The sequence below is a fragment of the Couchioplanes azureus genome (assembly GCF_014648355.1).
GTDB classification, from domain to species: Bacteria; Actinomycetota; Actinomycetes; order Mycobacteriales; family Micromonosporaceae; genus Actinoplanes; species Actinoplanes azureus.
Window position 1 is genome coordinate 34,684 of the sequence record NZ_BMQY01000010.1, and the last position, 56,883, is coordinate 91,566.

Annotated in this window: 54 protein-coding genes and 1 tRNA gene (1 of these 55 only partly in view); 30 read left to right on the forward strand and 25 right to left on the reverse strand. The window is 73.1% G+C overall.

What is annotated here, in order from left to right; all coding sequences use genetic code 11:
* Positions 1-37: 37 nt before the first annotated feature.
* The 4 genes from IEY99_RS27995 to IEY99_RS28010 all read right to left on the reverse strand — a co-directional run bounded on the left by IEY99_RS27995 (position 38) and on the right by IEY99_RS28010 (position 3,517).
* A tRNA-Val gene (locus IEY99_RS27995) sits at positions 38-112 on the reverse strand.
* Between the two features lie 38 nt (positions 113-150).
* Entirely contained in the window at positions 151-615 is a 465-nt protein-coding gene (locus IEY99_RS28000; RefSeq protein ID WP_189207084.1) for a peroxiredoxin, read from the reverse strand.
* Positions 616-710: 95 nt separating this feature from the next.
* Entirely contained in the window at positions 711-1,142 is a 432-nt protein-coding gene (locus IEY99_RS28005) for a DUF3052 domain-containing protein (RefSeq protein ID WP_071806649.1), read from the reverse strand.
* 95 nt (positions 1,143-1,237) lie between these two features.
* A complete protein-coding gene (locus tag IEY99_RS28010; protein WP_189207085.1) occupies positions 1,238-3,517 on the reverse strand; it encodes a transketolase C-terminal domain-containing protein in 2,280 nt (759 codons plus the stop codon).
* A gap of 200 nt (positions 3,518-3,717) precedes the next feature.
* On the opposite strand from IEY99_RS28010, the gene IEY99_RS28015 reads away from it, so the two are divergent.
* Together IEY99_RS28015 and aceE are read left to right on the forward strand one after the other, a co-directional pair.
* Complete coding sequence (locus IEY99_RS28015) at positions 3,718-4,122, forward strand: YjbQ family protein (RefSeq protein WP_189207086.1); 405 nt, start codon at positions 3,718-3,720, stop codon at positions 4,120-4,122.
* 147 nt (positions 4,123-4,269) lie between these two features.
* Positions 4,270-7,008 (forward strand): pyruvate dehydrogenase (acetyl-transferring), homodimeric type, encoded by a 2,739-nt coding sequence (gene aceE, locus IEY99_RS28020; RefSeq protein WP_189207087.1) that lies wholly within the window; start codon positions 4,270-4,272, stop codon positions 7,006-7,008.
* A gap of 84 nt (positions 7,009-7,092) precedes the next feature.
* Here the strand turns inward: aceE and IEY99_RS28025 are convergent, their stop codons facing one another.
* Positions 7,093-7,626: a dihydrofolate reductase family protein gene (locus IEY99_RS28025; RefSeq protein ID WP_189207088.1), complete on the reverse strand. Its 534-nt coding sequence runs from the start codon at positions 7,624-7,626 to the stop codon at positions 7,093-7,095.
* 126 nt (positions 7,627-7,752) lie between these two features.
* On the opposite strand from IEY99_RS28025, the gene IEY99_RS28030 reads away from it, so the two are divergent.
* The 3 genes from IEY99_RS28030 (at position 7,753) to IEY99_RS28040 (ending at position 10,384) form a co-directional block, all read left to right on the forward strand.
* Complete coding sequence (locus tag IEY99_RS28030) at positions 7,753-7,935, forward strand: hypothetical protein (protein WP_189207284.1); 183 nt, start codon at positions 7,753-7,755, stop codon at positions 7,933-7,935.
* 36 nt (positions 7,936-7,971) lie between these two features.
* Positions 7,972-9,381 carry a glutamate--tRNA ligase gene (gene gltX, locus IEY99_RS28035; RefSeq protein WP_189207089.1) on the forward strand — a complete coding sequence of 470 codons (1,410 nt, stop codon included), beginning with the start codon at positions 7,972-7,974 and terminating at the stop codon, positions 9,379-9,381.
* A gap of 322 nt (positions 9,382-9,703) precedes the next feature.
* Complete coding sequence (locus IEY99_RS28040) at positions 9,704-10,384, forward strand: hypothetical protein (protein WP_229799322.1); 681 nt, start codon at positions 9,704-9,706, stop codon at positions 10,382-10,384.
* Positions 10,385-10,466: 82 nt separating this feature from the next.
* On the opposite strand, the gene IEY99_RS28045 is transcribed toward IEY99_RS28040, so the two are convergent.
* From IEY99_RS28045 to IEY99_RS28060, 4 genes are all read right to left on the reverse strand, one after another.
* Positions 10,467-11,231, reverse strand: a complete 765-nt coding sequence (locus IEY99_RS28045; RefSeq protein WP_189207090.1) for a hypothetical protein — start codon at positions 11,229-11,231, stop codon at positions 10,467-10,469.
* A 49-nt stretch (positions 11,232-11,280) separates the two neighbouring features.
* Positions 11,281-11,757: a sigma factor-like helix-turn-helix DNA-binding protein gene (locus IEY99_RS28050; RefSeq protein WP_189207091.1), complete on the reverse strand. Its 477-nt coding sequence runs from the start codon at positions 11,755-11,757 to the stop codon at positions 11,281-11,283.
* Positions 11,758-11,822: 65 nt separating this feature from the next.
* Positions 11,823-12,545, reverse strand: a complete 723-nt coding sequence (locus IEY99_RS34590) for a TetR/AcrR family transcriptional regulator (RefSeq protein ID WP_229799323.1) — start codon at positions 12,543-12,545, stop codon at positions 11,823-11,825.
* A gap of 120 nt (positions 12,546-12,665) precedes the next feature.
* Positions 12,666-12,908: a hypothetical protein gene (locus IEY99_RS28060; RefSeq protein WP_189207285.1), complete on the reverse strand. Its 243-nt coding sequence runs from the start codon at positions 12,906-12,908 to the stop codon at positions 12,666-12,668.
* A gap of 227 nt (positions 12,909-13,135) precedes the next feature.
* Here IEY99_RS28060 and IEY99_RS28065 point away from each other — a divergent pair, with 227 nt between their 5' ends.
* The 6 genes from IEY99_RS28065 (at position 13,136) to IEY99_RS28090 (ending at position 19,630) form a co-directional block, all read left to right on the forward strand.
* On the forward strand, positions 13,136-14,332 hold the full coding sequence (locus tag IEY99_RS28065; protein WP_189207092.1) for a PucR family transcriptional regulator: 1,197 nt from the start codon (positions 13,136-13,138) through the stop codon (positions 14,330-14,332).
* 164 nt (positions 14,333-14,496) lie between these two features.
* A complete protein-coding gene (locus IEY99_RS28070; RefSeq protein ID WP_189207093.1) occupies positions 14,497-15,669 on the forward strand; it encodes an acyltransferase domain-containing protein in 1,173 nt (390 codons plus the stop codon).
* A gap of 31 nt (positions 15,670-15,700) precedes the next feature.
* Entirely contained in the window at positions 15,701-16,651 is a 951-nt protein-coding gene (locus tag IEY99_RS28075) for a beta-ketoacyl-ACP synthase III (protein ID WP_189207094.1), read from the forward strand.
* 57 nt (positions 16,652-16,708) lie between these two features.
* Complete coding sequence (locus IEY99_RS28080; RefSeq protein WP_023359558.1) at positions 16,709-16,951, forward strand: acyl carrier protein; 243 nt, start codon at positions 16,709-16,711, stop codon at positions 16,949-16,951.
* Position 16,952: 1 nt separating this feature from the next.
* Entirely contained in the window at positions 16,953-18,179 is a 1,227-nt protein-coding gene (fabF, locus tag IEY99_RS28085) for a beta-ketoacyl-ACP synthase II (RefSeq protein WP_189207095.1), read from the forward strand.
* 26 nt (positions 18,180-18,205) lie between these two features.
* Positions 18,206-19,630, forward strand: coding sequence for an acyl-CoA carboxylase subunit beta (locus tag IEY99_RS28090; RefSeq protein ID WP_189207096.1), 1,425 nt, complete (start codon positions 18,206-18,208; stop codon positions 19,628-19,630).
* Between the two features lie 47 nt (positions 19,631-19,677).
* On the opposite strand, the gene IEY99_RS28095 is transcribed toward IEY99_RS28090, so the two are convergent.
* Complete coding sequence (locus IEY99_RS28095; RefSeq protein ID WP_189207097.1) at positions 19,678-21,411, reverse strand: glycoside hydrolase family 3 protein; 1,734 nt, start codon at positions 21,409-21,411, stop codon at positions 19,678-19,680.
* 120 nt (positions 21,412-21,531) lie between these two features.
* Positions 21,532-22,023, reverse strand: coding sequence for a DUF3145 domain-containing protein (locus IEY99_RS28100; protein WP_189207098.1), 492 nt, complete (start codon positions 22,021-22,023; stop codon positions 21,532-21,534).
* Between the two features lie 243 nt (positions 22,024-22,266).
* Between IEY99_RS28100 and IEY99_RS28105 the strand changes: the two genes are divergently transcribed.
* Positions 22,267-22,596 (forward strand): hypothetical protein, encoded by a 330-nt coding sequence (locus IEY99_RS28105; protein WP_189207099.1) that lies wholly within the window; start codon positions 22,267-22,269, stop codon positions 22,594-22,596.
* A gap of 350 nt (positions 22,597-22,946) precedes the next feature.
* Here IEY99_RS28105 and IEY99_RS28110 read toward each other — a convergent pair whose 3' ends face one another.
* Positions 22,947-23,498, reverse strand: coding sequence for a carbonic anhydrase (locus tag IEY99_RS28110; protein WP_229799346.1), 552 nt, complete (start codon positions 23,496-23,498; stop codon positions 22,947-22,949).
* A gap of 479 nt (positions 23,499-23,977) precedes the next feature.
* Here IEY99_RS28110 and IEY99_RS28115 point away from each other — a divergent pair, with 479 nt between their 5' ends.
* Together IEY99_RS28115 and IEY99_RS28120 are read left to right on the forward strand one after the other, a co-directional pair.
* Positions 23,978-24,931: an alpha/beta fold hydrolase gene (locus IEY99_RS28115; RefSeq protein ID WP_189207100.1), complete on the forward strand. Its 954-nt coding sequence runs from the start codon at positions 23,978-23,980 to the stop codon at positions 24,929-24,931.
* 211 nt (positions 24,932-25,142) lie between these two features.
* Positions 25,143-27,305, forward strand: a complete 2,163-nt coding sequence (locus tag IEY99_RS28120) for a HelD family protein (protein ID WP_189207260.1) — start codon at positions 25,143-25,145, stop codon at positions 27,303-27,305.
* 146 nt (positions 27,306-27,451) lie between these two features.
* On the opposite strand, the gene IEY99_RS28125 is transcribed toward IEY99_RS28120, so the two are convergent.
* Positions 27,452-28,453: an SMP-30/gluconolactonase/LRE family protein gene (locus tag IEY99_RS28125; protein ID WP_268245153.1), complete on the reverse strand. Its 1,002-nt coding sequence runs from the start codon at positions 28,451-28,453 to the stop codon at positions 27,452-27,454.
* Between the two features lie 134 nt (positions 28,454-28,587).
* On the opposite strand from IEY99_RS28125, the gene IEY99_RS28130 reads away from it, so the two are divergent.
* From IEY99_RS28130 to surE, 4 genes are all read left to right on the forward strand, one after another.
* Complete coding sequence (locus IEY99_RS28130) at positions 28,588-29,505, forward strand: cation diffusion facilitator family transporter (protein WP_189207101.1); 918 nt, start codon at positions 28,588-28,590, stop codon at positions 29,503-29,505.
* Positions 29,506-29,560: 55 nt separating this feature from the next.
* A complete protein-coding gene (locus IEY99_RS28135; protein WP_189207102.1) occupies positions 29,561-29,974 on the forward strand; it encodes a hypothetical protein in 414 nt (137 codons plus the stop codon).
* Positions 29,975-30,069: 95 nt separating this feature from the next.
* Entirely contained in the window at positions 30,070-30,990 is a 921-nt protein-coding gene (locus IEY99_RS28140) for a 1-phosphofructokinase family hexose kinase (protein WP_189207103.1), read from the forward strand.
* Positions 30,991-31,069: 79 nt separating this feature from the next.
* Positions 31,070-31,912: a 5'/3'-nucleotidase SurE gene (gene surE / locus IEY99_RS28145; RefSeq protein ID WP_189207104.1), complete on the forward strand. Its 843-nt coding sequence runs from the start codon at positions 31,070-31,072 to the stop codon at positions 31,910-31,912.
* 23 nt (positions 31,913-31,935) lie between these two features.
* Here surE and IEY99_RS28150 read toward each other — a convergent pair whose 3' ends face one another.
* Positions 31,936-32,304, reverse strand: a complete 369-nt coding sequence (locus tag IEY99_RS28150) for an STAS domain-containing protein (protein ID WP_189207105.1) — start codon at positions 32,302-32,304, stop codon at positions 31,936-31,938.
* A gap of 338 nt (positions 32,305-32,642) precedes the next feature.
* Here IEY99_RS28150 and IEY99_RS28155 point away from each other — a divergent pair, with 338 nt between their 5' ends.
* The 3 genes from IEY99_RS28155 (at position 32,643) to IEY99_RS28165 (ending at position 36,755) form a co-directional block, all read left to right on the forward strand.
* On the forward strand, positions 32,643-33,161 hold the full coding sequence (locus IEY99_RS28155) for a hypothetical protein (protein ID WP_189207106.1): 519 nt from the start codon (positions 32,643-32,645) through the stop codon (positions 33,159-33,161).
* Positions 33,162-33,647: 486 nt separating this feature from the next.
* Positions 33,648-35,216, forward strand: a complete 1,569-nt coding sequence (locus tag IEY99_RS28160; protein ID WP_189207107.1) for a serine/threonine-protein kinase — start codon at positions 33,648-33,650, stop codon at positions 35,214-35,216.
* Between the two features lie 375 nt (positions 35,217-35,591).
* The gene (locus IEY99_RS28165; RefSeq protein WP_189207108.1) at positions 35,592-36,755 is read left to right on the forward strand and encodes a hypothetical protein; all 1,164 of its coding nucleotides are present in this window, start codon (positions 35,592-35,594) and stop codon (positions 36,753-36,755) included.
* 195 nt (positions 36,756-36,950) lie between these two features.
* Here IEY99_RS28165 and IEY99_RS28170 read toward each other — a convergent pair whose 3' ends face one another.
* Positions 36,951-38,747 (reverse strand): bifunctional metallophosphatase/5'-nucleotidase, encoded by a 1,797-nt coding sequence (locus IEY99_RS28170; protein ID WP_189207109.1) that lies wholly within the window; start codon positions 38,745-38,747, stop codon positions 36,951-36,953.
* Positions 38,748-38,940: 193 nt separating this feature from the next.
* Here IEY99_RS28170 and IEY99_RS28175 point away from each other — a divergent pair, with 193 nt between their 5' ends.
* From IEY99_RS28175 to IEY99_RS28195, 5 genes are read left to right on the forward strand one after another with little or no spacing between them, the layout of a single operon-like run.
* Positions 38,941-39,765: a hypothetical protein gene (locus IEY99_RS28175; RefSeq protein ID WP_189207110.1), complete on the forward strand. Its 825-nt coding sequence runs from the start codon at positions 38,941-38,943 to the stop codon at positions 39,763-39,765.
* Positions 39,762-40,361 (forward strand): DUF4129 domain-containing protein, encoded by a 600-nt coding sequence (locus IEY99_RS28180; protein ID WP_189207111.1) that lies wholly within the window; start codon positions 39,762-39,764, stop codon positions 40,359-40,361. The genes IEY99_RS28175 and IEY99_RS28180 overlap by 4 nt, the downstream gene beginning before the upstream one ends.
* Positions 40,358-41,680 (forward strand): DUF4350 domain-containing protein, encoded by a 1,323-nt coding sequence (locus IEY99_RS28185; RefSeq protein ID WP_189207112.1) that lies wholly within the window; start codon positions 40,358-40,360, stop codon positions 41,678-41,680. Before IEY99_RS28180 ends, IEY99_RS28185 begins: the two co-directional genes overlap by 4 nt.
* Positions 41,677-42,663 carry an AAA family ATPase gene (locus tag IEY99_RS28190; protein ID WP_189207113.1) on the forward strand — a complete coding sequence of 329 codons (987 nt, stop codon included), beginning with the start codon at positions 41,677-41,679 and terminating at the stop codon, positions 42,661-42,663. Before IEY99_RS28185 ends, IEY99_RS28190 begins: the two co-directional genes overlap by 4 nt.
* Before the next feature lie 7 nt (positions 42,664-42,670).
* Complete coding sequence (locus IEY99_RS28195; protein WP_189207114.1) at positions 42,671-43,990, forward strand: DUF58 domain-containing protein; 1,320 nt, start codon at positions 42,671-42,673, stop codon at positions 43,988-43,990.
* A 4-nt stretch (positions 43,991-43,994) separates the two neighbouring features.
* On the opposite strand, the gene IEY99_RS28200 is transcribed toward IEY99_RS28195, so the two are convergent.
* Positions 43,995-44,978: a stage II sporulation protein M gene (locus tag IEY99_RS28200; RefSeq protein ID WP_189207115.1), complete on the reverse strand. Its 984-nt coding sequence runs from the start codon at positions 44,976-44,978 to the stop codon at positions 43,995-43,997.
* 40 nt (positions 44,979-45,018) lie between these two features.
* Between IEY99_RS28200 and IEY99_RS28205 the strand changes: the two genes are divergently transcribed.
* On the forward strand, positions 45,019-45,948 hold the full coding sequence (locus tag IEY99_RS28205; RefSeq protein WP_189207116.1) for an RDD family protein: 930 nt from the start codon (positions 45,019-45,021) through the stop codon (positions 45,946-45,948).
* A 46-nt stretch (positions 45,949-45,994) separates the two neighbouring features.
* Positions 45,995-46,426, forward strand: a complete 432-nt coding sequence (locus IEY99_RS28210) for a protein-tyrosine phosphatase family protein (protein ID WP_189207262.1) — start codon at positions 45,995-45,997, stop codon at positions 46,424-46,426.
* Positions 46,427-46,451: 25 nt separating this feature from the next.
* On the opposite strand, the gene argS is transcribed toward IEY99_RS28210, so the two are convergent.
* From argS to IEY99_RS28235, 5 genes are all read right to left on the reverse strand, one after another.
* Positions 46,452-48,119: an arginine--tRNA ligase gene (gene argS / locus IEY99_RS28215; protein WP_189207117.1), complete on the reverse strand. Its 1,668-nt coding sequence runs from the start codon at positions 48,117-48,119 to the stop codon at positions 46,452-46,454.
* 195 nt (positions 48,120-48,314) lie between these two features.
* Positions 48,315-49,130 (reverse strand): class I SAM-dependent methyltransferase, encoded by an 816-nt coding sequence (locus IEY99_RS28220; protein WP_189207118.1) that lies wholly within the window; start codon positions 49,128-49,130, stop codon positions 48,315-48,317.
* A gap of 77 nt (positions 49,131-49,207) precedes the next feature.
* On the reverse strand, positions 49,208-50,824 hold the full coding sequence (locus tag IEY99_RS28225; protein WP_189207119.1) for a HAMP domain-containing methyl-accepting chemotaxis protein: 1,617 nt from the start codon (positions 50,822-50,824) through the stop codon (positions 49,208-49,210).
* Between the two features lie 70 nt (positions 50,825-50,894).
* Positions 50,895-51,704: a TrmH family RNA methyltransferase gene (locus tag IEY99_RS28230; protein ID WP_189207120.1), complete on the reverse strand. Its 810-nt coding sequence runs from the start codon at positions 51,702-51,704 to the stop codon at positions 50,895-50,897.
* Between the two features lie 11 nt (positions 51,705-51,715).
* Entirely contained in the window at positions 51,716-52,303 is a 588-nt protein-coding gene (locus IEY99_RS28235) for a flavoprotein (RefSeq protein WP_229799324.1), read from the reverse strand.
* A 34-nt stretch (positions 52,304-52,337) separates the two neighbouring features.
* On the opposite strand from IEY99_RS28235, the gene IEY99_RS28240 reads away from it, so the two are divergent.
* Positions 52,338-52,559: a hypothetical protein gene (locus IEY99_RS28240; RefSeq protein WP_189207121.1), complete on the forward strand. Its 222-nt coding sequence runs from the start codon at positions 52,338-52,340 to the stop codon at positions 52,557-52,559.
* Here IEY99_RS28240 and IEY99_RS28245 read toward each other — a convergent pair.
* From IEY99_RS28245 to IEY99_RS28260, 4 genes are all read right to left on the reverse strand, one after another.
* Complete coding sequence (locus tag IEY99_RS28245; RefSeq protein ID WP_189207122.1) at positions 52,530-52,919, reverse strand: HPF/RaiA family ribosome-associated protein; 390 nt, start codon at positions 52,917-52,919, stop codon at positions 52,530-52,532. The two genes, IEY99_RS28240 and IEY99_RS28245, sit on opposite strands and share 30 nt — an antisense overlap.
* Before the next feature lie 82 nt (positions 52,920-53,001).
* Positions 53,002-54,078 carry a type VII secretion-associated serine protease mycosin gene (gene mycP, locus IEY99_RS28250; protein ID WP_189207123.1) on the reverse strand — a complete coding sequence of 359 codons (1,077 nt, stop codon included), beginning with the start codon at positions 54,076-54,078 and terminating at the stop codon, positions 53,002-53,004.
* Between the two features lie 35 nt (positions 54,079-54,113).
* On the reverse strand, positions 54,114-55,478 hold the full coding sequence (locus tag IEY99_RS28255) for a hypothetical protein (protein ID WP_189207124.1): 1,365 nt from the start codon (positions 55,476-55,478) through the stop codon (positions 54,114-54,116).
* Positions 55,475-55,858, reverse strand: coding sequence for a hypothetical protein (locus IEY99_RS28260; RefSeq protein ID WP_189207125.1), 384 nt, complete (start codon positions 55,856-55,858; stop codon positions 55,475-55,477). The genes IEY99_RS28255 and IEY99_RS28260 overlap by 4 nt, the downstream gene beginning before the upstream one ends.
* Before the next feature lie 292 nt (positions 55,859-56,150).
* Between IEY99_RS28260 and IEY99_RS28265 the strand changes: the two genes are divergently transcribed.
* A protein-coding gene (locus IEY99_RS28265) for an FG-GAP repeat domain-containing protein (protein ID WP_189207126.1) crosses the window boundary here: on the forward strand, positions 56,151-56,883 show its 5' portion. The gene runs 341 nt beyond the window's last position; 733 of the gene's 1,074 nt are visible here — the first part of the coding sequence; its start codon is at positions 56,151-56,153; the stop codon falls past the right edge of the window.

Sequence of the window (56,883 nt, forward strand, 5' to 3'; positions counted from 1 at the left end):
TGACATCGGTGTCCGCCGTTCGTGCTGGTCGTCGTGGTGGTGGGCGCGGCAGGTTTCGAACCTGCGACCCCTCGCTTGTAAGGCGAGTGCTCTCCCGCTGAGCTACGCGCCCGGCTTGTTCCGAGTAGCCGGAGTGGCCATCCTACCCGGTCAGGCGAGCAGCTCGGCCAGCGCCTTCCGCCAGGCTCCCTGGTCGCGCCGCTCTCCCGGGCCGTGCATCTCGGCGAAGCGGATGATGCCCGCCTTGTCGATGACGAAGGTTCCGCGGTTGGCGAAGCCCGCCTCTTCGTTGAAGATCCCGTACGCCCGGGCCACGCCGCCGTGGGGCCAGAAGTCGGCCAGGAGGGGGAAGTCGTAGCCTTCTCGTTCCGCCCAGATCTTGTGGCTGTAGGCGGAGTCGACGCTGATCGTGAGGACCTGGACGTCGTCGTTGGCGTACGCCGGGAGGTTTTCCTTGATCTCGGCGAGCTCGCCCTGGCAGGTGCCGGTGAAGGCGAGGGGGTAGAAGACCAGCAGGACCGCCTTGCGGCCGCGGAAGTCCGCGAGGGTGATCTCCTGGTTGTTCTGGTCCTTGAGGGTGAAGTCCGGCGCTTCGGTGCCCGCGTCGATCAGCATCCGGTAACGATAGACGGCCGTGGTGCAGGGCCGCGCGGCGGCGGGTCCGCGCGGCGGGTGGCCGCGACGTGGGCAGCGGCGGGTGCGGGTGTCCGCTACTTCTTCTTGGCTCCGCGTGGGGAGACCAGCCTGGCCGCGGTCCAGTCCTTGCCGGCGTTCACCGTGGAGGTCTGCTGGAGGCCGGCCGTGGGTGCGCTCTCGCTGACCTCGCTGGGTTCGACGTGGCCGTCGCGGCCCGCCTTCGGGGTCAGGAGCCACACCACGCCACTGTCTGCGAGCGGGCCCAGTGCATCCGTGAGCAGTTCGAACAGGTCACCGTCGCCGTCGCGATACCAGAGCAGTACCGCGTCGACCACCTCGTCGGTGTCCTCGTCGACCAACTCGCCCACGCGTTCGGTCAGGGCGTCACGGAGATCCTCGTCGACGTCGTCGTCGTAGCCCATCTCCATGACCACCATGTTCGGCTCGAAGCCGAACCGGTCCGCCAGGCTGCGTACGCCGTCGGCCTGACCAGCGGTCGCGCTCACTGTCGAATTCCTCCTTGCTGTTCACGACGATTCTGTGGGGGTAGTCCACACACTCGGGGGCTTGCGCGCAAGTGGCGCACCGCGTGTGTGGCAATTTACCGCGCCAGCAGGGCGTGGGCACCCTGTGTGATGGCATCTTCCCCGATCAGGACGTGGTGCGCTGCCGGACCCAGCGGAACGGGCGAATCCGCGGCGGCGATCCGCCGGGCCGCCCCGACGAAACCGCCGTCCACCAGGGCCGCGAGGATTCCCTCGCCCACGCCGCCGGAGCGCCTCGTCTCGTCGGCGATCAGGACCCGGCCGGTCGCCGCGGCCTCCCGGAGCAGGTCGGCCGCCGGCAGCGGGTTCAGCCAGCGGAGGTCCACCACCCGGGATCCGTACCCCTCGGCGGCGAGGCGGGCGGCTACCCGCAGCGACATCCGGACGCCGTTACCGTACGTGAGGATGGTCAGGTCCTCGGCGGACCCCACCGGATAGGTCCGGGCGCGGCCGATCGCGATGTGCGCGGCCGGCCACTGCGCCGGCGGCGCGTACGGCGCCAGCAGCTCGCCGTCGCCCTGCTGGAGCAGGTCGCGGGAGTGGTAGAGCGCCAGCGGCTCCAGGAACACGCTGACCGTGCCGTCCACGGCCGCCGCGGCCAGGCAGGAGCGCAGCATCGGCGCGGCGTCGGCCGCGCGGGCGGGCACGGCCAGCACCAGCCCGGGTACGTCGCGCAGCACGGCGACCGAGTTGTCGTTGCGGAAGTGGCCGCCGAACGCCTGCGGGCAGGCGAGGCCCGCGACCCGGACGACCATGGGATTGCGGAACGCCCCCTGCGAGAAGAAGGACATCGTGGCGGCTTCGCCGCGGAGCTGGTCCTCCGCGCTGTGCAGGCGGGCGAGGTACGGGATCTCCGGGATCGGCAGCAGGCCACCCAGTGCGGCGCCGGCTCCCAGGCCGAGGATGGACGTCTCGTCGCGCAGGGTGTCGAAGACCCGCTCGTCGCCGAAGCGCTCGCGCAGGTTGCTCGTGATGCCGTGCACGCCACCCCGCCCCGCGACGTCCTGTCCGTACAGGATGGCGCCCGGAAGGGTGAGCAGCGCGTCGGTGAGGGTGGCGGTGATCGTCTGGGCGAGGGTGAGCGGTCCGCCCTGCTCGGGCAGCTTGCCGCCGAAGGCCCGGGCGCGGGCCGCCGAGCCGGCGCCGCTCGCCCGGGTGGCGGCGTCGGTCACGTGCCGGGCGACCCGCAGCGGACGGCGGGGTGCCAGCGGTGCCACGATCTCGGCCGTGCCGGCGAGCCGGGGCTCGCCGAGGACCTCCTCGGCGAGCTTGCGGACCTGCCAGCCCAGCTCGTCGTAGCGGGTGAGCAGCTCCTCGCCGGTGGCGAAGCCGCCCTCGACCAGCAGCCGGGCGGTGGCGACCAGCGGATCGCGGTCCAGGCCGGGCGTGGGCTCGGGATGCCCGCCGGCGGCTCCCAGGAGCCGGACCGTGCTCAGATGCAGCACGGCGGGCCGGCGCTGCTCGCGGACCCAGTCCACGGCCGCCCGCGCGGTGTCGTACGCGGCCGCCGGATCGCAGCCGTCGGCGGCGAGATACCGCAGGCCGGGACGGGCGCGCAGGGTTTCGGCGACCCACCCCTGCGCGGCGGTGTCCTCGCAGACGAGCAGCAACGGCAGGCGGCGGCCGGTGTGCGCGTACCAGCCGATGGTGTTCAGGGCGGCCGTGGCGCCGACGTGGTCGACGGCCGCGCCGCCGAAGGAGGCGACCGCGACGGCGTCGTCGGGCCAGGGCGTCTCGACGTCGCGCAGCCCGGGGACGGCGGAGATGGCGTACGCGATGCCGACGGCGCGCGGCAGGTGCGCGGCCCCCGCCGAGGCGGCGGGAATGATCCGCAGGTCGGCCCGGCCGAAGATCTGGTGCCGGCCGCCGGCCAGCGGTTCGGCGGCCGCCGCGACGACGCCGCGCAGCACGTCCCGGGCCGCCTCGGCGAGCGGATCGACGTCCGGAGCGCCCGGTGCCGAGGCGGCGCGGACACAGTAGAACGCGCCGGAGCGGTGGTGCAGCAAGGCCGGATCGTCCGGGCGCAGGGCGGCGGCGACGGCCGCGTTCCCCTCGTGGCCGGACGAGCCGAGCGTGGCGAAACCCTCGTGGAAGCCGTGCAGCCAGCGCGCGGCGAGGTCGAGGTGGCGGCTCGTCGACTGGGCGTCGAACAGCTCGCGGGCACGGGCGCCGGTGAGCGCCGAGCCCTCGCTCACCGGGTCGGCGCCGGGCCGTGCGGCGGGGCCGGCGCCGGGCCCTCCGGCGCCGCCGGGGCGGGTCGCGCCCGGCCGCAGGGCCGAGACGGCGTCGCGGAAACGCTCGTCGAGCTTCTGCGGGGTGCTCACGCGACCCAGCATCGCCGACCCCGGCCGCCTCTGCCACCGCGCGGAGACCGGGTGACCGAGCCCGATTCGGCTGCGGGGGCCCGTACGGGCGTGCTCGGCTGGGCGGATGACGGTGTGGGCCGGGGTGGGCCGGGTCGTGCTCTGCGGACTGTGGTTCCTGGTCGTGGGGGCGTCCTTCCTGGCCATGGACCTCTACATGTAAGACTCCGGTCATGGACACCACGGTGATCACCGTCCGGACCGGCGCGAGCCCGGTCGTGTGTGACATCACGCGGGAGGCCGAGCGGTTCACCCAGGGCCGGGGTGACGGCCTGCTGCACGTGTTCGTCCCGCATGCCACCGCCGGGCTGGCGATCATCGAGACCGGCGCCGGCTCCGACGACGACCTGCTCACCGCCGTCGACGACCTGCTGCCCGCCGAGGACAAGTGGCGGCACCGGCACGGATCGCGCGGGCACGGCCGGGACCATGTGCTGCCCGCCTGGATCGCGCCGTACGCGACGCTGCCGGTGATCGACGGCCGCATCGCCCTGGGCACCTGGCAGTCGATCTGCCTGGTCGATCCCAACGGCGACAACCCCGAGCGCCAGGTGCGCCTGAGCTTCCTGAGCGGCTGAACGAAGTTACTGGTCAGTACCTGTGTCGAGCGTCGCGTAGCCGGACCGTAGGCGTGACGCAAGCCGCCGCAAGGGGGCAGGATGGAACCATTCACGTGCGGTTCACACGATGGGCGCACGGACCGACTCCCGACAAGAGGAATGCCTGTGGCCACGGAACGCAAGCGCCCGGTGATCAGCGACGGCCTGCCGAGCCAGCTTCCGGACATCGACCCCGACGAGACGAACGAGTGGGTCGAGTCGCTCGACCAGGTCATCGACTCGCGCGATGCCAAGCGAGCCCGTTACGTGATGTTGCGCCTGCTCGAGCGGGCCCGGGAGCGACAGGTCGGGGTGCCGCCGCTGACCTCCACCGACTACATCAACACGATTCCGCCGGAGCGGGAGCCGTGGTTCCCCGGCGACGAGTTCGTGGAGCGGCGCATCCGGGCGTACATCCGGTGGAACGCGGCCATGCTGGTGCACCGGGCGCAGCGGCCCGAGATCGGCGTCGGCGGCCACATCTCGACGTACGCGTCGAGCGCCAGCCTCTACGAGGTCGGCATGAACCACTTCTTCCGCGGCAAGGACCACCCGGGCGGCGGCGACCACATCTTCTTCCAGGGCCACGCCTCCCCCGGCATGTACGCGCGGGCGTACCTCGAGGGTCGCCTCACCACCGACCAGCTCGACGGCTTCCGGCAGGAGCTGAGCCACCCGGGCGGCGGCCTGCCCTCCTACCCGCACCCGCGGCTGATGCCCAACTTCTGGGAGTTCCCGACGGTCAGCATGGGTCTCGGCCCGCTGAACGCGATCTACCAGGCCCGGTTCAACCGCTACCTGCACAACCGGGGGATCAAGGACACCAGCCAGCAGCACGTCTGGGCGTTCCTCGGCGACGGCGAGATGGACGAGGTCGAGTCGCTCGGCGCGATCGGCCTGGCCGCCCGCGAGGAGCTCGACAACCTGACCTTCGTGATCAACTGCAACCTGCAGCGGCTCGACGGCCCGGTCCGCGGCAACGGCAAGGTCATCCAGGAGCTGGAGGCGTTCTTCCGGGGGGCGGGCTGGAACGTCATCAAGGTCATCTGGGGCCGGGAGTGGGACCCGCTGCTCGCGGCCGACACCGACGGTGCGCTGGTCAACCTCATGAACGTCACGCCGGACGGCGACTACCAGACCTACAAGGGCGAGTCCGGCGCGTACGTCCGGGAGCACTTCTTCGGGCGTGACCCGCGCACCCGCAAGATGGTCGAGCATATGAACGACGACGAGGTGTGGAACCTCAAGCGCGGCGGGCACGACTACCGCAAGCTCTACGCGGCGTACAAGGCGGCCTTGGAGCACACCGGCCAGCCGACGGTGATCCTCGCCAAGACCATCAAGGGCTGGACGCTGGGGTCGCACTTCGAGGCGCGCAACGCCACGCACCAGATGAAGAAGCTGACCCTGGACGACCTCAAGGGCTTCCGGGACCGGCTCTACCTCGACATCAGCGACAAGCAGCTCGAGGAGAACCCGTACCTCCCGCCGTACTACCACCCCGGCGAGGGCTCGGACGAGCTGGAGTACCTCCGCGAGCGGCGCCGTGAGCTGGGCGGCTTCCTGCCGTCGCGGCGCACCACGACGATCCCGCTGGCGATCCCGTCGTCGGAGACGTTCGGCGGTGTCAAGCGGGGCTCGGGCAAGCAGAAGGTCGCCACCACCATGGCGTTCGTCCGCCTGCTCAAGGACGTCATGAAGGACAAGGACTTCGGCGCCCGCTGGGTGCCGATCATCCCGGACGAGGCGCGGACGTTCGGCATGGACTCGCTCTTCCCGACGCGCAAGATCTATTCGCCGCACGGCCAGACCTACACCTCGGTCGACCGCGAGCTCTTCCTGTCCTACAAGGAATCCACCAGCGGGCAGATCCTGCACGAGGGCATCAACGAGGCCGGGTCCACCGCCAGCTTCATCGCCGCGGGCACGTCGTACGCGACCCATGGCGAGCCGATGATCCCGCTGTACATCTTCTACTCGATGTTCGGCTTCCAGCGCACCGCGGACGAGTTGTGGGCGGCCGCCGACCAGATGACCCGCGGCTTCCTGCTCGGCGCGACCGCCGGGCGCACCACGCTGAACGGCGAGGGCCTGCAGCACGAGGACGGCCACTCGCTGCTGATCGCGGCGACGAACCCGGCGGTGGTCGCGTACGACCCGGCGTTCGCGTTCGAGATCGCGCACATCATCGAGAACGGCCTGCACCGCATGTACGGCGAGCGGCAGGAGAACGTCTTCTACTACCTGACGGTCTACAACGAGCCGATCCTGCAGCCGGCCGAGCCCGACGGGGTCGACGTGGAGGGTCTGCTCAAGGGCATCTACCGCTATGCGGCGGCGCCGGAGACCACCGGGCCCAGGGCGCAGCTGCTCGCGTCGGGCACGGGCATGCAGTGGGCGCTCAAGGCCCAGCAGCTGCTCGCCCAGGACTGGGGCGTGGCCGCCGACGTGTGGTCGGTGACCTCGTGGACCGAGCTGCGCCGCGACGCGGTCGAGGCCGAGGAGCACAACCTGCTCCACCCGGGCGACCAGCCGCGCAAGCCGTACATCCAGGCCAAGCTGGAGGGTACGGAGGGCCCGGCGATCGCGGTCAGCGACTGGATGCGGGCGGTGCCGGACCTGATCAGCCGCTGGGTGCCGAACGACTACACGTCGCTGGGCACCGACGGCTTCGGCATGAGCGACACCCGGCACGCGCTGCGCCGCCACTTCCACGTGGACGCGGAGTCGGTGGCGGTGGCGACGCTGCGCCAGCTCGCGCTGCGCGGCAAGGTGCCGTCGCACGTGCCGGCCGAGGCCGCCAAGAAGTACGCGATCGACGACGTGAACGCCGCCCCGGTCGGCGAGACCGGCGGCGACAGCTGATCGAGCGCGAGAAGGGGGTGGCCGGAGCTCCGGCCACCCCCTTCTTTCGTCCCGGCGTCGGGCCGGGACGCTTCCCCGCCGGCGTCAGGCCGGGACGTACGTGACGACCTCGACGCCGGTCGTGGTGGTCCAGGTGCCGGTGTGGCGCAGGGCCACCTTGGTGCCCTCGTGCCAGAGCCGGCGGCCCTCGCCGACCACCACCGGGTAGATCATCAGCCGGTACTCGTCGACGAGGTTGTGCCGGGTCAGGTAGTTGAGCAGGTCGGCGCTGCCGTTGAGCAGCAGGTTGCCGGGCTCGGCCTTGAGCCCGGCCACCGCGTCGGCGACCTCGCCCCGCAGGAAGGTCGCGTTCCACTCGGGCTCGGTGAGCGTGGTGGTGGCGACGTGCTTGGGCATGGAGTTCATCTTCTTGCCGAAGTCTCCGGTGCTGGCCTCCATCTGCGGCCACGCGGCCTTGAAGCCCTCGTAGGTCTTGCGGCCGAGCAGCAGTGCGTCGGCCTCGGCGAGGTTGGCGTCCTGCCAGTTGCCGAGCTCGTCGTTGAAGTAGGGGCCGCTCCAGGCCGGTTCCTCGAAGACGCCGTCGAGGGTCACATAGGAGACCGCCACCAGCTTGCCCATGTTCACTGCTCCTTTTTACTTCACAATCTCGTTAAATAACCGAAAGTAAGTTATCGAGTTTCGTGGCGGCGGGTCAAGCGATCCTTCCGGTGGGGACCCGGATCCTCCAAGGCCCGAGGGAGTTTCGTGTTTCCCGCGGGGGGGGGCATGTGCGTCAGCTGGATCGGCATGCCGCAGGCACTCGGCCTGGTGCTCGGGCCCGCGCCGGCGGCGCCGATCGTCACTCACCTCGGCGGCCACGCCACCCTCTACGCGGCCACCGCCGCCGTCACCCTGCTCGGCGCGGTCATGATCCGCTCGGTGCCCTGACGGAGAAAGCGCAGACCGGCGCCGTAGGCTTGGTCCGTGACTGTACGCGTACGCTTCGCCCCTTCTCCGACCGGAATGTTCCATGTCGGCGGCGCCCGCTCGGCGCTGCAGAACTGGATCGTCGCCCAGCAGAGCGGCGGCGCCTTCGTCCTGCGCATCGAGGACACCGATGCGGCCCGCAACCGTCCGGAATGGACCGAGGGCATCATCTCCGCGCTCGACTGGATCGGCATCGAGCGCGGCACCTACGAGGGCCCGCACTTCCAGTCGTCGTACGCGGACGAGCACACCGCCGCCGCCACCCGCCTCTACGGCGAGGGCCGGGCGTACTACTGCGACTGCAGCCGCGACGACGTCGTCCAGCGCTCCGGCAACACCCACACCGGCTACGACGGTTTCTGCCGCGACCGCGCGCTCGGCCCGGGCGAGGGCCGGGCCCTGCGCTTCCGTACGCCCGACGAGGGCGCGACCGTCGTCGTCGACCTGGTCCGCGGCGAGCCGACCTTCGAGAACAAGCTCATCGAGGACTTCGTGATCGCCCGCAGCGACGGCTCGGCGGTCTTCCTGCTCGCCAACGTGGTCGACGACATGACCATGGGCATCACCCACGTCATCCGGGCCGAGGAGCACCTGCCCAACACGCCCAAGCAGCAGCTTCTCTGGGAGGCGCTGGGGGTCGAGCCGCCGGTGTGGGCGCACGTGCCGGTCATCGTCAACGAGAAGCGGCAGAAGCTGTCCAAGCGCCGCGACAAGGTCGCGCTGGAGTCGTACCGGGACGAGGGCTACCTCGCCGCCGCGATGCGCAACTATCTGATGCTGCTCGGCTGGGCGCCCAGCGGCGACCGGGAGATCGTGCCCTGGGAGACCATCCTGCAAGAGTTCCGGCTCTCCGACGTCAACCACTCCCCCGCCTTCTTCGACGTGAAGAAGCTGCGGGCGTTCAACGGCGAGTACATCCGCGCCCTGTCCGCGGAGGAGTTCGCGGCGGTCTGCGCGCCGTGGCTCTCCGGCACCGCGACGATCCCCGCGCCGCCGTGGGACCCGGCCGCGTTCGACACCCAGGTGTTCGCCGCCGTCGCGCCGCTGGCGCAGACCCGCATCGCGGTGCTCAGCGAGATCGTCGACTACGTCGACTTCCTCTTCCTCGACGAGCCCGTCTCCGACGAGCAGTCCTGGAACAAGGCGATGAAGGAGGGCGCCGGCGACATCCTCGACGCCGCCGCGGCCGCCTTCGGCGCCCTGACCGAGTGGAAGGCCGAGCCGTTGAAGGCGGCGCTGGAGGGGGTCGGCGAGGAGCGCGGGCTCAAGCTCGGCAAGACCCAGGCCCCGGTACGGGTCGCGACGACCGGCCGTACGATCGGGCTGCCGCTCTTCGAATCGCTCGAGATCCTCGGGCGCGAGCGCACCCTCGCCCGCCTCGCGGCCGCCCGCGCGAAGCTCGGCTGAGCCACACCCGCACGGAAAATGCGCGCGCCGGGTTTCCGGCGCGCGCATTACCGTATCCGGCCACGCTCTCGCCATCGCTGAACGTCGTAGCGGTATGACTGTCAGCAGCACGGGTGACGTGGTGATCCATGGCTTGCGATCGCTGGGTACTATTCGCGCGCTGATCAGCGCTTGCCCCACCCTGCCCAGGACCGATTCCGGATGGCTCCAAAGGCCATCGCCCCGGGATGCGCCCGGACGGCTCCACAGGGAGGCTGGGGGAAGCGCGCGGCGGAGCAGTGTCCATCACGTTGGCGGGGGAGGCCGGACGATGGCTCGAGGGATGTTCGGAAGGCTGGTCTCGGCGACCGGCGTACTGGCCGCGATGATGGTCCTGGGTGCCGGGCTCGCACCGGCCGCGCATGCCGCGCCGCCGCCGCTGCGCGAGGAATCCCCGGCCGCGGCGCCGAAGGCGTCGGCGAAGCCCACCAGCCTCGAGATCTCCGGCACGGACGCCAACAAGATCGTCATCCAGCAGGCGGACCGCCCGGAGCTGTTCCAGCGCGTGCTCGGCGAGGTCAACTGGCTCTCCGGGGCGGAGCCGACCACGAACAAGCCCAAGGCGGACAAGCTCGGTCCGAAATACACCATCACCGTGCTGGCCGGGGAGAAGGCCACCCAGCTGTACGACCTCTACCCGCTCGCCTCCGGCGGGCCGCGGGCGTTCCGGCCGGAGAAGCAGCCGGCCGGCCGCAAGAGCGCCGGCTGGTTCTACGGCCGGCTCACCATGTCGGAGTCGCTGCGCGTGAGCGGCGTCCCGCTCAAGGAGAAGCCGGACGTGGTCAGCGGCGGCATCGGCGGCGGCATCGGCGAGAAGGTGGACTCGACGGAGCTGGACCCCGTGGCGGTCGGCAGCGACGTGTTCAGCCAGATGCGGCGGCTGTTCCTCATCAACGTGGCCGTGCTGCTGGTGGTCCTGGCCGGCCTGGGCGGCGTCGCCTTCCTGATCCGCCGCCGGGTCTAGCCGGCCCAGCCGCCGCAGCGGCGACGGTCTCCCGTGTGGACGTGCCCCGCCGCCTGCTCGGGCCGGTGGACCGGCGGGCCGGTCAGCCGGACGGGCGGACCGGGATCTTGAAGATCGGGCAGTCCAGGGCGGGCGCGTTGCAGCGCTCGCCCAGGCCGAAGGCGTCCGGCAGCCGGGGATCGGTCGCCGCGTCGGCCAGTTCGCGGGTCGTCAACGGCGGCTCGCCGCGCTCGCCGTCGCCGGTGCCGCGCTCACCCGTGGCCTGGACGACGACCGTGCGGCCGTCCACCGCCCGCCGGGCGATCACCTGGCGCACCTGCCAGTCCTCGTCGGCGGTGTCGGCGTAGCGGGCGTACTCGATGCCGGCCCGGGTCCGGTCGGGGCGGGCACAGGCGGTCTCGTCGGCGAGCACCGGCAGGCAGATCCCGGCCGGAGCGTCGAAGACGGCCACCTCGATCATGCCGTGCGGCTGCCCGTCGGAGTCCATCACCGCGTACTGCCGCCAGCCGGAACCCGAGGCCGGCGGGCGCGGCACGATCTGGTAGTTCTTCGCGTCGATGGGCGGTGCCAGCACCTTCAGGACCGGGTCGAGCTCCGCGGACGGCCGGGGCTGGGCGACCGGGACCGCGGCGGCCGAGGGCGGCTTCGGGCCGGGCAGCAGGACGGTGGTGAGCGCGTATCCGAGCAGCACGACGATCACCACGGCGACCAGGCCGGCCAGGATCACCGAGCGGGCGCGGCGGCGGCGCAGCCGGTCCGCGCGCTGGAAGATGTCCTCGACCGCGTCGCCGAGGGGCGGCTCGCCCGCACAGGCCCGTTCCAGCACGGCGGTCATGGCGGCACTCATCACGCCACCGCCCGGGAGCAGACGGCAGCGGCGTGGTGGTGGCCTTCCATCACGCCACCGCCGGCTGGGTCGCCCGGAGCAGGGCGTCGAAGGCGGCCAGCCCCTCCGCCTCGTACTCGGTGACCTTGTTGGCGTCCAGGCCCAGGACGTCCGCGGTCTCGGTGACGGCGAGGTGGCAGAAGTGGTGCAGCACCAGCACCGCCCGGCATTTCGGGGACAGGCGGCGCAGGGCGTCCAGCACCAGCACGGTGTAGACGTCGCTCAGGGCCGCGTCCGCGTCGGACGCGCCGCGGTCGGTGGCCTCGGGCGGGGCGACGAAGACGTGCTCGCGGCGGCCGTGGGAGGGCTTGAACGCGGCCATCAGGTCGCCGTAGGCCCAGAGGTCCAGGTCGCCGACGTCGGGATCGGTCAGTGCCCGGGCGAGGGTGGCACGGGCGAGGTCGCCGGCCCGCTCCCAGTCGCCGCACATCAGGAACGCGGCGCGGCGCAGGTGGACGTATCGCTGTGCCACGTAGTCGTCGGTCATCGCGCCCTCCGTACCTTTTGCACCTTTATAGGGCACGAGGACGGGGGCGCGGCGCGGAACGGCGGTCACGCGACCCGGACGGTGACCTCCACGAGGCGGATCAGGTCGTCGAGATCGGCGTCGAACTCGGCGTCGGCCGACAGCCCGGGCCCGGGCAGGGAAGCCGGCTCAGCCGGGGAAGCCGGGGACGGCGGCTCGGCCGGCAAAGGCGAGGACGGCGGAGACGGCGACCCGGCCGGCGAAGGCGAGGGCGGCGGGGGCGGCGGCTCGGAGGAGGAGGAGGAGGAGGAGGAGGACGGGTCCGGCTCCGGTTCCGCCGGGCGGCCGGGCGGGAGACCACCGGTCACCTCGCCGGTCGTGTAGCCGAGCAGGAAGGCGCAGATCATCCGGGTCAGCCGTGGCACCTCGGCGGCGGGCACCCCGGCGTCGTGCAGCGTGCCGCGCAAAGCCGCGGTCAGCCACGATCCCCCGGGCGACGGGCGGTTGAGCAGCAGCGGATACGCCGCCGGGTGCCGCCGGGACAGCTCGCGGACCGCCCGGCCGAGCGCCCGCAGGCGCTGCCGCCAGTCGATGCCCGCCGGGTCGGCTCCGTAGGCCGAACCGAGTTCCAGGTGCAGCAGGTCGACCAGTCCGTCGAGCAACGCGTCCTTGCCACCCACGTACGGGTAGAGCGCCATCGAGGTGAGCCCGACCCGTTCGGCCACGGCTCGCATGGACATGGCGGCCAGCCCGCGCTCGTCGACGAGGGCCAGGGCCTGGTCGAGGATCAGCCGTCTCTTGTCGTCCACCCGCACACCGTGTCGGCAGCCGACCGGCCGGGGCACCGGACGCGCCGGAGCACGACCGTCAGTCACCCCACCGGGTGAGCACCCGGCGGCCGACCCACGGCCGGGCAGCCGGGCGAATTCTCAGCACCAGCGGCCGGGCGGGCGGCCGCGGCCTGCCGCGCGGCGCCGGGGGCGCACGGCGCCGTGCAGGTGGGCTCCCGCCCAGCCGCGCAGCTCCGACCGGCAGCCGACGCGGTGCGGGACCTCGTCCGCCGGCTCCTCGCCGGCCGGCGCCACGGCGAGCACGGCAGCGTCGGGCGCGGCGGACTGCTTCTCCTCCGAGTCGTGCTCCGTGTCGGGGCGTCCGCCCTCGTGGTCCGTCACTTCCGCCTCCTTCCGCCGGTCGCCGGTATCCGGTCTGATCGGCACCGCGCCGCCCGGGTTGACCCTCTGCGGGCCGCCGGTCCGCGCGGTGCTAGGACGACACCATGCCAGGTCACCGACTGGAACTGGGGGCAAGGCGCACCGCTATTACGGACAAAGTGCCCAAAAGGTGCGACAATGTGGTCCGCGACACCCCCGGCGCACCGGGCCCCTGACATGCTGGGCGGGTGGCAGAGCGCGACAGGTCCGGGGGTACGGCCAAGCGCCCGCCCCTGGCCGCCACCCTGCGCCGGGTCGAACGCAGCGCCGGCGCCCTGGCCTCGGCGAGCGTGGCCCGGATGGACGAGACGCTGCCGTGGTTCCGGGCGCTCCCGGCCGACCAGCGCTCCTCGATCATGCTCGTCGCCCAGGCCGGCGTGCGGTCCCTGGTCGAGTGGCTGCGCTCGGGCGGCACGGCGGCCGGCACCCAGGAGATCTCCGACGAGGTCTTCGCCGCGGCGCCGCGCGCGCTGGCCCGCTCGATCACGCTGACCCAGACCGTGCAGCTCATCAAGGTCACCATCGACGTCGCCGAGTCGCAGGTCGCCCACCTGGCCGCGGCCGGCGAGGAGGACGCCCTCACCGAGGCCATCCTCAAGTTCTCCCGGGAGATCGCGTTCTCCGCCGCCCGGGTGTACGCCCGCGCCGCCGAGTCGCGCGGCGCGTGGGACGCCCGGCTGCAGGCCCTGCTCGTCGACGCCCTGCTGCGCGGCGACTCCTCCGACGTGCTGGCCAGCCGGGCGGCGGCGCTGGGCTGGGCGGACGCCCCGCCGGTCGCGGTCGTGGTGGGGCGGTCCCCCGGCGGCGACCACACCGCCGTGCTGCACACCGTCTACCGGGCCGCCCGGCGCGCCCGGGTGGAGGTCATCGGCGGCGTGCACGGCGACCGGCTGGTGGTGGTGATGGGCGGCGCCACGGATCCGATGGCCATCGCCAGACAGCTCGCCGCCGCCTTCGGGGAGGGACCGGTCGTCGTCGGGCCCGCCGTACCGTCGCTGGATCACGCCACCGAGTCGGCGCGCGCGGCCCTCGCGGGTTTCCGGGCCGCGCCCGCGTGGCCCGGCGCGCCCAACCCGGTGGCCGCGGAGGCCCTGCTGCCCGAGCGGGCCCTGGCCGGCGACTCCGAGGCGCGCCGGGCGCTGCGGCACGACGCGTACGGGGCCCTGGCGCGCGCCGGCGGCGGCCTGCTCGAAACCCTCGACGCGTTCTTCGCCGCGGGTGGCGTCCTGGAGAGCGCGGCACGGGAGCTCTTCGTGCATCCGAACACTGTGCGATACCGGCTCAAGCGGGTCGCCGAAGTAACCGGATTGTCCCCTTTGGACGGCCGGGACGCGTTCGCGCTGCGGATGGCGCTCACCATCGGCCGGCTCGATCCTGCGAGCTAAATCACCCCAACGATCGATGGGTCGGTCGGTGACGACAGCCCGGGAAAAACACCACCCAAGGGACAAATCAGGGGGTGGTTTGTAGGATCCCCACAACGCGAGTCGTAGGGTTTGGTCTCCCGCGGCAACCGCGGAACCCACTCGCATCCGGAAGAGTCGAGGTCGTGCTCGCCGTACTCTCGCCCGGCCAGGGCTCCCAGAAGCCCGGCTTCCTCTCCCCTTGGCTCGAACTCCCCGGCGCCGAGGCGCGCCTCAAGTGGTGGTCCGCCCTCGCCGGCCTCGACCTGATCCACCTCGGCACCCAGGCCGACGCCGACGAGATCAAGGACACCGCACGCACCCAGCCCCTGCTCGTCGCCGCCGCCCTGCTCGCCGGCGAGCACCTTCCGCTGTACGACGTCGGCCTGGTCGCCGGCCACAGCGTCGGCGAGCTCGGCGCCGCCGCGCTCGCCGGGGTACTGCCCGCCGAGGCGGCGATCACCCTCGCCGGCGTCCGCGGCCGCGAGATGGCCGCCGCCTGCGCGCTCGAACCGACCGGCATGAGCGCCGTGCTCGGCGGCGACGCCGAGACCGTGGTCGCCGCGATCGAGCAGCACGGCCTCTACCCGGCCAACCGCAACGGCGCCGGCCAGATCGTCGCCGCGGGCGCCGTCGACGCGCTCGCCAAGTTCGCCGCCGAGCCGCCCGAGGGCGCCCGGGTGCGGGCGCTGGCCGTCGCCGGCGCGTTCCACACCCCGTACATGGCCCCGGCCGAGCAGGCGCTGGCCGCCGTGGCCGGCGGCGTCACCGTGGCCGACCCCGGCCGCATCCTGCTGTCGAACCTGGACGGCGCCGCCGTCGTCCGCGGCCGCGAGATGGTGCAGCGCCTGGTCCGGCAGGTGACCGCGCCGGTGCGCTGGGACCTGGTCATGCGGACCCTGCGCGACCTCGGGGTCACCGGCATCGTCGAGCTGCCGCCCGCCGGCACCCTGGCCGGCCTGGTGAAGCGGGAGCTCAAGGGCGAGCACGCGCCGGAGATCGTCACCCTCAACACCCCGGACGACCTCCCCGCCGCGCGGGACCTCATCGCCCGGCACGGCATGGTGCCCAGCCTCGAACCGACGCCGGTGTTCCGCGTGGTCGTGGCCAGCAGCGCCGGCACGTTCCAGCCGGCCGAGGGCCTCGACGAGGGCGCGGCCGTCCGCAGCGGCCAGGTGATCGGCAGCGTGGTGACCCGGCAGGGCCCGGTCGAGGTCAGCGCCCACGCCGCCGGCGTGCTGACCGAGTGGCTCGCCCACCACGACGACCCGGTGGCCCCCGGCCAGCCGGTCGCCCGCATCGGCGGGCACCAGGAGTGACCCCGCCAATCGCGGCCGAAGGAGGAGCACCATGACAGCGGGTTCCCGCATTGTCGCGATGGGCCACTACCAGCCCTCGCGTGTCGTCACCAACGACGACCTCGCCACGATCGTCGACACCAACGACGAGTGGATCCGCGACCGGGTCGGCATCGCCGAGCGCCGGATCGCGGACTCCGAGTCGGTCGCCGACATGGCCACCTTCGCCGCGGAGAAGGCGCTCGCGAGCTCCGGGCTGACCGCCGCCGACATCGACTCGGTCATCGTCGCCACCTGCTCCTCCGTCGACCGCTGTCCGAACGTCGCGACCCGGGTCGCGGCCCGGCTCGGCATCACCGCGCCGGCCGCGTACGACCTCAACACCGCCTGCTCCGGGTTCTCGTACGGGCTGGCCTCCGCCGACCACGCGATCCGCGCCGGCGCCACCCGTAACGCCATCGTGATCGGCGCCGAGAAGCTGTCCGACCTGATCGACTGGAGCGACCGCAGCACCGCCGTCCTGTTCGGCGACGCTGCCGGCGCCGCGGTGGTCACCGGCGTCGCCGACGGCGAGCAGGCCGGCATCGGCCCGGTGCTCTGGGGCTCGGCCCCGGAGAAGGGCGACGTGCTGCGCATCGAGGGCTGGCGGCCGTACATCCAGCAGGAGGGCCAGAGCGTCTTCCGCTGGGCCACCACCGCGCTCGCCCCGTTCGCGCTGCAGACCCTCGAGCGGGCCGGGGTCAAGCCCGAGGAGCTGGCGGCGTTCGTGCCGCACCAGGCCAACACCCGCATCATCGACGGCATCGTCAAGCGCCTGGGCCTGGGCCCGGACGTGGTCGTCGCCAAGGATCTCGTCGAGTCCGGCAACACCTCCGCGGCGAGCATGCCGCTGGCCCTGTCCAAGCTGATCGAGCGCCGCGAGGTGCCCTCGGGCGCCCCGGTGCTGCTGTTCGGCTTCGGCGGCGGCCTCACCTACGCCGGGCAGGTCGTCCGCTGCCCCTGAGCAGCGGTCCGGCCGTCCGTCGAGTTCTCACCCACCATCGAGAGGAACCACCGAACAATGGCTACCCGCGCTGAGATCACCTCCGGCCTCGCCGAGATCCTGGAGGAGGTCGCCGGGGTGAACCCGGACGACGTCGCCGAGGAGAAGTCCTTCACCGACGACCTGGACGTGGACTCGCTCTCCATGGTCGAGGTCGTGGTGGCCGCCGAGGAGAAGTTCGGCGTCAAGATCCCCGACAACGAGGTGCAGAACCTCAAGACCGTCGGCGACGCCGTCTCCTTCATCGAGGCGAACCACTGACATGAGCTCCACAGACGTCGTCGTCACCGGGCTCGGCGCGACGACCCCGCTCGGCGGGGACGTCGCGTCCACCTGGGACGCCATGCTCAACGGCCGCTCCGGGGTGGGTGCGCTCACCCAGGAGTGGGCCGGGCAGTTGCCCGTACGCATCGCCGCCGCGCTCGCCGTCGACCCCTCCGAGGTGCTGGAGCGGGTGCGGCTGCGCAAGCTCGACCGCTCCGAGGCGATCGCCCTCATCGCCGCGCACCAGGCCTGGGCCGATGCCGGCCTGGCCGACTCCGGTCTCGACCCCGAGCGGCTCGCCGTCAGCTTCGGCAGCGGCATCGGCGGCGCCACCACCCTGCTCGACCAGGACGACATCCTGGAGGCCTCCGGGCCGCGCCGGGTCAGTCCGCACACCGTGCCGATGCTCATGCCCAACGGCCCCGCCGCCTGGGTCGGCATCGAGCTCGGCGCGCAGGCCGGCGTGCACTCCATGGCCAGCGCCTGCGCCACCGGCGCGGAAGCGATGGCGCTGGGTCTCGACCTGATCCGCTCCGGCCGGGCCGACGTGGTCGTGGCAGGTGGCACCGAGGCGGTCATCCACCCGCTGCCCATCGCCGGCTTCGCCTCGATGCGCGCCATGTCGACGCGCAACGACGACCCGGAACGGGCCTCGCGCCCCTGGGACAAGGGCCGCGACGGCTTCGTGCTGGGCGAGGGCGCGGGCGCGCTCGTGCTCGAGCGCGCCGACCACGCCGCCGCGCGCGGCGCCACCGTGTACGCCCGCCTCGCCGGCGCCGGCATCACCTCGGACGGCTTCGACATCGTCCAGCCGCACCCGGAGTGCCTCGGCGGTATCCGCGCGATGACCAGGGCGATCCGCGACGCCGGGCTCACCGGCGCCGACATCGCGCACGTCAACGCCCACGCCACCTCGACCCCGGTCGGTGACATGGGCGAGATCAAGGGCATCCGGGCCGCGGTCGGCGACCACCCGGTGCTCACCTCCACCAAGTCGATGTCCGGTCACCTGCTCGGTGCCGCGGGCGCGCTCGAGTCGATCGCCACCATCCTGGCGATCCGCGACGGCGTCGTCCCGCCGACGATCAACCTGGATGACCCGGACGACCGGCTCGACCTCGACGTGGCCGCGCACAAGGCGCGCCCGCTCGAGATCGGTGCCGCGATGAACAACTCGTTCGGCTTCGGCGGCCACAACGTGGCGCTCGTCTTCACCCGCGCGTGACCCCTCATCCCAGCTTGGAGAACGCCGTGACCACGACCTCAACCCCGGCCGACGCGACCGTCGTCGACCACCGCGACCCGGAGGCGCGCCTGCGCGCGCTCTTCGACAGCGGCTCCCTGCGCCTGCTCGCGCCCAAGGACGACTCGGGCGTGCTGTACGCACGCGGCGAGGTCGACGGCACGCCGGCGATCGCCTTCGCCACCGACGCCACCCGCCAGGGCGGCGCGATGGGCATGGAGGGCTGCCGGCACGTCGTCGACGCCATCGACACCGCGGTCCGCGAGCGGGTGCCGGTGCTCGGGCTCTGGCACTCCGGCGGCGCCCGCCTCGCCGAGGGCGTGGTCGCCCTCGACGGCGTCGGCCAGGTGTTCGCGGCGATGGTGCGGGCCTCCGGGCGCGTACCGCAGATCTCCGTGGTGCTCGGCCCGGCGGCCGGCGGTGCCGCGTACGGCCCGGCGCTGACCGACATCGTGATCATGAGCAAGGGCGGCCGGATCTTCGTGACCGGCCCCGAGGTGGTCCGCAGCGTCACCGGTGAGCAGGTCGACATGGAGCGGCTGGGCGGCCCGGAGCCGCACGGCCGCCGCTCCGGCGTCGTGCACATCACCACCAAGGACGACGCGGCCGCCCTCGAGCAGGCGCGCAAGCTCACCGTCCTGCTCGGCCACCAGGGCCGGCTCACCCCGGCGGACGTCCCCGACGGCGCCGACGAGGGCCACGACCTGGGTGCCGCGATGCCCTCCGAGGCCAACCGGGCGTACGACGTCAAGCCGGTGGTCAAGGCGCTGCTCGACGAGCCGGGCGTGGAGCTGCACGGCAAGTGGGCGCCGAACGTCGTCACGACCCTGGGCCGGTTCGCCGGGCGTACGGTCGGCGTGATCGCCAACAACCCGCTGCGCCTCGGCGGCTGCCTCGACGCGTCCAGCGCCGAGAAGGCGGCCCGGTTCGTGCGGATGTGCGACTCGCTCGGCGTGCCGCTGATCGTGCTGGTCGACGTGCCCGGCTACCTGCCCGGCCTGGGCCAGGAGTGGGACGGCGTCGTGCGCCGCGGCGCGAAGCTGCTGCACGCGTTCGCCGAGGCCGTCGTCCCGCGGGTCACCCTGGTGACGCGCAAGGCGTACGGCGGCGCGTACATCGCGATGAACTCCCGCTCGCTCGGCGCGACCGCGGTCTTCGCCTGGCCCAGCGCGGAGGTGGCGGTCATGGGCGCGAGCGCGGCCGTGAACATCCTGCACCGCAAGAAGCTGGCGGCGGCGCCGCACGAGGAGCGCGACGCGCTGCGCGAGCAGCTGATCCAGGAGCAGATCGCCACGGCGGGCGGGGTCAACCGCGCGCTGGAGATCGGCGTCGTGGACGACGTCATCAAGCCGGAGGAGACCCGCCGCCGGCTGGCCGAGGCGCTGGCCGCCGCCCCGGCCGCGCGCGGCGCGCACGGCAACATCCCGCTCTGACGAAACACGGCGAAAGGGGCGCTCCCGGCGGGAGCGCCCCTTTCGTCCTATCCGCAGGCGCTGCGCGGCAGTCCCTTGACCGGAACCGGCGACCTGCCCGGCGCCTTCGCCTTGCCGGCGATCACCGCCGCCAGCGCGGTCAACGAGGCCCGGCTCGACGAGTACGTGGCCACGAGCACCGGCGAGCGCGCCGCGGCCAGCAGGTACGGGGTGTCCATCACCACGGTGGCCTCCGCCCCGCTGCTGAGGTCGGCGGCGCTGTCCCCGTACCCGACGAGGTGGACGACCTTGCCACCCGCTTCCTGGACCGGCACGCCGGCCTGGCGCAGCGCGTCGGCGAGAGCGACCCGCGCGCTCTCCCGGCCGCCGGAGGCGGTGACGGTGACCGGGCCGCCGACCAGCGGACCGGTGCAGCGCCCCTTGAGGACGGTGACGGCCGCGGCGCTCACCTCGGCGACCGCCTGCCGATGCGCGGGCGATTCGAGAACGGACAGGGCGGGCTGCGCCACAGCGGTGCGGAACTTCAGGGTGAGGATGCGGGTGACCGCCTCGACCAGCCGCTCCCGCTTCAGCTCCCCGCTGCGCAGCCCCGCCAGGATGCCGTCCCGCGCGGCGGCGATGTCGGGCGGCATGAGCAGGATGTCGTTGCCCGCGTTCAGGGCCCGCACCGCGGCCGTGCCGGGCGGCAGCTTCATCGCCGGCGCCATGTTCATCGCGTCGGTGATCGCCACCCCGCCGAACCGCAGCCGGCCGCGCAGCACATCCGTCATGATCTTGCGCGAGAACGTCGCCGCGACACCCTTGTCGAGGCCCCGCACGTCCAGGTGACCGGACATGACCGCATCCGCGCCCGCGGCGATGCCCGCCTCGAACGGCGGACGGTCCGCCTTCTCCCAGGCCGCCGGGCTCTGCCCCACGACCGGAAGCTCGTCGTGGCTGTCGCCGGTGGTGTGGCCGTGCCCCGGGAAATGCTTCAGCGTGGCGGACACCCCGGCGGCCCGCAGACCGCGCACGGCCGCCCCCACCTGAGCACCGTTGGCGACCGGATCGGCACCGTACGCGCGGGAGCCGATGACCGAACTGCCCGCCGGGCCCAGCGTGTCGGCGACCGGGGCGAAGTCGAGGTTCACGCCCATCGCGGCGAGCTCGGTGCCGGCGGCGCGCCAGGCGGCCTCCGTGAGAGCGGGACGCCCGGCGGCACCGAACGCCATCGCCGACGGCAGCTGGGTGGTGCCGGTCTTGATCCGGGTGACCACCCCGAACTCCTGGTCCGTGCCGATCAGCAGCGGCGCTCCCCCGGGCAGCTTCCGCGCGGCTTCCTGCAGGCCGTCGGTGAGCGCGCGCACCTGCTGCGGGGTGTCGACATTGGTCGCCGGGTTGGTGGCACCGGTCGGATCACCCGGCACGAAACCGACGAGGATCAGGCCGCCGAGGTGGAACTTCGCGACCATCTGGGCGGGGGTGTCCACACCGGCCAGCCGCTGGTTTCCGGCCGTGGCCGCGGCATCGACCCGGTCGGCGCGGTCACCGTACGCATAGGGCATCAGCACCTGGCCCGCGAGCTGGACGTCGCTCAGGGTCCTGACCGTCTCCCGCGCGCGGACGGCCGGATCGGAGACGGGCACCACGCTGGCGGGCACGCTCGGGGATGCCGGAGCGGGGGCGGACGCGGCCGCCGGGTCGGCCTGAGGCTGCGCGGGCGGGTCACTGCCGCAGGCGGCCAGGACCAATCCGACGGGTACGGCCACAGCAACGCGAAACGCCCTATTCACGCTCGCCATTGGACCAGCTCCGCCCGGACATCGACAAACCGGCCACGCGGCCCGGCCGTCGCCCACCCTACGTCGCGCCCCGAGGTTCCCGGCAAGCCACCGGGTGTCCGGCGGCTCCGGGCCCTTCGGTCAGCCGACTCGGGTGAGGAGGGTGACCGGGGCGCCGTCGCCGGCGTAGCGGTAGGGCTCCAGCTCGGCGTCCCAGGCGGTGCCCAGCGCCTTGTCCAGGGCGTGCGACAGCGCCTCCGGGGCACGCGCCGAGGCCATGATCGCGCGGAGGCGGTCCTCGCCGATCTGGATGTCGCCGGAGGCGCCGATCGTGCCGCGGAACAGGCCGCGGCCCGGGACGTGCATGAAGCGTTCCCCGTCCATGCCGGGACTCGGCTCCTCGGTGACCTCGAAACGGATCATGGGCCACTGCCGGAGGGCAGCAGCCAGCTCGGCGCCAGTGCCGGGCCTTCCGGTCCAGCTGCACTCGGACCGCCGCATGCCGGGATCGACCGGCTGCGCAGTCCAGTGCAAGGTGACCGGCGCGGTCAGGACGCGCGCGATCGCCCACTCGACGTGCTGGCACACGGCGAGTGGGGTCGAGTGGACGTATACGACGCCACACGTTGGCACGGTGACCTCCCGGAGACCGAGGTGCGTCTTCCCCTACGACCTCGACCGCGGTTGATCGTGCTCCATGATGCCGGGTGGTACGGATGGTGCGCCAGAGAAACCGCAATATCGACATGTGAATGGCCGTAGTGGCACACCTGACCTAACGGACCAGCCCGCTCCCGCGGTGCGGCCCAGAGACGGTCGTGTAAGATTGCTCCGGCGTTTTATGCCGACACCCGTTCTTTCCCAAGGAGTACCGCCGTGGCGAGCAACACCTCAAAGACCGCCCGCGCATCCGTCCGCGCCGGCCAGGCAGGCCAGGGTGGCGCCCTCAGCGTGCTCGGTGAGTTCAAGTACCTCATCCCGCTGGCGAACGGCCGGTTCGCGTACGTGCGCAACCTGACCAACGGCAGGACCGCGCACCTCAAGACCGACTCGGACGCGTTCATCGAGGAGATCCGCTCCCTCGCCGCGGCGGGCCACGGCGCCAAGATCCGCGCGGAGCTGCAGAGCTACGAGCAGAACTTCCCGGAGCACGGCTGGGCCGCCACCGAGAAGCGCCTCGTCGACGCGGGCGTCTTCGAGGGCTGAGCCTGTCCTCGAAGGCTGGCTCTCTCTTCTGCCGGGCCTCTCGTCGAAGGCCGGTCATCTCTTCTCGGAGGCTGAGTTCTTCTCCGAGGGGATGAGCCGCGCTTCGAGGGGATGAGCCGCACAGGCTTCCAGGCGCTCCCCGGGCATGATGCCCGGGGAGCGCCTTTTGGCATTCGCCAGGCCAGGAACGACCTACGGGCGCAACCCGGCATAACGGCTCAAAGCGCACCGACGAGGCGCTCCCGGGCCTTCCGGCGACCGAGTAGCAGCTCCCGGCCCGCCCAGAGATCAGGTCGGCCCGCTCGGGCCGGCCCGAGGCACCGGCCCGCCGCTCGACGTCGGGGCGCGGATCAGGTCAGCAGCTCGACCCGGCCGGTGTCCAGGTCGTAGACCGCTCCGGCGATGCTCACCGTGCCCGCGGCCACCGACTCCGGGACTCCTGCCACGTCGCGCATGCGGCGTACGGTGCGGACCACGTGTGCCCGCATGGCCTTCGCCGTCACGTCGGGGTCGTCGAGGCCTACGCCGCGCACCGCCGGGGCGATCTCGTCGACCAGGTAGCCCACGTCGCCGTCCGGGCGGGAGCCGGTGCGCAGGGCGGAGACCGTCGCGTCCACCGCGCCGCAGCGGACGTGGCCGAGGACCATGATCAGCGGCACCTTCAGGGCGGAGACCGCGAAGCCGACCGAGCCCAGCACCGCGCGGTCGACGACGTGGCCGCCGGAGCGGATCACGCAGATCGAGCCGAAGGTCTGGTCGAAGATGGCCTCGAGCGGGACCCGGGAGTCGATGCAGCCCACCACGACCGCGTGCGGAAGCTGACCGATGGAGGCGGCCGCGGCCGCGGACACGTCATGACCGTGCTCCGGACGGCCGGTGACGAAGCGGCGATTGCCGGCCATCAGCTCCGCCAGGGCGTCGGCCGGCCGGGTGATCCGGACAGGCGCCGGCTCGGCGGAAGCGGACCACCCTCCAGGCGTGCGCACCCCCGCAGGACCGGCCCCGCCGCCCATAGCCAGCGAAACGGGCGCGGCCGGCAAAACAGGCGCGGCCGGAGAGACCGGCGCGGCGGAGGAAACCCACGGGCCCGGTGCGGCCGGCGCGGTCGCGTCCGGCGCGGTCGTCGAGTCGGTGGGCGCGATCACGGCCTGCGGCAGCGGCCGGGGTGCGGGGGCTGGAGCAGGGGTAGGACCCGACATGACACCGATTCTTCCCGAGACCCGGCCGGCCGGCAGACGGTCGGAGGCACATCCCGATTTCCGGCGACAGCCTCCTGTCGACTTCCCGAAACATTTTCGTTCTCTGGTGGCAATTTTGTGCGGGGCGCGTGATGATTGTTACCCGTGGGTACTGCGGGGCCGTGCGATACACGGAGGTGCCCATGCCCGAACGTTCGGAGTTCGCTCTCGCCGACGGCGTACGGCTGCATGTCGAGACGTCCGGTCCAGTCGACGCGCCGGTGACCGTCGTCTTCCTGCACGGCTGGTGTCTGGATCGGCGCACGTGGCACTACCAGCTGCGGGCCCTCGAGGGCACGAACACCAGAGTCGTCGCGTACGACGCCCGCGGGCACGGCCGGTCCAGCACCACGCGGCTGCGCTCGGCCACGCTGCGACAGCTCGGCGACGACCTCGCGGAGGTGATCGACGCGTATGCCCCAGCCGGCCCGGTCGTGCTGGCCGGGCACTCGATGGGCGGCATGACGATCATGGAGTACGCGGACTCGTACCCGCGGGAGTTCGCCGAGCGGATCGCCGGGTTGCTGTTCGTCTCCACCACCGCCGAGGGCGCCACCCACACCTGTTACGGCCTGCCGACCTCGCTGACCCCGTTCCTGCGGGCGGCGGAGCAGACCGGCGCCGCCGCCCTGGCCCGCCTCGGCGCGTGGCGCCCGCACCGGGCCATGCTGCCCGCCCTGCGGCCCGGGGTGCGCTGGCTGCTCTTCGGTGAGGAACACGAGCCGGGCGACCTGGAGCTGACCATGTCGGCGGTGGGCCGGGCCTCGCTGCGGTCGATCGGCGGCTTCCGGGCCTCGGTCGGCGCCCAGCAGCGCCTGCACACGCTCGCCGCCCTGGGCGACGTGCCGGCGGCGGCCCTGGTCGGCGACAAGGACCGGCTGACCCCGCCCGCCTGCGCGGAGTCGATCGCCCAGGCGCTGACCGGCACCGAGCTCACCGTCTGTCCGGGCGCCGGGCACATGCTGATGATGGAACGCCCGGGCCAGGTCACGGCGGCCCTGAACGCCGTCGTCGCCAAGGCGGCCCGGAGCACCCGCGCGGAGCGCCACCGCCGCGGCGTCCGGCTCCGCCGGGCCGGCTACGACCAGGCCGCCTGACCGCGAAATACGCCCGATCGCGCCGCTGGAGCAGGGAGGATGAACGGATGCCCGCGAGCGGACGGCATCGGTTCCCGGCGGGCGGACCGCGCGGGAACGGGCGTGCCGCCGTCGACTGCGGGTACGGGCAGGAGTAAGTTCGATTGCCCCCTTCGCCCGGCTGGACGTAGGGCGGCAGCCAGCCGATCCACAAGCGGGGAGCATGACCGACTTGAGCGACGCCCACGTCCTGCAGCAGGAGATCGCCGTCGAGCAGGAGCACGTCGACCGGGTGTACGCCCGCCTCGCCGAGCTCCGCCGGGACGCGTCCCGCGCCGAGAAGGAGGGCTACCAGCTCGCCGGGGTCGGCACGTTCGGCGCCCTGGTCGAGCGCGACGCGATGGTCTTCCACGCGGCGCGGCGCCGGCACGCCCTCGACACCGAGTACGAGGGCCTGGTCTTCGGGCGCCTCGACATGAAGGCCGTCGACGCCAAGCCCGGCGCGGTGCACTACGTGGGCCGGATGGGCATCCGCGACGAGGACTCCCAGTCGCTGGTGGTCGACTGGCGCGCGCCGGCCGCGGCCGCGTTCTACCGGGCCACGCCCGCCGATCCGCTGGGCGTGGTGCGGCGCCGGATGATCCAGTCGGTGCGGGAGCGGGTCACCGGCATCGAGGACGACCTGCTCGACCCGGAGGCGGCGCCCGCCGACCTGCGGGTGGTCGGCGACGGCGCGCTGCTGGCCAGCCTCTCCAAGGCCACCGGCCGCGGCATGCGCGACATCGTCGCGACCATCCAGCGTGAACAGGACGAGGCGATCCGCTCGCCCGCGTCCGGCGTGACGATCGTGACCGGCGGTCCGGGCACGGGCAAGACCGCGGTCGCGCTGCACCGCGCGGCGTACCTGCTGTATTCCGACCGCAGCCGCTTCGCCGGCGGCGGGATCCTCGTGGTCGGCCCGTCCGGGGTCTTCGTCGACTACATCGCCACGGTGCTGCCGTCGCTCGGCGAGGAGACCGCGACGCTGCGCTCGCTCGGCTCCCTGGTCCCGGGCTACGACACCGGCCGGGTCGACCCGACGGCGGTCGCGGCGGTCAAGGGTTCGCTGCGGATGCGCCGGGTCCTCGAACGCGCCTCGCACGACGCGGTGCCCGGCGGCCCGACCGAGCTGCGCCTGCTCTACCGCGGCACGCTGCTGCGCCTCGACGCGGGCGAGCTGGACCGGATCCGACGCAAGGCGCTGCCGCGCGGCGCCCGCCGCAACGAGGTCCGCGGCACCGGCTTCGACCGGGTGTTCGACGCGCTCTGGGCGCAGGCCCGCCAGGCGATCCGCAACCTGCCGGAGAAGCGGGAGTTCGAGGCGGAGCTCGCCGACCGCGCCGACTTCCGGGACTTCCTGCGCGCGTGGTGGCCGCGGTTCACGCCGATGCGGGTGCTGCGGTGGCTGGCCGATCCGGGCCGGCTGCGGTCGTACGCGAACGGGCTGTTGTCGAAGGAGGAGATCGCGCTGCTGCAGGGGTCGTTCGACGGTCTCGCCGAGCACGGCCCCACGATCGCCGACGTGGCGCTGCTCGACGAGCTCGACGAGCTGATGGGGCGTCCCCGCAAGCCGCAGCAGAAGACCAAGAACCCGTTCCACGTGCGCGACGGCATCCAGGAGGTCAGCACGTACGCCGACCGCCAGGCCGCCGCCCGCGCGCAGGCCGTGCGGCGCGACGAGGACTACCGCGACTACGCCCACGTGGTGGTGGACGAGGCGCAGGACGTGTCCCCGATGCAGTGGCGGATGATCGGCCGCCGCGGCGCGTACGCGTCCTGGACGATCGTCGGCGACCCGGCGCAGACGGCCTGGCCGGGCGATGTCGCGGAGCTGGACCGGGCCCGCGACCGGGCCCTGGGCTCCCGCAAGCGCAACACCTACGCGCTGACCACGAACTACCGCAACTCCTCGGAGATCTTCGCGGTGGCGGCCCGGGTGATCCGCACGATCATGCCGGATCTGCCGCTCCCCCGGGCGGTGCGCAGCACGGGCGTGGAACCGGTCGACCAGATCGTCGCGGCGGCGGACCTGCCGGCCGTCGCCCGGCACGCGGTGGAGAAGCACCTGGCCGACGTCGACGGCACCATCGGGGTGATCACGCCGGTGCCGAGACGCGGCGAGATGGCGGCGTGGGTGGCCGGCCTGCCGGAACGGGTGCGGGTGGTGACCGCGCTCGAGGCCAAGGGCATGGAGTACGACGCGGTGGTGCTGGTGGAACCCGCCGAGATCGCCACGGACGCCAGCGGGATCCGCACGCTGTATGTGGCCTTGTCCCGCGCGACGCAGCGACTCACGACCATCGGCACGGTGGAGTGGGAGTCCCTGGCCGGAGCAAGATCAGATTCACGGGCCTGATGTCGCAGGTCCGTGCGTGGTGCGGACCGTCGCTCCCGCCGAGGCCGGGCCCGGAGATCCATTCGCCTGGCGGCTCATGAGCGGATCCCCGGACCCTTCGTCGTGCGGAAGTGGGCGACCCGGCTCGCTCCGCATCGCCGCGGCGGTCAGGGCCGGCGGATTGCCACGGCCGTGTAGGGCGTGCCGGGGGTCGGTGTGGTCGTGAAGCGGGCGTTGGGCAGGTAGAAGCGTTTGCCGTACTCGGCGATCGTCGTGGGGACGTCGAACGCCGGGCTGGTCGTGCGGCTGACGACCGTGCCTCTGGCGGCCCGCCGGTCGAGCTTGATCTCGGCGATCAGGTTGAGGCGGTTCTGCACGACGTAGAGGGTGGTGCCGCGCAGCCACATGCCGTCGCCGTTCGGCACCGACTCGCCGCCCAGGTCGATCTCGGTGGTCACGCCCGCGTACGTGGTCCGGAAGAGCTTGCCGGTGTTGGACTGGACGACGATCAGGCCCCGGCCGTCCGGCGTGGCGGTGATGCCGTTGGCGTTGGTGCCGGTGGTGTAGACCATGTCGCCGGTGAGCGGCACGCGGACCGCCTGGGACGGCAGGGCGCCGTACCGGCCCAGCGGAAGCTTGAACAGCACCGGGTTCGCGGAGTCGGTGAACCACGCGGCGTGCCCGGTCAGCACGACGTCGTTGACGAAGGCGGGGCCGGCCTGTAGCGCGTAGGACCGGAGCAGGCGCCCGGAGGCCGTGAGCACGCGGACGTCGCCGCCCCTGCCGCCGGCGACGAAGAGCCGGCCGCGGCCGTCGAGCTTGAGGCCCAGCGACGGCGTCCCGGGGCCCTGGCTGATCACCTTGCCACGGCCGGTGAGCAGATTGGCGCGGTAGATGTCGCCGTCCACCCGCGAGCCGAAGTAGGCGTACGGGAGCCTGCCGATGGCGATGCCCTCGGGCTGGAAGCCGTTCGGCAGGCGGATGACGTCCGGCGCGAGACCGCCGCGGGCGGCGCCCGGCGCGGCGATCGCCCCGGTAGCGCGCGACGGACCGATGGGCGCGGCGATCACCCCTTCGGTGGTGGGCGCGGCGGATGCGGGCGCCGACGGCGCGGCGGCGGTGAGCGCGAGCGTGGTCAGGGCAACAATCGCGAGGGTGCGTCTGGACACGGGCGTGATCCCTCCACACGGGTTCGGTTGTCGTCGATGGGATACCCCGGAGATGACAATCGGGTTCAAGTTGCATACATAGCGATGTGAACATATATTGGCCGGGGCGGGACGGCCCGACGGAAGGTGGGCTCATGGGAGCCGGTCACGACCACGGAGGTCAGGCGCTGCGCGCCGGCGAGCGGCATCGGCCACGGCTGTGGTGGGCCGCGGGACTGCTGGCCGGCTTCATGGTCGTGGAGGCGGTCACCGCCCTGCTCACCGGCTCCCTCGCGCTGCTCTCCGATGCCGGCCACATGTTCACCGACGTCCTCGGCATCGCCATGGCCCTCGCGGCGATCCACGCCGCCGGCCGCGCGCGCACCGACTCCCGGCGTACGTTCGGGCTCTATCGCCTCGAGGTCCTCGCCGCGCTGGCGAACGCCCTGCTGCTCACCGGGGTCGCGATCTTCGTGCTGGTCGAGGCGGTCCGGCGGTTCAGCGAGCCGCCGCAGGTCCCCGCCGGCCCGATGCTCCTCGTCGCGATCGGCGGCCTGGCGGTCAACCTCGTCGCCTTCGCGCTGCTGCGCTCGGGCGCGCAGGAGAGCCTCAACGTGCGCGGCGCCTACCTGGAGGTGGTCGGCGATCTGCTCGGCTCGGCCGGGGTGATCGTCGCGGCCGGCGTCATCGCGGTCACCGGCTGGTCCTACGCCGACCCGATCGTCGCCGTCGGCGTCGCCCTGATGATCCTGCCGCGCACGTTCGCCCTGGGCCGCTCCGCGGTGCGCATCCTGGTCCAGGCGGCGCCCAAGCATCTCGACATGACCCGGATCCGCGACCGGCTCGCCGCCGTGCCCGGCGTCTGCGACGTGCACGACCTGCACGTCTGGACGCTGACCTCCGGCATGGACGTCGCCTCGGCGCACCTGAGCCTGGAACCGGCCGCCGAGCTCGGCGCGGTGCTCGCCTGCGCCCGCGAGGCGCTGCACCACGACTTCCACATCGACCACGCGACGCTGCAGGTGGAGCCGGTCGGCGCCGACGGCCGCTCCTGCACACCCGTCGGCTGGTGACCCTCGGGCCACCCGCGTCTCTACACTGGGTGACTAGCCGACAGCGGAGGACGCCATGGGCCAGCCGGTCATCCACCATGCGCAGGTCGCCTGGGACGCCGCCCGCGCCTTCGTCAGGGCGGCCGGCGGACCGGACCACGACGCCTTCTCCGCCCGGGTCCTCAGCCGCCTCGGCGCCGAGATGTACGGCGAACTGGCGAACACCCGCCAGCGACTCCTGGCCGCCTCGCTGGAAAGCGGCTTCCCCCCGCTGGAGAGCGGCTCCTCCCCGCTGGAGAGCAGCTCCTCCCCGCTGGAGAGCGGCTCCTCCCCGCTGGAGAGCGGCTCCTCCCCGCTGGAGAGCGGCGACCGCGGCCGCCGTACGGCCGACGTCGAGGCCGGCAAGTGGCGCGCGCGCCTCGAGGACCTGCTGCGCGGCCGCCCGGATCTGGCCACCGCGCTCCGCGAGCTCACCGGGTCCGTGTCCTGAGCAGGTCGGCGCCCGGCCCGCGGCCGTAAATTCCGGATCAGGCCCACACTCCTGGCCAATGGCGTAAGACTGTGCCCATGGGTAACAAAGGGGTCATGGTATTCGTGCCTGCGCCCCAGCTCACCGTGACCATCGAGCAGCAGCACGACAAACCGGAGCTGCACGTGCATCCCGGCGGCCAGGGCGTCTGGCAGGCCCGGATGATCACCCTGCTGGGCGCACAGGTCACCCTCTGCGCGGCCGCCGGGGGCGAGGTCGGCCGGGTGCTGGAGCCGCTGCTCAAGTTCCACGGCGTCACACTCAAGACCATCAAGCGCGAGTCGGGTACGGGCTGGTACGTGCACGACCGCCGCAGCGGCAAGCGCCAGGAGCTGGCCGAGGATCCGGGCCAGCCGCTGTCCCGGCACGAGATGGACGAGCTCTACAGCCTCGCGCTCGCCGAGGGCCTACGGGCGGGCATCGCCGTGCTCAGCGGTCCGGCGCATCCGTCCGTCGTACCCGCGGAGGTCTACCGGCGTCTCGCCACCGACCTCGGCGCCAACGGCTGCAAGGTGATCATCGACCTGTCCGACGCCCACCTGACGGCCGCCCTCGAGGCCCGCCCGCACGTGGTCAAGGTCAGCCACGAGGAGCTGCTGCGCGACGGCCTGATCGCGGACGACTCGACCGAGGCGATCACCAAGGCGCTGTTCAAGCTGCACGACGACGGCGCCGAGATGGCCCTGGTGTCCCGCGCCGACGAGGGCGCCCTCGCCCTGATCGAGGACACGGTCTACGAGGTCGACATGCCCCGGATGGTGGCCGCCGAGTCCCGCGGCGCGGGTGACTCGATGACCGCGGGAGTGGCCGCTGTGCTGGCACAGGGCGGGACGCTGTGTGACGCTGTCCGTACGGGCGCCGCCGCCGGCGCCCTCAACGTCACCCGCCACGGACTCGGGACGGGCCGCATCGACGCCGTCCAGGTGCTCACCGAGCGGGTACGGCTGACGCCCGTCGACGCGAAGGTGCCCGCATGACCGACTGCACCAGACCCCGACCACGCTCGCAGTCAACGGCCGCCACCAGGGCCAGGAGAGCATGCCGGAGGGGCACAGCATGACGCCACGCATCCTGATCACCAACGACGACGGCATCGATGCTCCCGGCATCCGGTGGCTGGCCCGGGCCACCGCACGCCAGGGCTTCGACGTGGTGGTCGCCGCGCCGATGACCGAGGCGAGCGGTACCAGCGCCGCCATGACCGCGGTCGAGAAGAACGGCCAGATCTGCGTGGAGCCGCGCGAGCTGCCCGGGGTCAAGAACGTGCCCGCGTACGGGGTCGCCGCGTCGCCCGCCTTCATCGTGCTGCTGGCCATGCGCGGCGCCTTCGGACCCGCCCCGGACGTGGTGCTCTCGGGCATCAACCGCGGCGCCAACGCGGGCGCGGCGGTGGTCCACTCGGGCACGGTCGGCGCCACCCTGACGGCCTCGCACGCCGGGCTGCACGGGCTGGCGGTCTCGCTCGACGTGCTCTCCCCCGCCAACGGCACGGCGGCCAGCGGCGGCCAGGCCATCGCCGACCTGGACAAGGCGGACGACGAGAAGCGCCACTGGGGCAGCGCCGCGGAGCTCGCGGTGAAGCTGCTACCGACGCTGACCCACACGCCGCCGGGCACCGTGCTGAACGTGAACGTGCCCGACCTGCACGTCGACGGCATCCGGGGCCTGCGCCGCGCCCGCCTGGCCCGGTTCGGCCAGGTGCAGATGAGCATCGCGGAAGCCGGCGAGGGCTTCGTCCGTACGGCGGTCCAGGCGGCCGACGAACCGCTCGAGCCGGGCACCGACCTGGCGGCGCTGGCGGAGGGCTACGCGGTCGTGACGCCGATCCGGGCGCCCGGCGAGGCCACCGACGTGAAGATCAATCTGGAGAACATCGTGGTCCAGACGCCGGCCATCTGAGTCCGGCCGGCGTCACGCCACGATCAGGCGCCGGAGACGACCGGCCGGTGCGCGGGATCTCCGCAGTCGGTGCACGGCTCGGGCGCGCCGAAGAGGCCCAGCAAGCCCGTCACCCACAACTGCCGGTGAGCGAACCGGCTCGGACGGGTGACGACCAGCTTCACCCCGCTCACGCTGGCGAGCTGGAAAGCGGCCACGAGGGCGGAGATGCCCACGGAGTCGATGAAGGTGACGCCGTGCATGTCGAGCTCGATGCGTTGCGCTGTGCCGGCGGCCAGTTGCTGCGCCACGGCGTCCTTGATCTCGTACGCGTTCTCGACGTCGATCTCACCCCGGGGTGAAACCTCCACCACTCCGGTGGACCTCATCGACGTCGCTATCGACAACGTCACGCCTTTACCTCCACCCGCCCGGGATTCCCGGGCGTCATCTCCTCGCACGAGGGGCTCCGCTGAACTGCGGACGTCTCCTCGCCGGGGGCGGCGTCTACTACCCCCGTGGGGTTCGGTGAAACTGCACCGAACCGTAGTGCTCGAACCTGACAGGTGGCTGTGTGCCACCCCTGAATCCGGATCAAGCGTACCCACGAGGTCTACCGGATTTCGCTTCCCGGGCCGTCCACACCCGACGGCCCACTGCTGTTCACGGCACGTTTGCGCACCGTCCGGGGTGGGCACCTCCCAGGGCAATGACCGAGCGCCGGACACGGCGATCGCAGGAGGTAGAGACGATGTTCTCCCGCAAGAGCACGGCCGAGCGCACCGCCGCCGAGGCCTGGGACTACCTGTCGTCGGCCATGGCGTCGGCCGGCGAGAGCGCCAGAGACGCCGGGAAGACCACCGCGAGCCTGGCGGGCGCGAAGGCCGCGGAACTGGCCGGAAAGGCATCGAAGCAGGCCGGCAAGGCATCGAGGCACGGCCATGAACTGGCGGGCCGGGCGTCCAGGCGGAGCCACAAGCTGACCGGGAAGGCGTCCAGGCGGAGCCAGCGGCTGGCCGGCAAGGCCAGCGCCCGGATGAACGCGGCGACCGACGAGGCCTGGGCCCGGGCGCACCGGGCCGCCGACGCCCTCGCGGGCCGCAGGCCGGGCCTGCCGTGGAGCGTGATCCTCGGCGCCAGCCTGATCGGCGTGGCCCTGGGCTGGACCGCGGCGGCGACCGCCCGGGCCGCGGCGGAGCGCCGGGCCGAGAACGAGCAGCTCGAGATGGCCGAGACCGCCATCGTCGCGACGCCCACGTACGGCGCCTGAAGCCCCGGCCGGTGACCCGCCGGACGGAGCCCTTTGCCGCCCGGCGGGCCACCGGCCGCCACCGCGGCACGTCACCGGCCACCACCTCGGCGGTCCCCGCCCGCTCCCCCGGGCGGCTCACCGGCCGCCCACCCAGCGGTCCCGCCCGCTCCCCCGGGCGGGTCCGCCCTCGGCTCCGGTGCCGGTGTTCCCGCCGCTCCGGGCGTCATCGCTGCGGTCCGGACGTGTCGTGGATCGCTTTCCATCGATCGGGCCGCGACCCCTCGCCACGACGAGTCACTCCCCGTGTTCGGTGAGTGGCGAGAGGCGGCCGAAGGGCCCCGATTCTGGCCGTTCCGCCGGGTTGACGACGCCGTTCGGTGTGCACTTTCCGCCACCCACCGACCTCGCCGGAGGATGCGTGGAATCTGTATCGTGGGGCGCGGCCCGAGCCCATCGAGCCATCATGATCAGGTCGTGGCGACACCCGAGTAGATAGGTCCGCTGGTGCTCAGTTCGGGAAGTCTCCTGGACAACCGCTACCGGTTGGACGAGCGCATCGCCACCGGTGGGATGGGCGACGTGTGGCGGGGCACCGACGTGGTGCTCGGCCGGACGATCGCCGTCAAGGTGCTGCGCGCCGCCATGCTCGCCGACCCCGAGTTCGCCGCCCGCTTCTACGGCGAGGCGCGGATGATGGCCGCGTTCCGGCACCCCGGCGTCGTCGAGGTGTACGACTACAGCGCCGGGGACGCCGACGACGAGGACCGGTGCGCCTATCTGGTCATGGCGTTCGTCGACGGGGAGCCGCTCTCCGCCCGGCTCAAGCAGCAGAGCCGCCTCGGCGTCGCCGAGACCATGTCGATCGTCGCGCAGGCCGCCGACGCCCTGCACGCCGCCCACGAGAACGGCACCGTCCACCGTGACGTGAAGCCGGGCAACCTCATCGTCAAGCCGAACGGCGCGGTCATCCTGGTCGACTTCGGGGTGGCCCGCTCCACCGCGGTGACCAGCGTGACCGCGCTCAACGCCATCGTCGGCACCGCCCTCTACATGGCGCCCGAGCAGGTGGCGAAGGGCAACGTCACCGCCGCGACGGACATCTACGCGCTCGGCGCGGTGGCGTACCACTGCATCGCCGGTTTTCCGCCGTTCGACGGCGACAACGCCCTGCAGGTGGCGCTGCACCACCTGGAGGACGAGCCCGAGCCGCTGCCCGAGAGCCTGGCACCCCCGGCGGTGCGCGAGCTGATCGCCAAGGCGATGGCGAAGAATCCGGCGGACCGGTTCGCCAGCGCCGCCGAGTTCGCCCAGGCCGCGCTGGCCGCCGCGGAGGCCCTGGACTGGCACGGGCCGGCGCAGACCGGCACGAGCCTGACACGTACGGCGCTCGTCCGGCCCGCCGCGGCCGGCGCCGCTGCGGCCGGCGCCGCCGCGCTCAGCGGTCCCGCCGGGCCCGGCACCCGCGCGGACGGGCAGTTCCTGACCGGCACCGCACTGACCCGCCCGATCAGCCCGGCCGCCGGCGGTCGCACCATGCCGGTGCAGCGCGGCCTGCTGGAGGGCGCGCCGGCCGCGGCACCGGCCCCGAAGCGGCAGTCGAAGAGCCAGCTCGCCGTGCTGTTCACGGTGATCGTCCTGCTGCTGCTGGCGGGCGGCCTGGGCACCGCCATCTGGCTGGCGGACAAGGGCAACGACAAGCGCGGGAATGTCACGCCCGCGGTGGTCCCCGGCGATTCGCAGCCGGCCGACGACACCGAGGAATCCCTCTCGCCGACGGAGGACGAGACCACCGTCGCCCCGCCGCCGGAGGACGGGTCGCAGCCGCAACCCAACGTGCCGACCAAGACCAACCGACCCTCGACCGCGCCGACGGCCACGCGCACGCCGACCACCGCCCCGACGACCACCAGCGCGAAGCCGCCCGTCGTCGATCCGCCGGAGCCCTCGCAACCGGAGGACCCCGGTCCCACCACGACCGACGACACCGGCGGCGGCGGTGACGGCGACGGCGACGGCACGGGCGGTGACGCCGGCGGCACCGACACCGGCGGCGTGAACACCGGCACCAACTGACCGGCACGACCACCCACTCGCACGGGAAGCCGTCGAGCAGGGCCGGCCCGGCTCAGCCGCGGTTCCTCGGGTGCCGCACCAAGCGGCGGAGCCGTCGACTCGGCGGCCGTCGACCCAGGCGGCGGAGCCGTCGACTCGGCGGCCGTCGACCCAGGCGGCGGAAGCCGTCGACCCGGCGGCCGTCGACCCAGGCGGCGGACCGCTCAAGCGCGGTCACCCGGTGCCGAGTTGGCTGGCCGGTGCGATCGCGCACCCGGGCCGGGCCGCCGGTACTCGGGTGGGCGCCTCCCGGCAAGTACTCAAGTCGGCGGTGTGGCCGCCGATGGAGGGGGCTGGCACGGCTGCACCCGAGCTGCTACCGGAAAGGCCCCCTGGATGACCACGCAGACCCCGTACGGCCCCGCGAGCGCGGAACACCCGCACCTCGCCGCGGGTCATGGGCAGTATCCGCCGGCCGGATACCAGCACACCGAGTACGCGCAGCACAGCGCGCCGGGCTACGCCGTGCCGGAGCAGACCCTGCCGAGCCACAGCTTGCCGGGCTATCCCCAGCAGGACGCACCGGTCTACCCAGAGCAGGCCATGGGCTACCCGCCGGAGGCGGCGCCGGCATACCCGCAGGCCGCGGGCTACCCGCCGGAGGCCACGCCGGCATACCCGCAGGCCGCGGGCTACTCGCAGGAGGCCACGCCGGCATACCCGCAGGCCGCGGGCTACTCGCAGGAGGGCGCGGGCTACCCCGAGCCCGTGGCGTACGCCGATCCGGCCGTGCCCGGCCAGGTGGAGCCGTACTGGTACCAGGGTCAGCAGGACACCGAGGTCGGCGCTCACGACGCGACCGCTTTCCCCGGCATTCAGCACCCTGGGGAGAGCGCCTACCCCGAGGTCTTGCACCAGGCCGATCCCGCGCCGCAGCAGGCCGCCTATCCGCCGAGCGCGTACCCGACCGCTCCCCCGTGGGCCACCCCGCACGCCCCGGCGCCCGCCGCGCCGGTCCCGGGCGGCGAGCCCGACGCGCTGGTCGTCACGCCCTTCGGCGTCGTGCCGCAGGTCGGTGGCCTGCTGGTGCCGTACCCGGAGGAGATGCGGAACGCGCCGCGGGCGCAGGCGCCGGCCGTGTGGCCGGTCGCCGCGTTCACCTTCTTCTTCGGTGCGTTCGGTGCGATCTCGGCGGCCCGCCGGTCGAGTCAGGCGCGGCGGGGACGCAACGGTGTGGCGCCGTACTGGGTGACCTTCGGGGTCATGATGGCCGTCAGCTCCTTCTTCTGGCTGGTGATGGCCGTTTCCGTCGGTGTGCCGGTGTACCTGAGCGTGCGCGAGGGTGCGACGGTCGCGGCGCTCGAGGAGAACGTGCTGCACGACGGGCAGCTCGAGAAGGCGAACGTCAGCGCGGACTCGGCCGACTGCCGGGCCGCGGGCGAGTGGGTCGGCGGGCGGCGGGACTTCCTGTGCGAGCTGAAGCTCAGCGACGGGCGTACCGGCCGGGTGCTGGTCAACTCCGACGACCAGGGCAACTGGAGGCCGCTCGAAGACAGCTGACCGCGGACTTGTCGTGGCGCACCCTGGGGGCCGGGGTGCGCCACGACGAATGCATCGCCGGCCTTCCGGAAACCGCAAGACCGGCGAAGCTCGGCCCGCCGGAGAGACCGCAAGACCGGCGAAGCTCGGCCCGCCGGAGAGACCGCAAGACCGGCGAAGCTCGGCCCGCCGGAGAGACCGCAAGACCGGCGAAGGTCAGCTCGCGGGGAAGACCGGGACCCCGTCGCGGACCAGGCGCCAGTTCGGCGTGAAGAAGTCCGCCGGGTTGATCTCGCCCTTGGCCTGGGCCCAGTCGATCAGCAGCTGGCGGATCTCCTGCTGGGCGTTGTAGACCTGCTCCTTCACGATGCCCGGGAAGTTGCCGCCGCCGCTGCGCCGGTAGTTGTTCACCGCCACCACGAAGCGGGCGTCCGCCGCGACCGGGGCGCCGGCGTGGTCGAGGCGGGTGATGCGGGAGCCGACCGGCTTGCTGATGTCGATGTCGTAGTCGACGCCCGAGAACACGTCGTAGTTGTAGTCGGGCACCGCCGGGTCGCTGATCGTGGCCGGGTCCGGGGTCGCGCCGGCCGGCAGCGTCACGAAGTACCGGGCCGAGAACTCCAGGTACGTCCGCAGCTCCGCGCCCGTGAGGATGACCGCTTCCAGCGTGTTGTCGTAGATGTACAGCCCGGCGACATCCTTGATCTTGACGTCGCCCTTCGGGAAGACGGCGGTCCGGCTGAACGGCGCCGTGATCGACAGCACCGGCAGTGACGCGTGCGGGGTGCCGGCCAGCGCCGCGGTCACCGTGTCAGTCTGCACCTTGTTGATGTAGTCGAGGATCGCCGTGTCCTTGTACCGCGACTCGGCGGCGGACAGCTCCTGGGTGGACGTGGCGACGACCTGGTTGACGTACGCGACGGTCTTGGCGTGCTGTGACCGCACCGCGGCGAGCACCTTCGGGTCCTCGGGGACGGTGTTGGTGTTGAGCGACTCCGCCTTCTTCTCCGTGATGGTCCACCGGCCACGCTCGCGGACCAGCGTGAAGTCCATCCGGGTGAGCCGCTGGCCCCACTTCGACGGCTCGGCGAGCAGCACCTGCGCGCCCGTCTGCGCGTTCGTCACGAAGCGCTGCGCGACCTCGCGGTGCGCGTGGCCGAAGAGGATCGCGTCGATGCCCGGGACCTGCTCGGCGATCAGCGCGCTCGGGTTCTCGTTCGGCAGCTCGGGTCCGTAGCTGCTGGTGCCGCTGTCGCCGCCGTGCGCGGAGATCAGCACCAGGTCGGCGCCGCGGGCGCGCATGACCGGCACCCAGGTCGCCGCCGTCTGGACCATGTCCTTGAAGACGAGCTTGCCCTCGACGTTGGCCTTGTCCCAGATGGCCACGCCCGGGTTGGTGAGACCCAGGATGCCCACCCGCAGGGTCGGCGCGCCCGGGCCCAGGCAGACCTTCTTGATCACGTACGGCGTGAAGGCGGGCCGCCCGGTCTTCGCGTCGACGGCGTTGGCCGCGAGCGCCGGGAAGCCGAGCTGGCGGATCCACAGGTTCAGCAGGGGCAGGCCGTAGTTGAACTCGTGGTTGCCCAGCGTGACCGCGTCGTAGTGCAGCACGTTCATCGCCCGCGCCATCGGGTGCCGCTCGCCGGTCTCGGTGATCGGCTCCTGCTTCGCGTAGTACGTGGCCAGCGGCGTGCCCTGGATGGTGTCGCCGGCGTCGAGCACCAGCGTCGCCTTGCCCCGCCGCTCGGTGCGGATCCGGTTGACCAGCGCGGCCAGCTTGGCGACGCCGACGTCGTTGTGCGCGCTGTCGTCGTACTCGAGATCCTTGTAGTAATCCCAGTTGTAGACGTTGCCGTGGGTGTCGGACGTGCCGAGCACCGTCAGATCGTATGTCTTGGCGCCGGAGCTGCCGGTCTGCGCGCCGGCGGCGCCGGAGGCGACGACGGGCGCGGCCGCACCGGCGGCGGCAGCGGCGAGCACGCTGCGCCGGGAGACGCCTGCGGGAAGGGTCATACCGAGCCTTTCTCCAAATGTGTCCGGGCGCCTCGTGGGCGCCCACCGACGCACCATAGCCCTCGATGCATCGAGCGTGGTGGGGACCGGTCAGGTCCCCAGCCGCACGGTCCGGACGGCACCGGCCGCGCCGCGGGAGTGGTGAACGGCGGCGGTGCCCGGGCGGGCGCCTCGATCGCCTAGGATCGCCGCCATGCCCGCGCAGCCCGACCTGCCGCTGCGTCCCATGACGCTCGGTGAGCTGCTGGACGCCGCCATGACCCTGTTGCGGGCCCGGGCGCTGCCCCTGCTGCTCACCGCCGGCGTGCTGGCCGCGCTCGAGCAGGCGTTGCTCATGCCGCTGCGGCACGCCGCCTTCGCCGGTCCGCCGCTCTACGGGCCGGCACGCGACAGCCTCGGCAGCTGGTGGGTGCTCGTCGCCGCCGGGTTCGCCGCCGAGGGGTTCATCATCTGCGTGCTCGGCTCGCTCGCCGCGGCGGCCGCCGGGCCCGCGCTGATCGGGCGGCCGGTGCGCCATCGTGAGCTGTGGGGCCGCACCCGCCCGGTTCCCACGCTGCTCGCGGCCCTCGCGCTGGGCGTCGCCTGCGGGGCCGCCGCGTTCGCCGGTTTCCTCGGGTGGATCCTCGTGTACGGGCTGTTCGGCCTGGTGAGCGCCGTCCTGGTGATCGACCGGGCGGGGTCGTTCGGCCGCTCGGCGCGGCTCGCCGCCCGCGGCGGGATGCGGGGCATGTGGACCCGGCTCGCGGCGTACCTGACCTGGCTGGCCGTCCGGGTCGTGCTCGGGGCGGGCTGGGTCGCCGTCTTCGCGGCGGTCACCGGGGACCAGCCGGGCTGGCTGGTGTGGATCACGCCGGTCGCGTGGGGTGCCGCCAACGCCGTCGCGTACGCCGCGCTGGGCTGCGTCGACGCCGTGCTGCTGCTGGAGACGCGGATCCGTACCGAGGGCCTCGACATCGCCGTCGCCCGGATCCGCGGCCGGGGCGAGGACCCGGCCGCCGCGCTGGGGTACGTACCGTGACCCGCGCGTGGGACGAGTTCGCGGCGGCGGTCTTCGACCGGGTCTCCCCGCCGCTGCTGCTGCTGCTGATCCTGCTCGCGGCGGCCGGCCTCACCGGCGCTCTCTGGTACTGGTTCCCGGCCTGGGTGCCGCGACGGCTGCCCCGGTGGGCCCTGCCGCGGTGGCGGATGCCCCGCTGGCGCCTGCCGCGCTGGCGCCGGCCACGGTTCTCCCGGCGCCGGCGGCCGGCAACCGAGACCCCGGCGCGGGCCACGATCGAGTTCGAGCCCACCGTCGTGCTGAGCGACGGCACGCTGCTCGCCGACCGGCTCGCCGCCGAGGGCCGCTATGCCGAAGCGGTCCGGCAGCGGCTGCGCGACATCGTCGGTGATCTCACCGCCGCCGGCGTCGTCTCGCCGCTGCCCGGCACCACCGCCGCGGAGGTCGCGGCCGCGGCCGCCGTCCGGCGTCCCGCGGTGGCGGCCCCGCTCGGCGGCGCGACCGAGCTGTTCTCCGAGATCTGGTACGGCGACCGCCCGGCGGACCGCGCGCACGACGAGCACATGCGTGCCCTGACCGGCGAGGTCCGCGCCCGGCTGAGCGGTGGTACGCCGTGAGGAACCCCCGCCGCCTGCGCCTGGTGCTGCCCGTCGCCGTGGTGCTCGGGCTCGCCACCTTCACCGGCATCGCGCACGCCGTCCAGCAGGGCGACCCCACCGACGCCTCCTTCCTCTCCCCCACCAGCGACACGGGGGACGGCGCCCGGTCGCTCGCCGACGAGCTGGCCCGCGCCGGGGTCACCGTGGACGTGCGCGCCCGCAGCGAACCTGCGCTGGCCGCGCTCGGCGCCGACGGCGAGGCCACCCTCTTCGTCACCACCCCGGAGCTGGTGCACCCCGCCTATCTGCGGCGGTTCGCCGGGCTGCCGTCCCGGGTGCGGGTCGTCCTGGTGGCCCCCGATCCGGACGTACTGGACGACGCACGGCTCGGCGTCCGCGCCCGGGGACCACGGTGGACGGCCGCCGCCCCGGAGCCGGGATGTGCCGCCGGGCCCGCCGGCGCGGCGGGGCCGGCGGCGGCGCTGCGCTGGCAGTACGAGGCCATCCGGCGGGAGTCGGTCGCCTGCTACGACGGCGGGCTCGTCGAGCTGCGGTCCCCCGGCTCCGGCGAGCTGACCCTGGTCGGCGCGGCGGACCCGTTCCGCAACGACCGGGCCGGCGAGCACGGCAACCGGCGGCTCGCCGTGGGCCTGCTCTCGCGGGCGCCCCGGGTCGTCTGGCTCGACCTGCACGAACGCGAGCCGGCCCCGGCGCGCTCCACGCCCGCGCCGGGCTCCGGGACCCCGGACCGGACCGGTGAGCCGGATGGTTCCGGCGAGGACGGCGCGCCACCCGGCGGCGAGCGGTCCGGCGACCAGCAGCCCGGCGACGGGCAGCCCCGCGACGCGGGCGACGACCGCGGAGCGGCGGCCGGCAACCCGCTGGCCCGGGCCTTCCCGCCGGGGATCTGGGCGGCGCTGGGGCTGCTCGTGCTCGCCGCGGTGGCGCTCGCCGTGGCGTCGGCCCGGCGGCTGGGCGCGCCCGTCGCCGAGCCCCTGCCCGCGCGGGTGCGGGCCGCGGAGACGGTCCGCGGCCTCGGCGGCCTGTACCGCAGGGCGGGCGCGCGCGGCGCGTCGCTGCGGACCGTACAGTCGGCGGCACGGGCGCGGTTGATCGAGCACTTCGACCTGCCGGGCGAGACCGGGGTCGACGACCTGGCCGCCCGGGTGGCGGCGGAGACCGGACAGCCGGAGGACGACGTCCGGCACGTGCTCGGCGGCGGGGTCGAGGACAGCGACGAGGAGCTGGTCCGCGCCGCGACCGCCGTGCAGGAGCTGGTCCGGCTCGTGACCGGGCGACAGAACCGGCAACACAGCGACGAGGGGAATCTGACGTGACGTCGTTCGTACCCGGCGAGGGACCCGGCGGGGCCGCCGCGGCCCGCGACGCGCTGCAGCGCCTGCGGTCCGAGGTCGCCAAGGCGGTCGTCGGCCAGGACGCGGTGGTGGGCGGGGTGGTGATCGCGCTGCTCTGCGGCGGGCACGTCCTGCTGGAGGGCGTGCCCGGCGTGGCCAAGACGCTGCTGGTCCGGGCGCTGGCGACGGCGCTGGACGTCGACACCAAGCGGGTCCAGTTCACGCCCGACCTGATGCCCGGCGACGTGACCGGCTCGCTGATCTACGACGCGCGGGCCGCGGCGTTCAGCTTCCGGCCCGGACCCGTCTTCACCAGCCTGCTGCTCGCCGACGAGATCAACCGGACCCCGCCGAAGACCCAGGCGGCGCTGCTCGAGGCGATGGAGGAGCGCACGGTCAGCACCGACGGCGAGTCCCGCCGGCTGCCCGAGCCGTTCATCGTGGTCGCGACGCAGAACCCGATCGAGTACGAGGGCACGTACCCGCTGCCGGAGGCGCAGCTCGACCGGTTCCTGCTGAAGCTGTCGGTGCCGCTGCCGGAGCGCGCGGAGGAGCTCGGCGTGCTGCGCGCCCACCACCACGGCTTCGACCCGCGCGACCTCAAGGCCGCCGGGGTGGGCCCGGTGGCCTCCGCCGCCGACCTGGCCGCGGGCCGCGAGGCGGTCCGCCGGGTCGCCGTCGCCGATCCGGTCCTCGAGTACATCGTCGACCTGTGCCGCGCCACCCGGGTCGCCCCGGCGCTGGAGCTGGGCGCCTCGCCCCGGGGCACCACCGCCCTGCTGGCCGTCGCGAAGGCGCGGGCCTGGCTCAGCGGCCGCGACTACGTGATCCCGGACGACGTGCAGGCCTTCGCCGTCCCCGTCCTGCGGCACCGGGTGCGGCTGCGCGCCGAGGCCGAGCTGGACGGCGTCACCACCGCCTCGGTGCTGCGGACCGTGCTCGGCGCCGTGCCCGCGCCCCGCTGAGCCGGCCGTGGTCACCAGGCGCTTCGCGCTGCTGCTGGCGCTGGGCGCACCGCTGCCCGCGGTGCTGCCCTCGCCCTGGCTGACGGCCCTGGCCGTGGCCGGCCTGGCGAGCGCCGCCGCGATGCTGGACCTGCTGGTCGCGGCGCCGCTGACCGGGGTGACGCTGCGGCGCCACGGCGACCGGACGGTGTGGCTCGGCGGCACGGCGACCACGACCCTGACCGTCGCCAACACCTCCGGGCGTCCGATGTGGCTGCGGCTGCGCGACCGGTGGGTCCCCTCGGCGGGCGCGGACCGCATCGAGCACCGGCTCACCCTCCCGGCCGGCGAGGAGCGGCAGGTCACCACCGCGCTGACCCCGACGCGGCACGGCGACCGGGCCGCGGTACGGGTCACGCTGCGCTCGTACGGGCCGCTCGGGCTCGCGTACCGGCAGCGCCGGCAGCGGTGGAACGAGGCCGTGACGCCGGCGTGGACGCTGCGGGTGCTGCCGCGCTTCCCGTCCCGGCGGCTGCTGCCCGAGAAGCTGGCGAAGCTGCGGGTCTTCGACGGCGCCGTGGTCACCCGCGGGCGGGGCCAGGGCACCGAGTTCGACGTGCTGCGCGAGTACGTCGTGGGCGACGACGTGCGCTCGATCGACTGGCGGGCCTCCGCGCGCACGCACGACGTGGTGGTCCGGACCTGGCGCCCGGAGCGCGACCGGCGCGTGGTGTGCGTGCTGGACACCGGCCGCACCTCGGCGGCGCGGATCGGCGACGAGCCCCGGCTGGACGCCGCGATCGACGCCGCCCTGCTGCTGGCCGTGCTGGCGTCCAAGGCCGACGACCGGGTCGACCTGCTCGCGGTGGACACCGCCGTACGCGCCCGGGTCGAGGGCGGCGGCCACCGCACCAAGCTGCCGCGGCTGATCAGCTCGCTGGCCGCGCTGGAGCCGGCCCTGGTGGAGACCGACTTCGGCCTGGCCGCCGGCGACCTGCTGCGCCGCGGCCACAAGCGCGCCCTCGTGGTGATCTTCTCGGCGCTGGACGCCGCACCCATCGTCGAGGGCCTGCTGCCGCTGCTGTCCCGCCTGACCACCCGGCACCGGGTGGTGCTGGCCAGCGTGCGGGACCCGGAGACCGCCCGGCTCGCGCGGCTGCCGGTCACCGGGGCGACCGCGGAGGACGTCCATCTGGCGGCGGCCGCCGAGCTGGCCCTGGCCGAACGCGACCGGGTCCGGGCGCTGCTCACCCAGCAGGGCGTGATCGTGGTCGACGAGCCCCGCGAGACGTTCGCCTCCAAGGTCTGCGACGTCTACCTCATGCTGAAGGCGGCCGGCCGGTTGTGACCCGTCAGGCGGTGGGGACCTCGGCCGCGGCGAGTTCCGAGCTCTCCCCGCGCCGGTCCGCGGCGCCGCCGGCCACCAGGGCGTAGGCGAGGAAGGCGAGCCAGACCGCGAACCCGATGCCCACCCGGACCGCGTCCGGCCAGCCCGACGGCGTCACGTACGCCTCCAGGATGCCCGAGACCAGCAGCATCGCGACCAGCCCGAGCGCCACCAGCATGCCCGCGCGGGCCCGTTCGGCGAGCGCCCGGCCGCGGGTGCGGTGCGGGCCGGGCGCGATCCAGGCCCAGCCGATGCGCAGGCCCACCCCGGCCGCGACGAAGATGGCGGTCAGCTCCAGGAAGCCGTGCGGCAGGATGTAGACGAAAAACGTCTCGCCGTATCCGGCGTCGATCATCAGGCCGCCGGTCAGGCCGATGTCGAAGGTGTTCTGGGCGAGGATCCACAACACCGGCACGACGAGTACGCCGGAGGCGAGGCACTGCCCGGCGATCATGGCGTTGTGCGTCCAGACGTTCACGGCGAAGTTCTGGGCCTGGAACTCGCTGTAGTACGCGACGAAGTCCTCCCCGGCGTACCGTTCGGCGACCGCCGGGGGCACGAAGGTCTCCACGATCTCCGGATGGTCCGCGAAATACGCCATCAGCACCCCGGCGACCAGCACGTCGAGCGCCATCACCGCCAGCCACCAGCGGCGGGCCCGGTAGAGCTCGAGCGGCAGCGTCGTGGTGAAGAAGCGGGCCACCGGGCGCCAGGAGTAGCGCCGGCCGCCGGTGACGGCGGAGCGCCCCGCGATCACCAGCTGCGACAGCGACGCCAGCAGGATCGGGTCGGGCGAGTGGCTGCGCACCACGGACAGATGGGTGGCCGCACGCTGGTAGAGCAGCACCAGCTCGTCGGCCTCCGCGGCGGAGAGCCGGCGGCGCCGGGTCAGGGCGTCGAGCCGGCTCCACTCCCCGCGGCGCTCGGCGACGTACGCGTCCAGGTCCACCGGCGCAGCGTAGCGGGCGGCGATCGGGTTAACTAACCGCATGACGACGGCGGCGGACGGCGGGCACCGGGAACAGCTCGTCAACGGCGAGGCCGTCGAGGTCGACGTCCGGCACGCCCGGATCGGCTCACGCGGGCTGGCGCTGCTGCTGGACATGATCGTGCAGGTGCTGCTGGCGGTCGTGCTGCTGGTCGCCGCCCAGGCCGCGTTCCTGCTGGGCGAGACCGAAGAGGCGCTGGCGGCCGCGATCGTCACGGTCATCGTGATCGCCGTGTTCGTCGCGTACCCGACGGTCACCGAGACCCTCAGCAACGGCCGCAGCCTGGGCAAGCGGGCGATGGGCCTGCGGGTCGTCCGGGAGGACGGCGGCCCGATCCGGGTGCGCCACGCCCTCGTGCGCAGCCTCGTCGGCCTCGCCGTGGAGTGGCCCGGCCTGCTCTTCCCGCCCTTCACCTGGGCGGTCGCGCTGACCACGATGCTGTTCTCGCCGCAGGGCCGGCGCCTGGGCGACCTGGCGGCCGGCACCTTCGTGATCCACGAACGGTCCCCGGCGCCGTGGGGCTGGGTGCCGGCCATGCCGCCGCCGCTCGCCGCCTGGGCCGCGGGACTCGACCTGACGAACCTCGACGACGACCTGGCCCTCGCCACGCGGCACTACCTGGCCCGCGCGGCCGAGATCCGCCCACCGATGAACGCCCGGTTCGCGCACATGCTGGCGGCCGAGGTGAGCGAGAGGATCGCCCAGCCGGTCCCGCCGGGCGTGCCACCGTGGGCCTTCCTCAGCGCGGTCCTCGCCGAACGCCGCCGCCGCGCCGGCGGCCGGGCCCAGGCCACCCGGGCCCTGACCCAGCGCATCTGGCCCGGCTTCGGCCGCCTCGAGTGGTCCCGCGCCACCGGCCCCACCTGGGACCCGGCCGGCACGAACCCGCCCCTGCTCGGCGTGATGAAGGAAGAGGGCAGGCACCCCTGAGCGCCACCCGAGCCCGCGGCAGAATGACAAGGTGACCCCCGGCGCGATGTGGGACCCGGCGGCCGGCGGCGTGCTCGCCCTGCCGTCCGGGCGGCTCGTCCGCGGTCGCGGTCTCCGCCGGCCCGTGCCGCCGGGACCCGAGCCGCAGTTCGGCCTCTACCTGCTCGGCCGCACGCCGCCGCCGACGTCCTGGGAGAGCCGCTGGCTGCGCTGGCCCGACTTCCGCCTGCCGGCCGACCGGACCGCCGCCGCGGCGGGACTGCGGGAGGCCTGGGAGCGGGCCGCCGACCAGCGGGTGGAGATCGCCTGCGGCGGCGGGCGCGGTCGCACCGGCACCGCCCTCGCCTGCCTCGCCGTGCTCGACGGCGTGCCGCCCGCAGCGGCGGTGGCCTACGTGCGCGAGCGCTACGACCGGCACGCCGTGGAGACGCCGTGGCAGCGCCGCTACGTCCAGGCGTTCCGCGGGCCCGGCCGGTGAGCGACGCCGGTGCGGCCGCGAAGCCTCACAGGGCGGCGGGAGCGGCGATGCCGAGCAGGTCCAGCCCCTGCCGCAGGGTGCGCCCGGTCAGCGCGCACAGCGCCAGCCGGCTCGCCCGGACGTCGTCGGGCGCCCTCAGCACCGGGCAGTTCTGGTAGAAGCCGCTGAACGACGACGCCAGCCCGTGCAGGTAGCCGGCCAGCCGGTGCGGCTCCAGCGTCTCGCCGACCGAGTGCACCACCGGCGCGAAGGCGAGCAGCTCCAGCGCCAGGGCGCGCTCGGCCGGATGGCAAGGCACCACCGGCCCGGGAGCATCGGTGGCCCGGTCGAGGAGGGAGCGGATCCGGGCGTACGCATACTGCAGGTAAGGCCCGGTGTCGCCGGTCAGGGCGAGCATCCGGTCCCAGTCGAAGACGTAGTCGTTGCGCCGGTCCCCGGCGAGGTCGGCGTACTTGACGGCGCCGACGCCCACCGCCTGGGCGGCCTCCGGGCCCGCCCCGAGCGCCGACGCCCGGGCGATCGCCTCGTCGAGGACGTCGGCCAGCTTGACCGAGTCGCCGGAGCGGGTACGGAACATCTTGCCGTCGGCGCCCAGGATCGAGCCGAAGGCGACGTGCTCCGCGGTGACGCCCTCGGGCAGCCAGCCGGCCGCCGCGGCCACCGCGTACACCATCCGGAAGTGGGTCCGCTGCGGTGCGCCGACGACGTAGAGCAGCCGGGTCGCGCCGAGCTCCCGGACCCGGTGGCGCAGGGCGGCCAGGTCGGTGGCCGCGTACCCGAACCCGCCGTCGCTCTTGCGCACGATGAGCGGGAGGGGCTCGCCGTCGCGGCCGGTGAAGCCGGCCGGGAACGCGCAGAGCGCGCCGTCGCTCTCGGTCAGCAGCCCCTTGCCGGCGAGCTCCGCCACGACGTCGGGCAACGCGTCCTGGTAGGTGCTCTCCCCGGCGAAGTGGGCCTCGGTGAGGGTCACCCCGAGCCTTTCGTACGCCGCCAGCAGGTACCGCCGCGACTCGGCCACATACCCGCGCCACAGCCGCAGCGTCTCCTCGTCGCCCGCCTGCAACCGGACCACCCGCAGCCGCGACCGGTTCCGGAACTCCTCGTCGGCATCGAACCTGGCGCGCGCCGCCCGGTAGAACCCGGTGAGGTCGCCCAAGCGCGGCGCACCGCTGGCACCGTGGTCGAGCAGGTGCTCGATGAGCATGCCGAAGGCCGTGCCCCAGTCACCGACGTGGTTGGCCCGCACGACGTCGTGGCCCAGCCAGGCCAGCGTCCGCGCGAGCGAGTCACCGATGACCGTGGACCGCAGGTGCCCGACGGTCAGCTCCTTGGCGATGTTCGGCGACGAGTAGTCGACGACGAGGGTCTCGGGCCGCCCGGCCGGCGGCACACCGAGCCGCGCATCGGCCGCGAGGTCGTTCACCGCGGCCGCGATCGGCTCGTCGGCGAGGGTCAGGTTGAGAAAGCCGGGCCCCGAGACCTCGATGCGCGCCAGCCCGTCCAGATCCGAACGCGCGGCGACCTCCTGCGCGACGTCCCGCGGCGGCCGGCCCAGCCGCCCGGCGAGCGACAGCACCGCCCCGGACTGGAAGTCGGCGTGCCGCGAGCGCCGTACGGCCGGGTCGACGGCCGCCCGGGCGACCTCGGCGAGCGCGGGGGCGAGCCGCGCGGAGAGCAGAGCTTCGAGATTCATGATCAGACCCATCGACGGTGCGCGGACGGCGGGGCCGACGGGGGTCACCGACTACCTGCGACACCGGCGGCGGACCCGCCGGTGGAGGACACGTGCCAGCTCAACCGGGGGTGATGGTCCGGCGTCGCTCGCGGTTGACGCTGTGCACGCCGCCGAGCCTAGCGGGCCGCCCCGGCCGCGGCGAGCGGATAAGGGTCAGCCGGCGCGGACCGCGATCGCCTGCAGGTAGGCCGAGGGGATCTTCGCCGTGCCGTCGGTGGCGACATTGTGGCCTGTGGCGAGGCCGACGAGGTCCGCGTACAGCAGCTTGGCGTCGTCGTCGCCGAGGGCCTCGAAGGCCTTGAGGGTGGGGCCGTAGTGGGCCCGGAAGTAGTCGGCGAAGTCCTCGGGCGACGCGAAACGGAACACGAACTCGAGGCGGTCCGTGCGCAGCTGCGAAACCCGGTCGCCGAACAGCTCCCGCAGCCGGGGCTCGCTGCCCCACTCGGTCGGGGCGCGCAGGCCCGCCGGCGGCGGCACCCGGCGGCCCACCGTACGGAAGAGCTCGCCGATGAAGCCGTCGGGGGTCCAGTTGGCCAGGGCTATCGTGCCGCCCGGCCGGCAGGCGCGGGTGAGCTCGGCGGCGGCGCGCTCCTGGTCCGGGGCGAACATCACCCCGACGACGGACACGACCGCGTCGAACTCGCCGTCGGCGCAGGGCAGCGCCTCCGCGTCGGCCTCGGTGAAGCGGGCCGGCAGGTGCTCGGCATCGGCGCGGGCCCGGGCCCGCTCCAGCAGAGCGGGTACGTAGTCGACGCCGGTCACCTCGCACAGGCAGCGGGCGGCGGCGAGCGCGGCGTTGCCCGTACCCGTGGCGACGTCGAGCACCCGCGACCCGGCGGACAGATCCGCGGCCTGCACGAGGCGCTCCGCGACGGGCTGGATGAGGGCTCCCACGGCGCCGTAGTCTCCGCTGGCCCACGTCTTCTGCTGCCGGGCCTTGATGCCGGTCAGCTCGGAACTCATCGTCATTCGGCCGACGCTAGGATCCGGCCGCGGCGGCGGGTAGCGCTGCGCGCCATCCGAGCAGATGGCGCACGTACGCGGCGTCAGACGGTGAAGCGGGCGACGAGTTGCTCGAGCTCGCTGCTGGTGCGGGCCAGTTCCTCGGCCGAGGCCTGCGCCTGCCGCACCACGGTCGTGGTCTCCCCGACCGCGGCCGACACCCCGTTGATGTTCTGCGCGATGTCCCGGCTGCTCTGCGCCGCCTCGGCGACGTTGCGGCCCATCTCGCCGGTGGTCGCGGTCTGCTCCTCGACCGCCGCGGCGATGAGCGTCTGGAAGTCGCTGATCCGGCTCACCACGTTGCCGATCTCGGCGATCGCGCCGACCGCGTCGCCGGTGTCGGACTGGATCGTCTGCACCAGGCGGGAGATCTCCTCGGTGGCCTTCGCGGTCTCCTGGGCCAGGTCCTTGACCTCACCGGCCACCACGGCGAAGCCCTTGCCCATCTCGCCGGCCCGGGCGGCCTCGATGGTGGCGTTGAGCGCGAGCAGGTTGGTCTGCTCGGCGATCGACGTGATCATCCGCACCACGGCGCTGATCTCGGCGGAGGACTCACCCAGCTTGCCGACGCTGACGTTGGTCCGCTCGACGACGGTGACGGCCTCGGCGGCGACCCGCGCCGCCTCGCCGGCGTTGCGGCTGATCTCGTCGATGGCGGAGCCCATCTCGCGGCTGCCCGCCTCGAGCGTACGGACGTTTCCGGAGACGTCACCGGCCAGCTGGGCGACCGCGGCCGCCTGCGTGTCGACGTGGCTGTTGGACTCGCTGACCCGGCCGGAGATCGTGGACATCTCGTCGGAGGCGGCGGCGATGGTCCCGGCGTGCCCGGCGATGGCGGCGATCGTGTCCCGCAGGGACTCGGCGGTCTTGTTCAGCGCCTCGCCGAGCCGGCCCAGCTCGTCACGGCGCTTCAGGTCGGTCCGGGCGGTGAGGTCCCGCCCGGCCAGCCGGCCGAGCGCGGCCACCACCACGTTCAGCGGGCGTACCACCGAGCGGGTCGCCCAGAACGCCAGCACGACCGCCAGCAACAGGGCGAGCACCAGCGTGCCGCCGAGGACCTTCTGGCTCATGTCGCGGATGTCCGCCATCCTCGCGGCCTCCGCCTCGGCCCGCGTCCGCACCGACTTGTAGAGCTCGGCGGTGGTGTCCAGCAGGACGGCCCACGAGTCCGACGCCGGGCCGTCGTTGATGTTGTCCATCACCTTGGCCAGGGTGGCCTTGCTGTCGTCCGCCTCGAGCCACTTCAGCATCTTGTCGTCCCAGGCGAAGAAGTCGTCCCAGGCGGGCTTGAGCTTGGCGAACGCGGCCTTCTCGGCGTCGGTGAGATCGTTGGTGTCGACGTCCGCGACGATCTTGTACACGGCGTCCTTGGAGTCCAGCAGGCCCTGGCGGTTGAACTCCTCCTCGCTGCTGAGGTATTCGAACCCGTACGCGGCGACATCGTTGATCCACAGCGACTGCCACCCGGAGATGTCGGCGGCGTAGTACTCGATGTCCTGGAAGACGTCCCGGAGCCGTTCCAGCTTCGTCACCCGGGTCTGGGAGTCGCTCTGCTGGCGCATACCCCACCAGCCGGCCCCCGCGGCCACCACGATGAGGCTGGCGAGCACGAGGAAGGACGCGCCGAGCCGCTTGCCGACGCTGACATTTGAGATACGCACGGGTTGCTCTCCGGTGGAATTCGGGTCCTACCCGCCTCTTCGACCGTTGCAGCCCGGTGCTGAGAAAGTGTCATTTCCGTCGCTGCCGGGCCGCCTCGTAGAGCGCGACGGTCCCGGCGGAGGCCGCGTTCAGGGAACTCGCCGCCCCCACCATGGGAATCCGGACAATCTGGTCACAAGCGTCGCGCCACGCGGCGCTCAGGCCGTGCGTCTCGTTGCCGACGACCAGCACGGTCGGCCCGGTCAGGTCGTGGCCGGCGAGGTCGACCGGCCCACCCTCGTCGGTCCCGACGACCTGCACGGGTACGCCGAGCGCCCGAACCCAGTCGAGCACCTCCCGGTGGCTCGGTACCCGGACGACGGGCAGGGCGAACAGGGAGCCGGTGGAGGCACGCACCGCCCGCGGATCGTACGGGTCGGCGGCGTGCCCCGTGACCATCACGCCGTGCGCCCCGAACGCGTCGGCCGAGCGCACCAGCGTGCCGATGTTGCCCGGGGTCGTGGGCCGGTCGAAGACCACGACCAGCAGGTCCGGCCCCGCCGGGATCCGGGCCGGGTCGTCGGCGGGCAGGCCCACGGCGGCCAGCAGCTCGGGCGTCTCCTCGTCCTTGCCGCCCAGCTCGCGCATGAGCTCGGCGGAGAGCACCGCCCGCGGGGCGCGCGCGGTCTCGATCACCTCCCGCGCCCACCGGGACAGGCCGGCACCCTCGGCGCTGAGCAGCGCCCGGATCTGGTGGCCGTGCTGCACGGCCAGCGAGATCGGGCGTACCCCCTGCACGAGGAACTCCCCGGCCCGCTGCCGCTTGGCCCGGTTGGTCAGCAGGGCCTGCCACTGCTGGAAGGTGGCGTTGCGGGTGGTGATCCTCAAGGTCCTCGGCACGCCGTCCGAGGTTACGGCGTCGGCGGGAAGCCGGTGTCGCCGACCGCCGGGTTCCGCTGCGGTGTTCCGGCTCTCCGGCTCCCCGCGCTCTTCGGCCGCCGTACGCTCTCCAGCAGATCCAGCCCCTCGAAGCCGTCCGCGGCGAACCGCACGCCCTCCGCCCGCAGCGAGCGCACGGCCCGCCGGTACGGCGCCCGCGAGGCGAGCGCCGAGTTGACGGCGGGCACCACCACGGTCGGCACGCCGCGCCCGATGACCTCGGCCACCGAGCTCAGCGGGTACGTGTCGGCGATGCCGAGCGCCAGCTTGTTGATGGTGTTGAAGGTGGCCGGCACCACGAGCAGGGCGTCCGCCACCGGCGACACCCGGGTGCCGTCGGGCGCGTACCCGTAGGTGGTGCGCACCGGACGGCCGCTGATCCGCGCGAGCGCCGCCACGTCGGCGATGTCCAGCGCGCTGGCCGTCGCCGTGACGTCGACCGTCCACCCCCGCGCGACCGCCTCCTCGGCGACCTCGCCCACCTCGACCGCGATCCCCGCCCCACAGACGAGCATGCGCAGGTCACTACCGCTTCCGACCTTGCTTCCGGCACTGCTCACGGCGAAAGGGTACGCACGTGCCGGGAGGGGACCCATGGCGAAGCTGCTCTATTCGGCCACCATGTCCCTAGCCGAGGTGGGCGGACCCTCGCCGGCAACCGCACGTTCCGCGGCGACAACCCGCATCGCGCCGGTCCTGCTCGGCGCGGGCACCCGCCTGCACGAGCAGGAGGACGGCACCCCCGTGAAGCTGGAACGCAGCCGCTCCGCGGAGATGCCGCACCCGTCAGACCTCTGGTTCCGCGTCCTGCGGTAGGTCGGTGAGGCCGGTCCGCAGATGACGGTTGTGCCGCGGCTCCTGCTTGGTCTTGGAGTCGTCGAGCCGCCGCCGCAGATCGTCGCGTACGTCGTGGAGGGCGGCGTGCAGATCCTCCTCGCCCGACGTCGTCACGATCTTCTGACGACCGGCGATCCAGCACTCCAGAGTGACCTTCTGCCCGCGAGACTCCCGATCCTTGACGGAGACCTCCAGCTCGGTCGTCTCCGCCGGAAAGGCCGCCAACCGCGAGTCCAGCGTCGCAAACTGCTCGGCGATCCAATTGCGATCACCCTGCGAGAAGCCGGCCCCGGCGCGCAGGCACTGCCCCACGGTCGCCGGCTCTGCCGCGACACTCATGCGCGTCTCCCTTCGGTGCGAACTAGGTGATCGACTCCGTACCCGCTCACACCGAAAATCCACCTACCGTCCCCCGCAGGCCCTACCGCCGCTGCCGCCGGACCATCAACGCCACCACGAGGCCGCCCAGCACGAGCACGACGACGGCAAGCCCCCCGGTGAGCAGAATCGGACTGACCCGCTTCGACCCCTCCGAAGCCGAAGGCACCACCACCGGCCCCGGCCCCACCGAAGCGCTGGGCGCGGCGGTAGGCGGAGCCGCCGCAACGTCGGCGGTCAACGCCTTCACCAGATCAAGCCGGCCGTACCCGTAGACGTCGTCCCGACCCGGTTCACCGGCATCCACCGCCGTCGCGGTCAGCCGCTGCACCACGTCGGCGGCACTGAGCTCGGGATATCTCGCCCGGATGAGCGCCGCCGCCCCACTGACGATCGCGGTCGCGTGGCTGGTCCCATAGCTCACGCTGTAGCCGCTCTCCCCGATGTCGGTGCTGGCGATGTCGACACCCGGAGCGACGAGATCGACCTGGGGACCCGTGATCGAGAACTTGGCGATCTTGCCGGCGCGGTCGACCGCGCCAACGGCGAGCACTTCGGGATACTTCGCGGGATAGTCCCCTTTGATCTCACCGCGGTTACCGCTGGATGCCACCAGGACGATATCAGCGGCCTGGGCGGCCCGGATCGCGTCGTGGATCAGCGCCTCGTCGTTGCCGCCGAGGGACATGTTGATGACACGGGCACCGTGCCCGGCGGCGTAGGTAATGGCATCGGCCAGCACCTTGCCACTGCTGGGCATGTTCAGAGGCACGCGGACCGGCAGCATCTTCACCGCAGGCGCGATGCCGAGAATTCCCTGCTCTCGACCGTGCCCTCTGCCCGCGAGGATCCCGGCCATCGCCGTACCGTGCCCGTCGATGTCGGTGCGGCCATCGCCGCGGGGATCGAAGAAATCCTTGCCGGGGAGCACCGCACCGGCCAGATCCTGATGTTTCGCCTGGATTCCGCTGTCGATCACCGCGACGGTGACACCTGCACCCCGCGTGACCTCGTGAGCTTCACCGACCTTCAGCGCGGCCAGGTGCCATTGCCGGTCCCGGACCGGTTGGGCGGCGGCCGGAGCCGCCGTCCCACCCACCAGGGCCAGCGAAGCGATCACCGCGGCGAAAGCGCGCCCTCGGTGGATCGACCGCCTCACTGATAGGAACCGATCACGCCTGGGCCGGGATCGTGACGGACAGTACGCGTGTCAGGCTCGATGACCGGTGCGACGCCACGGCGGACGTCCCACGTCTGATCCGCGGTTCCCTCGATCGACGAGCCGTCGGTCCCGTTCTGGTGGCCACGGCCGGCCTGGCCCACCTGGACGACCGGCTGCCGACCGCTCGCCGGGCGACCCGCCGCGCCGGTCTTCGCGCCGGCGCTACCGCCGACCTTCGCCCCGGCGTTCAGTCCGGCGCCGTTCGCCCCGATGATCCCGCCGACTTTTGCTCCGGGCCTCGCGCCGGCGCCGTTCGCCCCAGCGATTCCACCGGTCCTCACTCCGGGCCGCGCTCCGGCGCCGTTCGCGCCGATGATCGTGCCGGACGGCAACGCACTGCGCACCGGCACCGCCTGGCGGCCCGCCGACGCACCGCGCCCTCCGACGGGCCTCGACACTCCGCCGATCACTCCAGGTCCGCCACCGGGCACAAGGCCGACGGGACCGCCTCCTCCGATCACCGGACCGGGCAAGCCGCCGCCTCCTCCGGCTGCGGGTGGCGGAACGGCACCGACAGGAAGCTCTCCCGCCGGCAGCGGAGGAGCGAGGGGAAGAACGCCCGCAAGCCCGGGTCCGCTGCCGGGCAGCGACGAGCCGGTTCCTGCTCCGACGCCTCCCACTACCCCATCCGGACCGAAGACCGGCGGGGGCGGGTTGTGGGGCACGGGCACGGGCAGCGGTGCAGCACTCAGACCCGCCGAGGCGGATGAACCGAGGCCACCGACGCCTGCCGCCCCCGCGCCGGAGCCGGATGTGCCTGGCTCGTCGTCGACGGGGGTCGGGCCCACGCGGCGACCGGACGTCGGATCGAAAAGCGCGGGCGGTTGGATCTGGGTGCTGTGGTCGGCGATGGCGGCCTCGGCCTTGCGCATGGCTTGGCGGGCCTTCTCGTCGTATTCGTCCTCGGCGCCGTCCGCCCAGCGCGGGATGAGGTCCGTGCTGACCACGTTGCGTTCCTCGGCCCAGGTGCTGACCGCCGCGCGGGCCTCGGACAGCGCCTCCAGGACGCCACGGAGACCGGCGCGGGTGTCTTCGGCGCGGGTGAGGGTCTCCTGCATCGAATCCGCGAGGGAGCCCATCAGACCCAGGAACCTCTGCGCGGACGCGTTCTTGTCCGGGGACCACACCGCCGCGAGGGCTTCCTTGGCCTCCTCCAGGCGACGGTGCTGGGTGCGCACGTCGTGCGCCAGGCCCTCCCAGTTCATGACCCGGTCGGCGCCGGTGCAGGCGTTCTCCTTCTCGAGCATCCCCCAGATCGAGGGCAGGTTGTACGCCTCCCAGTTCGCTCCCGCCATCACGCCAGCCCTTCGTCGTCCATGACCTGGTTCGCCTGTGCGATCGCGCCGTCGACCAAGGCGTCGATGCGGCGTTGGGCGGCTGCCGAGGACATGTCGACGTTGGCGAAGTCGCGGGCGATGCTTTCCGCCACCTGCGCGAAGATGATCGCCATCTGGTGGTAGGCGCGCAGGTTCGCCTCGGTGTTCTCCAGGGCCTGCGCGTAGCGCTGCTTGGCCGCGAACACCGTGTCGCCGGGAATGTTGGCGCCGAAGACCACGCCGTGGCCGTGCAGGAGCGCACCCCTGTCGGCCGCGGATGCGTAACCACTGTCCGCATCCGCGCGCATGCCCTTGGCGAACTCGCCCACCTGCTCGGTGTCTATCTGAATACCGTCCGGCATTCTGCCTCCCCGTCGCCGCGACACCACAGCATATCTATCGAAAGCTACGCATGCGTGCCCCATACCGGTCGCCGTGATCTTCACACGTACGGAGGCGGCCGATGGTTCAGCCGCGAGGAGGGCAGAACAGCGTACGCCTGGTTCGCCGGCGATGTGGCCTTGATGGGGTCTAGACAGCTACCGGACTGAAATGCCCTATTAGCCCAGTTCAGCGCTAGTTTTTCCTCGACAACCGCGCGGACGTCATCAGGCTCGATTCCTCAGACCACAGCTCGGCAGAACGGGGAGAACCATGTTTTCGGCCACGCGTCTCGTGATCCTTCCGGCGGTCGCCGCCGCCACGCTGATCGTCCAGCTGCCCGCCACGTCCGCCTCGGCGGCGCCGCCCGCCGGAGGCGGCTTCAGCGGTGTCGCCGGTGACTTCAACGGCGACGGGCGGGACGACATCGTCACCTTCACCCGCGGCACCGCCGCCGACGTCTACGTCGCGCTCTCGAACGGTGCGTCGTTCCAGGGCACCGGATGGAAATGGCACGACTACTTCGCCGTCGGCACCGAGACGCCCCTGGTGGGCGATTTCAACGGCGACGGGCGCGACGACATCGCCACCTTCACCAAGGGCGCCGCCGCGGATGTCTACGTCGCCCTGTCCAACGGATCGTCGTTCCAGGGCACCGGATGGAAGTGGCACAACTACTTCGCCGCCGGCACGGAGACACCCGCGGTGGGCGACTTCAACGGCGACGGCCGCGACGACATCGCCACCTTCACCCGCGGCACCGCAGCCGACGTCTACGTCGCCCTGTCCAACGGATCGTCGTTCCAGGGCACCGGATGGAAATGGCACAACTACTTCGCCGTGGGCAGCGAGATCCCGGCGGTCGGCGACTTCAACGGCGACGGCCGCGACGACATCGCCACCTTCACCCGCGGCACCGCCGCCGACGTCTACGTCGCCACCTCGAACGGATCGTCGTTCCAGGGCACCGGCTGGAAATGGCACAACTACTTCGCCGTCGGCACCG

Coding starts and splice junctions, on each gene's coding strand:
- IEY99_RS28210 (WP_189207262.1), top strand. CDS start 45,995: ATGTGGGACCCGGCGGCCGGCGGCGTGCTCGCCCTGCCGTCCGGGCGG.
- IEY99_RS28165 (WP_189207108.1), top strand. CDS start 35,592: ATGACCACGCAGACCCCGTACGGCCCCGCGAGCGCGGAACACCCGCAC.
- IEY99_RS28155 (WP_189207106.1), top strand. CDS start 32,643: ATGTTCTCCCGCAAGAGCACGGCCGAGCGCACCGCCGCCGAGGCCTGG.
- IEY99_RS28245 (WP_189207122.1), bottom strand. CDS start 52,919: ATGAGTGTCGCGGCAGAGCCGGCGACCGTGGGGCAGTGCCTGCGCGCC.
- IEY99_RS28220 (WP_189207118.1), bottom strand. CDS start 49,130: ATGACGATGAGTTCCGAGCTGACCGGCATCAAGGCCCGGCAGCAGAAG.
- IEY99_RS28170 (WP_189207109.1), bottom strand. CDS start 38,747: ATGACCCTTCCCGCAGGCGTCTCCCGGCGCAGCGTGCTCGCCGCTGCC.
- IEY99_RS28130 (WP_189207101.1), top strand. CDS start 28,588: ATGGGAGCCGGTCACGACCACGGAGGTCAGGCGCTGCGCGCCGGCGAG.
- IEY99_RS28135 (WP_189207102.1), top strand. CDS start 29,561: ATGGGCCAGCCGGTCATCCACCATGCGCAGGTCGCCTGGGACGCCGCC.
- IEY99_RS28080 (WP_023359558.1), top strand. CDS start 16,709: ATGGCTACCCGCGCTGAGATCACCTCCGGCCTCGCCGAGATCCTGGAG.
- fabF (WP_189207095.1), top strand. CDS start 16,953: ATGAGCTCCACAGACGTCGTCGTCACCGGGCTCGGCGCGACGACCCCG.
- IEY99_RS28110 (WP_229799346.1), bottom strand. CDS start 23,498: ATGGCCGGCAATCGCCGCTTCGTCACCGGCCGTCCGGAGCACGGTCAT.
- surE (WP_189207104.1), top strand. CDS start 31,070: ATGACGCCACGCATCCTGATCACCAACGACGACGGCATCGATGCTCCC.
- IEY99_RS28025 (WP_189207088.1), bottom strand. CDS start 7,626: ATGGGCAAGCTGGTGGCGGTCTCCTATGTGACCCTCGACGGCGTCTTC.
- IEY99_RS28010 (WP_189207085.1), bottom strand. CDS start 3,517: ATGCTGGGTCGCGTGAGCACCCCGCAGAAGCTCGACGAGCGTTTCCGC.
- IEY99_RS28045 (WP_189207090.1), bottom strand. CDS start 11,231: ATGAGTGCCGCCATGACCGCCGTGCTGGAACGGGCCTGTGCGGGCGAG.
- IEY99_RS28140 (WP_189207103.1), top strand. CDS start 30,070: ATGGTATTCGTGCCTGCGCCCCAGCTCACCGTGACCATCGAGCAGCAG.
- IEY99_RS28040 (WP_229799322.1), top strand. CDS start 9,704: ATGTTCGGAAGGCTGGTCTCGGCGACCGGCGTACTGGCCGCGATGATG.
- IEY99_RS28175 (WP_189207110.1), top strand. CDS start 38,941: ATGCCCGCGCAGCCCGACCTGCCGCTGCGTCCCATGACGCTCGGTGAG.
- IEY99_RS28260 (WP_189207125.1), bottom strand. CDS start 55,858: ATGCCGGACGGTATTCAGATAGACACCGAGCAGGTGGGCGAGTTCGCC.
- IEY99_RS28115 (WP_189207100.1), top strand. CDS start 23,978: ATGCCCGAACGTTCGGAGTTCGCTCTCGCCGACGGCGTACGGCTGCAT.
- IEY99_RS28015 (WP_189207086.1), top strand. CDS start 3,718: ATGGACACCACGGTGATCACCGTCCGGACCGGCGCGAGCCCGGTCGTG.
- IEY99_RS28095 (WP_189207097.1), bottom strand. CDS start 21,411: ATGGCGAGCGTGAATAGGGCGTTTCGCGTTGCTGTGGCCGTACCCGTC.
- IEY99_RS28240 (WP_189207121.1), top strand. CDS start 52,338: ATGGCGAAGCTGCTCTATTCGGCCACCATGTCCCTAGCCGAGGTGGGC.
- IEY99_RS28075 (WP_189207094.1), top strand. CDS start 15,701: ATGACAGCGGGTTCCCGCATTGTCGCGATGGGCCACTACCAGCCCTCG.
- IEY99_RS28000 (WP_189207084.1), bottom strand. CDS start 615: ATGCTGATCGACGCGGGCACCGAAGCGCCGGACTTCACCCTCAAGGAC.
- IEY99_RS28205 (WP_189207116.1), top strand. CDS start 45,019: ATGACGACGGCGGCGGACGGCGGGCACCGGGAACAGCTCGTCAACGGC.
- argS (WP_189207117.1), bottom strand. CDS start 48,119: ATGAATCTCGAAGCTCTGCTCTCCGCGCGGCTCGCCCCCGCGCTCGCC.
- IEY99_RS28050 (WP_189207091.1), bottom strand. CDS start 11,757: ATGACCGACGACTACGTGGCACAGCGATACGTCCACCTGCGCCGCGCC.